This is a genomic window from Clostridium disporicum, from assembly GCF_001405015.1.
GTDB classification, from domain to species: Bacteria; Bacillota; Clostridia; order Clostridiales; family Clostridiaceae; genus Clostridium; species Clostridium disporicum_B.
In genome coordinates this window covers 1-57,671 of sequence record NZ_CYZX01000015.1, presented here as the reverse complement: position 1 = coordinate 57,671, position 57,671 = coordinate 1, and the positions used below count along the sequence as shown (strand labels likewise).

Annotated in this window: 50 protein-coding genes, 16 tRNA genes and 1 riboswitch (1 of these 67 running past the window's edge); of the genes, 58 read left to right on the top strand and 8 right to left on the bottom strand. The window is 30.0% G+C overall.

Features of this window, described 5'->3' with window-relative positions; all coding sequences use genetic code 11:
- The 4 genes in view from manZ to ARA56_RS10910 are tightly spaced (at most 41 nt apart) and all read right to left on the bottom strand, a layout consistent with a single transcriptional unit that may run on beyond the window.
- A protein-coding gene (gene manZ / locus ARA56_RS10925) for a PTS mannose transporter subunit IID (RefSeq protein WP_055266620.1) crosses the window boundary here: on the bottom strand, window positions 1-531 show its 5' portion. 291 nt of this gene lie to the left of the window's left edge; the window shows 531 of its 822 coding nt (coding positions 1-531); the start codon lies at window positions 529-531; its stop codon lies off the left edge, out of view.
- Between the two features lie 16 nt (window positions 532-547).
- Window positions 548-1,336, bottom strand: coding sequence for a PTS mannose/fructose/sorbose transporter subunit IIC (locus ARA56_RS10920; RefSeq protein ID WP_055266618.1), 789 nt, complete (start codon window positions 1,334-1,336; stop codon window positions 548-550).
- A 41-nt stretch (window positions 1,337-1,377) separates the two neighbouring features.
- Complete coding sequence (locus ARA56_RS10915; protein WP_055266616.1) at window positions 1,378-1,863, bottom strand: mannose/fructose/sorbose PTS transporter subunit IIB; 486 nt, start codon at window positions 1,861-1,863, stop codon at window positions 1,378-1,380.
- The gene (locus ARA56_RS10910) at window positions 1,860-2,285 is read right to left on the bottom strand and encodes a PTS sugar transporter subunit IIA (protein WP_055266614.1); all 426 of its coding nucleotides are present in this window, start codon (window positions 2,283-2,285) and stop codon (window positions 1,860-1,862) included. The genes ARA56_RS10915 and ARA56_RS10910 overlap by 4 nt, the downstream gene beginning before the upstream one ends.
- Before the next feature lie 219 nt (window positions 2,286-2,504).
- Here ARA56_RS10910 and ARA56_RS10905 point away from each other — a divergent pair, with 219 nt between their 5' ends.
- From ARA56_RS10905 to ARA56_RS10815, 19 genes are all read left to right on the top strand, one after another.
- Complete coding sequence (locus tag ARA56_RS10905; RefSeq protein ID WP_055266612.1) at window positions 2,505-2,861, top strand: ArsR/SmtB family transcription factor; 357 nt, start codon at window positions 2,505-2,507, stop codon at window positions 2,859-2,861.
- Between the two features lie 15 nt (window positions 2,862-2,876).
- Window positions 2,877-5,369: a heavy metal translocating P-type ATPase gene (locus ARA56_RS10900; protein ID WP_055266610.1), complete on the top strand. Its 2,493-nt coding sequence runs from the start codon at window positions 2,877-2,879 to the stop codon at window positions 5,367-5,369.
- A gap of 287 nt (window positions 5,370-5,656) precedes the next feature.
- Window positions 5,657-6,223 (top strand): manganese efflux pump MntP, encoded by a 567-nt coding sequence (locus tag ARA56_RS10895; RefSeq protein WP_055266607.1) that lies wholly within the window; start codon window positions 5,657-5,659, stop codon window positions 6,221-6,223.
- Between the two features lie 184 nt (window positions 6,224-6,407).
- Entirely contained in the window at window positions 6,408-7,067 is a 660-nt protein-coding gene (locus ARA56_RS10890) for a redox-sensing transcriptional repressor Rex (protein ID WP_055266605.1), read from the top strand.
- Window positions 7,068-7,429: 362 nt separating this feature from the next.
- Window positions 7,430-8,224 carry a short-chain-enoyl-CoA hydratase gene (locus ARA56_RS10885; protein WP_055266603.1) on the top strand — a complete coding sequence of 265 codons (795 nt, stop codon included), beginning with the start codon at window positions 7,430-7,432 and terminating at the stop codon, window positions 8,222-8,224.
- A 35-nt stretch (window positions 8,225-8,259) separates the two neighbouring features.
- Window positions 8,260-9,399: an acyl-CoA dehydrogenase gene (locus ARA56_RS10880; RefSeq protein ID WP_055266601.1), complete on the top strand. Its 1,140-nt coding sequence runs from the start codon at window positions 8,260-8,262 to the stop codon at window positions 9,397-9,399.
- Between the two features lie 13 nt (window positions 9,400-9,412).
- Window positions 9,413-10,192: an electron transfer flavoprotein subunit beta/FixA family protein gene (locus tag ARA56_RS10875; protein WP_055266599.1), complete on the top strand. Its 780-nt coding sequence runs from the start codon at window positions 9,413-9,415 to the stop codon at window positions 10,190-10,192.
- A gap of 19 nt (window positions 10,193-10,211) precedes the next feature.
- Window positions 10,212-11,243 (top strand): electron transfer flavoprotein subunit alpha/FixB family protein, encoded by a 1,032-nt coding sequence (locus tag ARA56_RS10870; RefSeq protein ID WP_055266597.1) that lies wholly within the window; start codon window positions 10,212-10,214, stop codon window positions 11,241-11,243.
- A gap of 38 nt (window positions 11,244-11,281) precedes the next feature.
- Window positions 11,282-12,130: a 3-hydroxybutyryl-CoA dehydrogenase gene (locus ARA56_RS10865; protein ID WP_055266595.1), complete on the top strand. Its 849-nt coding sequence runs from the start codon at window positions 11,282-11,284 to the stop codon at window positions 12,128-12,130.
- Window positions 12,131-12,379: 249 nt separating this feature from the next.
- The gene (locus ARA56_RS10860; RefSeq protein ID WP_055266592.1) at window positions 12,380-12,850 is read left to right on the top strand and encodes a hypothetical protein; all 471 of its coding nucleotides are present in this window, start codon (window positions 12,380-12,382) and stop codon (window positions 12,848-12,850) included.
- Between the two features lie 82 nt (window positions 12,851-12,932).
- Complete coding sequence (locus tag ARA56_RS10855; protein WP_055266590.1) at window positions 12,933-13,358, top strand: C-GCAxxG-C-C family (seleno)protein; 426 nt, start codon at window positions 12,933-12,935, stop codon at window positions 13,356-13,358.
- An 86-nt stretch (window positions 13,359-13,444) separates the two neighbouring features.
- Window positions 13,445-14,356, top strand: coding sequence for a DNA-3-methyladenine glycosylase family protein (locus ARA56_RS10850; protein ID WP_055266588.1), 912 nt, complete (start codon window positions 13,445-13,447; stop codon window positions 14,354-14,356).
- 232 nt (window positions 14,357-14,588) lie between these two features.
- The gene (locus ARA56_RS10845; RefSeq protein ID WP_055266586.1) at window positions 14,589-15,149 is read left to right on the top strand and encodes a hypothetical protein; all 561 of its coding nucleotides are present in this window, start codon (window positions 14,589-14,591) and stop codon (window positions 15,147-15,149) included.
- 249 nt (window positions 15,150-15,398) lie between these two features.
- A complete protein-coding gene (locus ARA56_RS10840; protein WP_055266584.1) occupies window positions 15,399-16,127 on the top strand; it encodes a GntR family transcriptional regulator in 729 nt (242 codons plus the stop codon).
- A gap of 180 nt (window positions 16,128-16,307) precedes the next feature.
- Window positions 16,308-17,642, top strand: coding sequence for a class II D-tagatose-bisphosphate aldolase, non-catalytic subunit (locus tag ARA56_RS10835; RefSeq protein ID WP_055266582.1), 1,335 nt, complete (start codon window positions 16,308-16,310; stop codon window positions 17,640-17,642).
- 262 nt (window positions 17,643-17,904) lie between these two features.
- Window positions 17,905-19,395, top strand: a complete 1,491-nt coding sequence (locus ARA56_RS10830; protein ID WP_055266580.1) for a 4Fe-4S dicluster domain-containing protein — start codon at window positions 17,905-17,907, stop codon at window positions 19,393-19,395.
- Between the two features lie 255 nt (window positions 19,396-19,650).
- Entirely contained in the window at window positions 19,651-19,935 is a 285-nt protein-coding gene (gene groES / locus ARA56_RS10825; RefSeq protein ID WP_055266578.1) for a co-chaperone GroES, read from the top strand.
- Window positions 19,936-19,950: 15 nt separating this feature from the next.
- Window positions 19,951-21,576 carry a chaperonin GroEL gene (gene groL, locus ARA56_RS10820; RefSeq protein WP_055266576.1) on the top strand — a complete coding sequence of 542 codons (1,626 nt, stop codon included), beginning with the start codon at window positions 19,951-19,953 and terminating at the stop codon, window positions 21,574-21,576.
- 406 nt (window positions 21,577-21,982) lie between these two features.
- Window positions 21,983-22,741 carry a prepilin peptidase gene (locus tag ARA56_RS10815; RefSeq protein WP_055266574.1) on the top strand — a complete coding sequence of 253 codons (759 nt, stop codon included), beginning with the start codon at window positions 21,983-21,985 and terminating at the stop codon, window positions 22,739-22,741.
- Window positions 22,742-22,840: 99 nt separating this feature from the next.
- Here ARA56_RS10815 and ARA56_RS10810 read toward each other — a convergent pair whose 3' ends face one another.
- The gene (locus ARA56_RS10810) at window positions 22,841-23,290 is read right to left on the bottom strand and encodes a hypothetical protein (protein ID WP_055266572.1); all 450 of its coding nucleotides are present in this window, start codon (window positions 23,288-23,290) and stop codon (window positions 22,841-22,843) included.
- A 104-nt stretch (window positions 23,291-23,394) separates the two neighbouring features.
- Window positions 23,395-24,450, bottom strand: a complete 1,056-nt coding sequence (locus ARA56_RS10805) for an IS1595-like element ISCldi2 family transposase (protein ID WP_055266570.1) — start codon at window positions 24,448-24,450, stop codon at window positions 23,395-23,397.
- A 205-nt stretch (window positions 24,451-24,655) separates the two neighbouring features.
- On the opposite strand from ARA56_RS10805, the gene ARA56_RS10800 reads away from it, so the two are divergent.
- From ARA56_RS10800 to ligA, 19 genes are all read left to right on the top strand, one after another.
- Window positions 24,656-26,335, top strand: coding sequence for a GspE/PulE family protein (locus tag ARA56_RS10800; protein ID WP_055266567.1), 1,680 nt, complete (start codon window positions 24,656-24,658; stop codon window positions 26,333-26,335).
- 15 nt (window positions 26,336-26,350) lie between these two features.
- Window positions 26,351-27,553 carry a type II secretion system F family protein gene (locus ARA56_RS10795; RefSeq protein WP_055266565.1) on the top strand — a complete coding sequence of 401 codons (1,203 nt, stop codon included), beginning with the start codon at window positions 26,351-26,353 and terminating at the stop codon, window positions 27,551-27,553.
- A 71-nt stretch (window positions 27,554-27,624) separates the two neighbouring features.
- Window positions 27,625-28,119 carry a type II secretion system protein gene (locus tag ARA56_RS17045; protein WP_055266563.1) on the top strand — a complete coding sequence of 165 codons (495 nt, stop codon included), beginning with the start codon at window positions 27,625-27,627 and terminating at the stop codon, window positions 28,117-28,119.
- A 372-nt stretch (window positions 28,120-28,491) separates the two neighbouring features.
- Window positions 28,492-28,887 (top strand): type IV pilin protein, encoded by a 396-nt coding sequence (locus tag ARA56_RS10785; RefSeq protein WP_055266561.1) that lies wholly within the window; start codon window positions 28,492-28,494, stop codon window positions 28,885-28,887.
- 88 nt (window positions 28,888-28,975) lie between these two features.
- Window positions 28,976-30,724: a pilus assembly protein PilM gene (gene pilM, locus ARA56_RS10780; protein WP_055266559.1), complete on the top strand. Its 1,749-nt coding sequence runs from the start codon at window positions 28,976-28,978 to the stop codon at window positions 30,722-30,724.
- Entirely contained in the window at window positions 30,705-31,472 is a 768-nt protein-coding gene (gene pilO, locus ARA56_RS10775; protein ID WP_055266557.1) for a type 4a pilus biogenesis protein PilO, read from the top strand. The genes pilM and pilO overlap by 20 nt, the downstream gene beginning before the upstream one ends.
- Entirely contained in the window at window positions 31,426-31,872 is a 447-nt protein-coding gene (locus ARA56_RS10770; protein ID WP_055266555.1) for a PulJ/GspJ family protein, read from the top strand. The genes pilO and ARA56_RS10770 overlap by 47 nt, the downstream gene beginning before the upstream one ends.
- 13 nt (window positions 31,873-31,885) lie before the next feature.
- On the top strand, window positions 31,886-33,346 hold the full coding sequence (locus tag ARA56_RS10765; protein WP_055266553.1) for a cellulose binding domain-containing protein: 1,461 nt from the start codon (window positions 31,886-31,888) through the stop codon (window positions 33,344-33,346).
- 10 nt (window positions 33,347-33,356) lie between these two features.
- Complete coding sequence (locus ARA56_RS10760; RefSeq protein ID WP_172675764.1) at window positions 33,357-35,261, top strand: autotransporter outer membrane beta-barrel domain-containing protein; 1,905 nt, start codon at window positions 33,357-33,359, stop codon at window positions 35,259-35,261.
- Between the two features lie 63 nt (window positions 35,262-35,324).
- Window positions 35,325-35,422, top strand: a riboswitch (purine riboswitch).
- A gap of 102 nt (window positions 35,423-35,524) precedes the next feature.
- Window positions 35,525-36,979, top strand: coding sequence for an IMP dehydrogenase (gene guaB / locus ARA56_RS10755; protein WP_055266549.1), 1,455 nt, complete (start codon window positions 35,525-35,527; stop codon window positions 36,977-36,979).
- Window positions 36,980-37,232: 253 nt separating this feature from the next.
- A complete protein-coding gene (gene guaA / locus ARA56_RS10750) occupies window positions 37,233-38,774 on the top strand; it encodes a glutamine-hydrolyzing GMP synthase (protein ID WP_055266547.1) in 1,542 nt (513 codons plus the stop codon).
- Window positions 38,775-38,951: 177 nt separating this feature from the next.
- Window positions 38,952-39,611, top strand: a complete 660-nt coding sequence (locus ARA56_RS10745) for a DUF6241 domain-containing protein (RefSeq protein WP_055266545.1) — start codon at window positions 38,952-38,954, stop codon at window positions 39,609-39,611.
- 233 nt (window positions 39,612-39,844) lie between these two features.
- Entirely contained in the window at window positions 39,845-41,197 is a 1,353-nt protein-coding gene (locus ARA56_RS10740; RefSeq protein ID WP_055266544.1) for a glucose-6-phosphate isomerase, read from the top strand.
- A 108-nt stretch (window positions 41,198-41,305) separates the two neighbouring features.
- Window positions 41,306-41,749, top strand: a complete 444-nt coding sequence (locus tag ARA56_RS10735) for a YaiI/YqxD family protein (protein WP_055266542.1) — start codon at window positions 41,306-41,308, stop codon at window positions 41,747-41,749.
- 154 nt (window positions 41,750-41,903) lie between these two features.
- The gene (locus ARA56_RS10730; RefSeq protein ID WP_055266540.1) at window positions 41,904-43,904 is read left to right on the top strand and encodes a triple tyrosine motif-containing protein; all 2,001 of its coding nucleotides are present in this window, start codon (window positions 41,904-41,906) and stop codon (window positions 43,902-43,904) included.
- Between the two features lie 169 nt (window positions 43,905-44,073).
- The gene (locus tag ARA56_RS16955) at window positions 44,074-44,589 is read left to right on the top strand and encodes an FMN-binding protein (protein ID WP_084759017.1); all 516 of its coding nucleotides are present in this window, start codon (window positions 44,074-44,076) and stop codon (window positions 44,587-44,589) included.
- Between the two features lie 111 nt (window positions 44,590-44,700).
- Complete coding sequence (locus ARA56_RS10720; RefSeq protein WP_055266536.1) at window positions 44,701-45,417, top strand: pseudouridine synthase; 717 nt, start codon at window positions 44,701-44,703, stop codon at window positions 45,415-45,417.
- A gap of 313 nt (window positions 45,418-45,730) precedes the next feature.
- Window positions 45,731-48,001 (top strand): DNA helicase PcrA, encoded by a 2,271-nt coding sequence (pcrA, locus tag ARA56_RS10715; RefSeq protein WP_055266534.1) that lies wholly within the window; start codon window positions 45,731-45,733, stop codon window positions 47,999-48,001.
- Between the two features lie 32 nt (window positions 48,002-48,033).
- A complete protein-coding gene (gene ligA / locus ARA56_RS10710) occupies window positions 48,034-50,019 on the top strand; it encodes an NAD-dependent DNA ligase LigA (protein WP_055266532.1) in 1,986 nt (661 codons plus the stop codon).
- A gap of 164 nt (window positions 50,020-50,183) precedes the next feature.
- On the opposite strand, the gene ARA56_RS10705 is transcribed toward ligA, so the two are convergent.
- The gene (locus ARA56_RS10705; RefSeq protein ID WP_055266530.1) at window positions 50,184-50,474 is read right to left on the bottom strand and encodes a hypothetical protein; all 291 of its coding nucleotides are present in this window, start codon (window positions 50,472-50,474) and stop codon (window positions 50,184-50,186) included.
- Window positions 50,475-50,625: 151 nt separating this feature from the next.
- Here ARA56_RS10705 and ARA56_RS10700 point away from each other — a divergent pair, with 151 nt between their 5' ends.
- Window positions 50,626-52,116 (top strand): ABC transporter substrate-binding protein, encoded by a 1,491-nt coding sequence (locus ARA56_RS10700; RefSeq protein WP_055266528.1) that lies wholly within the window; start codon window positions 50,626-50,628, stop codon window positions 52,114-52,116.
- Between the two features lie 35 nt (window positions 52,117-52,151).
- On the opposite strand, the gene ARA56_RS10695 is transcribed toward ARA56_RS10700, so the two are convergent.
- A complete protein-coding gene (locus tag ARA56_RS10695) occupies window positions 52,152-53,765 on the bottom strand; it encodes a hypothetical protein (RefSeq protein ID WP_055266526.1) in 1,614 nt (537 codons plus the stop codon).
- A gap of 194 nt (window positions 53,766-53,959) precedes the next feature.
- Between ARA56_RS10695 and rph the strand changes: the two genes are divergently transcribed.
- The 19 genes from rph (at window position 53,960) to ARA56_RS10600 (ending at window position 57,663) form a co-directional block, all read left to right on the top strand.
- A complete protein-coding gene (rph, locus tag ARA56_RS10690; RefSeq protein WP_055266524.1) occupies window positions 53,960-54,709 on the top strand; it encodes a ribonuclease PH in 750 nt (249 codons plus the stop codon).
- Window positions 54,709-55,311, top strand: a complete 603-nt coding sequence (locus tag ARA56_RS10685) for an XTP/dITP diphosphatase (RefSeq protein ID WP_055266522.1) — start codon at window positions 54,709-54,711, stop codon at window positions 55,309-55,311. Before rph ends, ARA56_RS10685 begins: the two co-directional genes overlap by 1 nt.
- Before the next feature lie 280 nt (window positions 55,312-55,591).
- A complete protein-coding gene (locus ARA56_RS10680) occupies window positions 55,592-56,077 on the top strand; it encodes a metallophosphoesterase (protein ID WP_055266520.1) in 486 nt (161 codons plus the stop codon).
- A gap of 86 nt (window positions 56,078-56,163) precedes the next feature.
- Window positions 56,164-56,239: transfer RNA gene (locus ARA56_RS10675), tRNA-Pro, on the top strand.
- Between the two features lie 102 nt (window positions 56,240-56,341).
- Window positions 56,342-56,415: transfer RNA gene (locus ARA56_RS10670), tRNA-Gly, on the top strand.
- Between the two features lie 75 nt (window positions 56,416-56,490).
- Window positions 56,491-56,567: transfer RNA gene (locus tag ARA56_RS10665), tRNA-Arg, on the top strand.
- 5 nt (window positions 56,568-56,572) lie between these two features.
- Window positions 56,573-56,648: transfer RNA gene (locus ARA56_RS10660), tRNA-Pro, on the top strand.
- Between the two features lie 46 nt (window positions 56,649-56,694).
- Window positions 56,695-56,768 (top strand) — tRNA-Gly (locus ARA56_RS10655).
- Between the two features lie 3 nt (window positions 56,769-56,771).
- Window positions 56,772-56,848, top strand: a tRNA-Arg gene (locus ARA56_RS10650).
- A gap of 7 nt (window positions 56,849-56,855) precedes the next feature.
- Window positions 56,856-56,929 (top strand) — tRNA-Gly (locus tag ARA56_RS10645).
- A 5-nt stretch (window positions 56,930-56,934) separates the two neighbouring features.
- Window positions 56,935-57,010 (top strand) — tRNA-His (locus tag ARA56_RS10640).
- A 5-nt stretch (window positions 57,011-57,015) separates the two neighbouring features.
- Window positions 57,016-57,090, top strand: a tRNA-Gln gene (locus ARA56_RS10635).
- A 5-nt stretch (window positions 57,091-57,095) separates the two neighbouring features.
- Window positions 57,096-57,171 (top strand) — tRNA-Lys (locus ARA56_RS10630).
- A gap of 3 nt (window positions 57,172-57,174) precedes the next feature.
- Window positions 57,175-57,258, top strand: a tRNA-Leu gene (locus ARA56_RS10625).
- 3 nt (window positions 57,259-57,261) lie between these two features.
- Window positions 57,262-57,336: transfer RNA gene (locus tag ARA56_RS10620), tRNA-Gly, on the top strand.
- 5 nt (window positions 57,337-57,341) lie between these two features.
- Window positions 57,342-57,415, top strand: a tRNA-Gly gene (locus tag ARA56_RS10615).
- Window positions 57,416-57,418: 3 nt separating this feature from the next.
- A tRNA-Arg gene (locus ARA56_RS10610) sits at window positions 57,419-57,495 on the top strand.
- Window positions 57,496-57,501: 6 nt separating this feature from the next.
- A tRNA-Lys gene (locus tag ARA56_RS10605) sits at window positions 57,502-57,577 on the top strand.
- A 10-nt stretch (window positions 57,578-57,587) separates the two neighbouring features.
- Window positions 57,588-57,663, top strand: a tRNA-His gene (locus ARA56_RS10600).
- Window positions 57,664-57,671: the final 8 nt, after the last annotated feature.

Below are 57,671 nucleotides of genomic sequence, written 5' to 3'. Positions count from 1 at the left end.
TTGAAGCTTATTTCCGGCCATATCTTTGATTATATCAGTACCTTTAGTGTAGCCATATTCGATACCTATCCATCTAAATCCAAGACGAACTACATTGAATAGAAGGAAGAAAAGAAGAGGTCCAAGCAAACTACCAGTAAGTGCTAAGGAAGCTCCTAATGCAGCAGTTACTGGTCTTAAAGTACCCCAGAATATTGGGTCGCCAACACCTGCTAAAGGGCCCATTAAACCAACCTTTAAACCGTTAATTGAACCATCATCTATATCTGCACCATTTGCTTTTTGTTCTTCCATAGCCAGATTAACACCTAAGATAGGAGCAGTTACAAATGGTTGAGTATTAAAGAATTCTAGATGTCTTTTTAATGCCTTCTTTCTGTCTTCACCTTGATATAATCTTTTTATTGCAGGTATCATAGCATAGCAATATCCTAAAGCTTGCATTCTTTCAAAGTTCCAAGAACCTTGATGAAGATTAGAACGAAGAAATACATGAATACGATCTTGTTTTGTTAATTTTATTTCACTCATTATTTACACTCCTTTCTTAGTCTAATAAATCATCATTATCAGTATTGCTTACTACTGTAACAGTTTTAGATTCGTTATATTTAGGATTTAATTGAATATAAACTATTGCAGCTACTGTTCCTAAAACACCAAGAGCTATAAGGTTAAAGTCAGTAAATGCAGCAACTACGAATCCTAAGAATAGGAAAGGCATTAGATATTTTGCCTCCATCATATTTATAACCATTGCATATCCTACAACAACTATAAAACCACCAGCAACTCCAAGTCCTCCACTTAACCATTGAGGAATAGCATTAAGCATGTTTTGAACAGCTTCAGTTCCTATAAATATAGCAACTATTAATGCAGGAATAGATACACGTAGAGCTTGAATTATTAATGCTAATAGATGACACATATCAATTCCTTTTAAATCACCTTTTTCAGCATATTTATCAGCTTGATGTTGGAAGAATACTGTTATAGTTCTAGCGAATATAGTTAAAACTTGACCTGCAGCAGCTAGTGGAACTGCTAGAGCAATACCAGCACCCATTTCTTGTTTTCCTGATATAACTATAATTGTAGAGATAATTGATGCTAGAGCAGCATCAGGAGCCATTGCAGCACCGATGTTCATCCATCCAAGTGCCATCATTTCTAGGGTACCACCAATGATGATACCGGTTTTAAGATCACCTAAAATAAGTCCGACAAGTGTACACGCTATAAGTGGTCTATGAGTTTGAAATTCATCAAGAACGCTACCCATACCAGATATACATGCAACTATGAAGATAAGGATAATTTGAATAGTTGACATAAATAAACCTCCCTTTTTTATATAAAAAATTTATAGGCTAATTAAAAATTTTTATTTATCAGAGGCATAATATTAGTTTTTGAATCTGATGCAACCTTTCTTATTTCTAATTCAATACCTTTGCTATCAAGATATCTAAAAGCTTTAACATCTTCTTCGTTTACAGAGACTGCAGTAGTTAATTGTTTTTTACCTTCTTTAAAGCACATACCACCAATGTTTACAGATTTAATATCTACTCCGGCATCTATAAGTCTTACTACATCGGTAGGATTAGTAAATAATAATAATACGGTATCATTTGCATAAGTAGGATTATTGTAAACCCTCACAGCTTTATCTATACTTACAACATGAGATTTTACTCCAGGAGGAGCAACTTGAGTTAATAAAGTTTTTCTAAGATTATCGTTAGCAACTTCATCATTGCAAACAATTATTCTTTGGCATTTACATTCTTTTGTCCATACTGTTACAACTTGTCCGTGAATTAACCTGTCATCAATCCTAGCTAATCCAATTTTCATAATAAATCATCATCCTCTCTATTTAAATCTATAGATTTCTTTAATGAGCAGATACTTTTTTGAGCTGAATTAACAGCAATTGATACCAATTCTTCTAATGAAGAATTATCAATATTTGAATAAACTTCTAATAACATAGGAAGATTTACTCCAGTAACGACATCCATGTTAACGTTATCTATTGATAGCATACTAGCTGTATTAAATGGACTACCACCAAATAAATCTACTAAAAAAAGAACTTCGGAATCTTTATCAAGCTTATTTATTATAGTGTTGTATTTATCAATCAAATCTTTTTGACCTTCTCCAGGAAGAAAGGTTATATAGTTAACATTTTCTAACTTTCCATAAATAAGCTCAGCTGAATTAATAAGTTCCCTAGAAAAACTACCATGTGTTCCAATTATCAGCGATACCATTAAATCATCTCCTCGATTTTTATATTAAAAATTGTGAATAATAAAAATAATGTCTAAAATATTTACTTTATATTTATATGTTAATTTATTGTGAATAGAATGAAAAAATTTCATATTTTGAAAATTTAATATAGAGATAATGTTGACAAAAATACTAGGGTAAGCATAATATATAAGTATGAACATATGAACAACTATTCATATGAATGGGGGATTAAGATGGAAGAGAAAAATGAAAGCTGTTTATGTAATGTGATACACAAAGATGTAGTAGAAGAAGTAAGAGATAAATTGCCAAAAGAGGAGACGCTTTATGAACTAGCTGAGTTTTTCAAAGTGTTTGGAGATACAACAAGAATAAGAATACTTTGTGCACTATTTGAAGCTGAAATGTGCGTATGTGATTTATCGGCGCTTCTAAATATAAGCCAATCAGCTATATCACATCAATTAAGAGGATTAAAAGCTGCAAGAATAGTCAAATTTAGAAGAGAAGGTAAAGTTGTTTATTATTCATTAGATGATGAACATATTAAGCATATTTTTGATGAAGGATTTAGACATATTTCAGAATAAAGGAGGAGTATTTATATGGATGATGATGTTAAAAAGGTTAAGCTGTTATTAAAAGGTTTAAGTTGCGCAAATTGTGCTAATAAAATAGAAAGCAAAGTAAGTAATATAAATGGAATAAAAGAAGCTACTGTAAACTTCGCTACGAGTACTTTAATTGCTGAAGTTTTTGTTAATCATAATAAAGAAGAAATAATAAATCAAATAAAAGATATAGTTAAGTCTATCGAAAAAGATGTTATTGTTGAAGAAGTAAAAGGTAATATAAAACGTCCTGCTAGAACAATAAGTAGGTGTGAAGATGGTTGCTGCACCATAAATAATCATAGCGATAATTATACAAATGATAAAACAGTAAATAAAAGTAATAGGATATTATTAAAAGGATTAACTTGTGCAAATTGTGCAAATAAAATTGAAGCGAAAGTTAAAAACCTTGATAGTATAAAGTACGCTAATATAAACTTTGCAACTACAACTCTATTAGTGGAGTTAAATAAAGGATATAAAATAGAGGAAGCATTTAAAGAAATTAATAAAATAGTAAAAAGTTTAGAACCTGATGTTGAAGTTGAATTACAGGAAACAAGCAAGAAAGGAAAAAGGAATAGAACTATTTTAAGTGATGCAAGTTCTTCGAATGAGGTAGTATGTGAAAAAGAAAAGAAAACTACAATGTCTTATGTAAAAGAAAATATATTTCTAGTTATAGGTACTTTAGGATTTGTTCTTGCTGTTATGTTAGAAAGTTATCCGTTAATAGCCTTTATATTTTTTGCAGCAACTTATTTGATTATTGGTAAGAATGTTCTGATAACGGCAGCAAAGAATATATTAAGAGGAGAAGTATTTGATGAAAACTTCTTAATGGCTATAGCTACTTTAGGAGCTTTTGCTATAGGGGAATATCCAGAAGCTGTAGCAGTTATGTTATTCTTTGAAATAGGAGAAGCATTCCAAAAGTATGCAGTTGAAAGATCAAGAAAATCTATATCTTCTTTAATGAATATAAGAGCAGATTATGCAACTGTATTAGAAAATGGAAATGAGATAAGAGTAGATCCGGAAGATGTTGAAATTGATGAAATAATAATAATAAAACCAGGTGAAAGAGTTCCTTTAGATGGAATAGTTGTAGATGGAACAAGTTTTATAGATACGTCTGCACTAACAGGAGAATCAGTTCCTAGAGAAATAACCGTTGATACAGAAATATTAGCTGGTGCTATAAATAACACTGGAGTATTAAAAGTAAGAGTTACAAAAGAGTATGGAGAATCAACTGTTGCAAGAATTTTAGAACTTGTTGAAAATGCTTCAAATAAAAAAGCTTTAACAGAAAAGTTCATAACGAAGTTCTCTAAGATTTACACACCTGTAGTTTGTTTAATAGCTTTATTAGTTGCTGTAGTTCCACCATTAATTATGAAAGATCAAACATTTTCTGTATGGATATATAGAGCATTATCTTTATTAGTAGTTTCATGTCCTTGTGCATTAGTAGTATCAGTTCCTCTAGGAATATTTGCAGGAATAGGCGGTGCATCTAAAAAAGGTGTATTAGTTAAAGGTGGTAACTATCTTGAAGCATTAAAAGATGTGGAAACAGTAGTTTTTGATAAAACAGGTACTTTAACTAAAGGAGTATTTAAAGTAACAGAAATAAATACAAATAATATAGATAAAGATGAGTTACTAAAGTTAGCGGCGTATGGTGAAAGTAATTCTAATCACCCTATAGCTTTGTCAATAGTTAAGGCTTATGGAAAAGAAATAAATAAAGAAAGCTTAATTAATTATGAAGAAATTTCAGGTCATGGAATAAAAGTTAATATCGAAGGAAATGAAGTACTTTTAGGTAACTACAAATTAATGAATAAATTTAATATCAAATTTAATGAAGTAGATACTATTGGTACAATAGTCCATGTGGCTATCAATGGTAAGTATAAGGGAAATATAGTTATATCAGATGAGATAAAAGAAACATCTAAAGAAGCAATAGAAACATTAAAGAGCATTGGAATAAAAAATACTGTAATGCTTACTGGGGATAATAAAGTTGTAGCTGATAAAGTAGGTAAGATAATAGGTTTAGATCAAGTTTATTCAGAATTATTACCAGCTGATAAAGTAGAACAAGTTGAAAAGTTAATGAATATTAAATCTTCAAAAGGAAAGCTTGTTTTTGTTGGTGATGGAATAAATGACGCCCCAGTACTTGCAAGAGCAGATATTGGAATAGCTATGGGAGGAATTGGTTCAGATGCGGCTATTGAGGCTGCAGATGTCGTATTAATGAAAGATGATCCTAAATCTATAGTTGATGCTATAAAAGCAGCAAGAAAAACAAATAAAATACTTTGGCAAAATATAATATTTGCATTAGCTGTAAAAACTATAGTAATGATATTAGTTGCATTTGGAATTGGTACTATGTGGGAAGCTGTATTTGCTGATGTTGGTGTCACAATATTAGCTGTAATTAACTCTATAAGGTGTCTTAGATAAAAGTTGACAAAGAAATTTACTTTAATTATAATTTAAAAGTCGAGAATATTTGGGCATAAGGGAGTAGCATGCAAGATCATCGCATCTTGTAACAAAGTCAACATATTGATGTGAATACATCTGGCTTTGTTTTAAATTGTGAGACTTATGTATAACGAATCTGCTACGTTATACATAAGTCTCTATTTTTTTAGGAAAAATAAGATGAAACTTTAAGTAAAATAATTGATAGGTATTAATATTAATTTAAATATAAAAATATAAGAGTTTAAAATGTGGAGGAGATTATGGATTTATTAAGTTTAGTTTTTTTAGCAGTAGGGTTAGCGATGGATGCTTTTGCTGTTTCAGTAGCATTAGGTCTAAAAATTCCAGTAAAGGAGAAATGGAGAATAGCATTAAAAGCAGGATTGTTTTTTGGTATAGCACAAGGAGTTATGCCTTTAATTGGATGGATATTAGGAAATGGGTTTAGTAGCTATATCGAAAAGTTTGATCATTGGATAGCATTTATTCTTTTATCTATTATTGGAGGAAAAATGATTTATGAAGCAATTCATCCTGATGAAGATGGGGATGATGAAGTAGATACTGGAATGAAAAGAATGTTTATATTAGCTATTGCAACAAGTATAGATGCATTAGCTGTAGGAGTTAGTTTTGCATTTCTAAATGTAAATATTATAACTGCTGTATTGATTATTGGAATAATAACCCTTGTAACTTCAGCTATAGGTGTTATAATAGGAAAGATATTTGGAGATTTATTTTCAGGTAAAGCTGAAATGGTTGGTGGAGTTATTCTGATATTAATAGGGGTAAAAATTTTATTAGAACACCTTGGAATATTTTAAAAAATAATATACACTATTACTTGTTTGATATACATTTAATAAAAAAATATTTACGAAAATAGCTCATCTATATTATTTTGATATATAGAATACTTGCTAAAAGTATGTTATTATATTATCAATGTATAAAAGTAGAGAAAGTGGACTTAATTAAATATAAGATACTTTAAGGAGAATTTAGATTATGGAAAGAAAAAAACACGTTTCTATGGCTGTAATTAAAAGATTACCTAAATACCATAGATATCTACAAGAGTTAATGGCAAATGATGTAGATAGAATTTCTTCAAAAGAGCTTGGGGAAAAAATAGGTTTTACAGCTTCACAAATAAGACAAGATTTAAATAATTTTGGAGATTTCGGACAACAAGGCTATGGATATAATGTAAAAGATCTTTATAACCAAATAGGATTAATATTAGGGTTAGACAGAGAATATAAAGCTTTAATAGTTGGAGCTGGTAATATAGGTCAAGCAATTGCTAACTATAGATTTTCTAAAGCAGGATTAAATATTAATGCAATTTTTGATGCAAATCCAAAATTATTAGGAATGAAGATTAGAGATATTGAGATACAAGATATTGATGAGTTAGAAAGATATGCACAAGCAAACCCAACAGACGTTGGAATTATTTGTGTACCAAGAATAAATGCCCAAAAGGTATGTGATATTCTAGTTAAATGTGGAATAAAGGGAATATGGAATTTTGCCCCTGTAGATTTAAAAGTACCAAGTGACGTAATAGTTGAAAATGTACACCTATCAGAGAGTTTATTAACTTTAATATATCTAATGCATAGCGAAGCAGCAGAACATGAACAAGATCAACAGGATGAATAGTCTTAGAAAAAGAATATTTATTTAATGAGAACATAATATATACATATATACTTTCAAAGTAGTAATAATTTACTATTTTGAAAGTATATTTTTTTATTTTTTAGGAGGATTATATTTAATTTTGATTGTGAAAAGAGCAGATAAAATTAAATATGGTAAAAAATAACTTAAATGTAAAAAGTTATTGAAAAGCTCTTTGTAAAGTAATATAATAATCACAGAAATTAAATTATTCCAATTACTATACTGAAGACGACAAGAAAGTATATTTTTTTAGCGATAATTGTTATAAAATTAACAATTGGTGATGATTTATGCTTTTTTTGATGATGAATTTTGTATAAAAGAGAGGAATGTTGAGAATGCAAGTTGATGTTGAGTTAAAAAATGTAATTTTTGAAACTGAAGGTAATTTAGCGACTATTACTATTAATAGACCAAAAGCTTTAAATGCCTTAAATTCAGACACTTTGAGAGAGTTAGACATAGTAATAGATAGCATTGAAAATAATAGTGATATTTATTGTGTAATAGTTACAGGAGCTGGTCAAAAAGCTTTCGTAGCTGGAGCTGATATTGCAGAAATGAAAGATTTAAATTCAACAGAAGCTGAGGAGTTTGGATTACTTGGTAATAAAGTATTTAGAAGATTAGAAACATTAGACAAGCCTGTAATTGCGGCTATACCTGGATTTGCTTTAGGGGGAGGTTGTGAACTTGCAATGGCATGCGATATAAGAATAGCATCAGAAAAAGCTAGGTTTGCGCAACCAGAAGCAGGACTTGGAATAACTCCAGGATTTGGTGGAACTCAAAGACTTCCAAGATTAGTTGGAGCAGGAAAAGCTAAGGAACTTATATATACATGTGCGATGATAAATGCTGAAGAAGCTTTAAGAATAGGATTAGTTAATAAAGTGGTGCCTGTAGAAAGTTTAATGGATGAAGCTAAAAAAATGGCAGGTTCAATAATTGCAAATGCACCAATAGCAGTTAAGTTATGTAAGGATGCAATAAATAGAGGAACTCAAGTAGATATAGATTCAGCTATTAAAGTTGAAGCTGAAGATTTTGGTAAGTGTTTTGATTCAGAGGATCAATTAGAAGGAATGACTGCATTTTTAGAAAAAAGAGCTAAGAACTTCCAAAATAGATAGATAAAAAGGGATGTAAGGAGTAGGAGGTAACAAATATGGAATTTGGATTGACTAAGGAACAAGAACTAGTAAAGCAAATGGTTAAAAACTTTGCTTTAAATGAAGTAAAACCTATAGCTGCTGAAGTTGATGAAACTGAAAAGTTCCCAATAGATAATGTTAAGAAAATGGGTGAGCTTGGAATGATGGGAATCCCATTTCCTAAGGAATATGGTGGAGCAGGTGGAGATGTTTTATCTTACATCTTAACGGTAGAAGAATTATCTAAGGTTTGTGCGACTACTGGGGTTATAGTTTCTGCACATACTTCATTAAGTGCTGGAGCAATAAATGATTTTGGTACAGAGGAACAAAAACAAAAATATTTAGTTCCACTTGCTAAAGGAGAAAAGATAGGTGCTTTTGGATTAACAGAGCCAGGAGCTGGGACGGATGCTGCAGGTCAACAAACAACAGCTGTATTAGAAGGAGATCATTACGTTTTAAATGGTTCAAAAATATTTATAACTAATGGAGGAGTTGCAGATATATTTGTAATTTTTGCGATGACGGATAAAAAACAAGGAACTAGAGGTATATCGGCATTTATAGTTGAAAAGTCATTCCCAGGATTCTCTATTGGTAAAGTAGAAGAGAAGCTAGGAATAAGAGGATCTTCAACTACTGAACTTATATTTGAAAATTGTATAGTTCCAAAGGAAAATTTACTTGGTAAAGAAGGAAAAGGCTTTGGTATGGCTATGAAGACTCTTGATGGAGGAAGAATAGGTATAGCAGCTCAAGCATTAGGGATAGCTGAAGGAGCTTATGAAGAAGCTATTAAATACATGAAAGAAAGAAAACAATTTGGTAGAAATTTAGGTGCTTTCCAAGGATTACAATGGATGATAGCTGAAATGGACACTAAGATTGAGGCTGCTAGACACCTTGTATATAAAGCTGCATGGCTTAAACAAAATAAATTACCTTACACAGTAGATGCTGCAAGAGCTAAATTATTTGCTGCTGAAGTTGCTATGGAAGTAACAACTAAGGCTGTTCAAATTCATGGTGGATATGGATACACTAAGGATTATCCAGTAGAAAGAATGATGAGAGATGCTAAGATAACTGAGATTTATGAAGGAACTTCAGAAGTTCAAAAGATGGTTATCTCAGGCGCAGCATTAAGATAGGGAGGTATTTTATATGAATATAGTAGTTTGTTTAAAACAAGTACCAGATACAACAGTAGTAAAAATAGATCCAGTTAAGGGAACTTTAATAAGAGAAGGTGTACCTTCAATAATAAATCCAGAAGATAAGAATGCCTTAGAAGCTGCATTACAAATAAAAGAAAAAAATGGAGCTCATATTACAGTAATAAGTATGGGACCTCCACAAGCTAAAGAAGCTTTAAGAGAAGCGTTATGTATGGGTGCTGATGAAGCTATACTTTTAACAGATAGAGCCTTTGGAGGAGCAGATACACTTGCAACATCGAAGACTTTAGCAGCAGCTATTAAAACATTAGACTATGACATAATATTTGGAGGAAGACAAGCTATTGATGGAGATACAGCTCAAGTTGGTCCAGAAATAGCAGAACATTTAGAAATTCCTCAAGTAACTTATGTACAAAATGTTGAATTTGATGGAAGTGACTTAATAGTAAATAGAGCTTTAGAAGATGGATATGAATTAATAAAGGTTAAGACACCATGCCTTTTAACAGCTATTGAAGAATTAAATCATCCAAGATATATGAATGTTGGATTAATATTTGATACAGCAAATAAAGAAGTAAAGATAATGACATCAGCTGACTTAGATGTAGAAGCTAATGAAATAGGATTGAATGGATCACCTACAAAGGTTAAGAAATCAATGACTAAGGAAGCAAAAGGTGCAGGAGAAATAGTTAAAGATTCAGTACCAGAAGCAGTATCATATGTTTTAAGCAGATTAAAAGAAAAACATTACATCTAAGAGAATGGAGGGATTTATGATGAATATAGCAGATTATCAAGGAGTTTGGGTATTCGCTGAACAAAGACATGGTGAGTTACAAAAAGTATCTTTAGAAATATTAGGTGAAAGTAGAAGATTAGCTAACGAATTAGGAGTTAAGTTAACAGCTGTATTATTAGGAAATAATATTGGACATTTAGCTAATAAATTAGGAGAGTATGGTGCTGATGAAGTATTAGTAGCTGACCATGCTGAGTTAGAAAACTATACTACTGATGGATACACAAAAGTTCTTTGTGATTTAGTTAATGATAAAAAGCCAGGAATATTCTTTATAGGAGCAACGTTTATAGGAAGAGATTTAGGACCAAGAGTTGCGGCAAGATTAAGAACAGGATTAACTGCAGACTGTACATCTTTAGCTGTTGAAGTTGAAAATGGAGCATTATTAGCAACAAGACCTGCTTTTGGCGGAAATATTATGGCTACAATAGCTTGTCCTGATCACAGACCACAAATGGCGACTGTAAGACCAGGCGTGTTCTCTAGATTAACTGAAAAGAATTATGATTTTACAGTGGAAAATGTAGAAGTTAAATTAGAAGCTTCAGATATAAGAACTACAATTTTAGAAATAGTAAAAGCTAATAAGGAAGTTGTAGATATAAGTGAAGCAAAGGTTATAGTATCAGGTGGTAGAGGAGTAGGATCTAAAGAAAACTTCACATTACTTCAAGAATTAGCAGATGCTTTTGGTGGAGTAGTTGGAGGATCAAGAGGTGCTGTGGATAAAGGTTGGATAGAAAGAGATTATCAAGTTGGGCAAACAGGTAAAACTGTAAGACCAAGCATATATATAGCTTGTGGTATTTCAGGAGCGATTCAACACGTCGCTGGTATGCAAGAATCAGATATGATTATTGCTATAAATAAAGATGAAACTGCTCCAATAATGAAAGTTGCAGACTATGCAATAGTTGGAGATTTAAATAAAGTAATACCAGAAATGATAAGTGAATTAAAATCAATGGAATCTAAGGAATCAGAAATAGCTGTAGAATTAGTGTAGTTATATGAAATGTTAATATGAGAGGGGAAATAAGGGATATGGAAAAGATTTTTGTTTTAGGTGCTGGAACTATGGGTGCTGGAATAGTTCAAGCTTTTGCTCAAAAGGGATATGAAGTTATAGTTAGAGATATAAAAGATGAATTTGTAGAAAGAGGAATTTCTGTTATTAATAAAGGATTATCTAAACAAGTAGCTAAAGGAAAAATTACTGAAGAAGTTAAGGAAGAAATACTTTCAAGAATTTCTGGAACTACTGATATGAATCTAGCTGCTGATTGTGATTTAGTTATTGAAGCAGCTATCGAAAATATGAAAATTAAGAAAGAAATATTCGCAGAATTAGATAAGATATGTAAACCAGAAGCTGTATTAGCTTCAAATACTTCTTCTTTATCTATAACAGAAGTAGCTTCAGCTACATCAAGACCTGATAAAGTTATTGGAATGCACTTCTTTAATCCTGCTCCAGTAATGAAGTTAGTTGAAATTATAAGAGGGATGGCTACATCTCAAGAGACATTTGATGTAGTAAAAGAGGCAGCTTTAGCAATAGGAAAAGAACCTGTAGAAGTTAAAGAAGCTCCAGGATTTGTAGTTAATAGAATACTTATTCCTATGATAAATGAAGCTTCATTTATACTTCAAGAAGGAATTGCATCTGTTGAAGATATAGATACAGCTATGAAATATGGTGCAAATCATCCTATGGGACCTTTAGCTTTAGGTGATTTAATAGGATTAGATGTTTGTTTAGCTATTATGGATGTTTTATATAATGAAACTGGAGATAATAAATATAGAGCTAGTAACGTATTAAGAAAGTATGTTAGAGCTGGATGGTTAGGAAGAAAGACAGGAAAAGGATTCTACGATTATAGCAAGTAGTTATATAATAATCCCTGTCTCAGGTGAAAGGTAACTACGCCAAATGGAATTCATTGAACGAAGTGAAAAATTTCTACGAGAAGTGAAAGATTTACTAATGCAAAGAGGAAGAGAAAGTACTAACTTAAATTAGATATATTTTGCCTAGCGTTAAATGATAACTAGGATATGGAAGTGTTTTTGGTAAAAGCACTTCTATATCCTTTTTTTGTGATAAAATAGTTCCATATTAAAAAAGGGGTGTTTTTATTGTTTGAATTGAAGTTTAAGTTCTCTGTTATAGGATTAATTATATTTTTATTACCTATGCTTATAAATATTGTTTATTTTATGGTAGCTCCTAAAAAAGAAAGCACAGTTACGTCTAATGGAACTTCTATTATTGAAGTAATAGAGCAAGGAAGTAGAATATTATTTGCAATTTTTATTTGTTTTTTTGTTAGCTATAAAGAATTAAATTTTAAAAATCCATTTTTATATTTAAGTATATTATTTTTAGCTTTATATTATATGGTTTGGATAAGATATTTTATAGGTGGTATGAATGACAGTTTACTTGGAAAGAACTTTTTATTTGTACCTATCCCTTTAGCTATTTTTCCAGTTTTATATTTTATTTTTGCATCTTTATGGATGAATAATTATATAGCTGTTGGAATTATGATAATTTTTGGAGTTTCGCATTTTATAATTTCTTATCAAAATTTGTATAAAAAATAATATATTTTGTTAAATAATAAAATTTAATATATAATAATTATTATACGTAAGAAAAGCTAGATAACTATGAAGGGAGAAACTTATGTTAGTTGATAGAGTGATTAAATATTATGATAAAGAATATGATTTGAATTGTGCTGAATGTATGCTTGTTGCAGCAAATGAGGAATATGATTTAAATATATCCAAGCAAACTTTAATGACTATGGCATCATTTGGCGGTGGAATGGCTATTGGAAGTATATGTGGTGCAATTACTGGGTCTATAGCAACATTAGGTATAATGTTTACTACAGAAAGAGGACATCAAAGTCCGCAAGTAAGAGCTATGACAGTTAAATTTATGAATGAATACTATAAAAGAATGGGCTCTTTAGATTGTTTACCATTAAAAGATAAGTATTATGAGCAAGGTGTACCAAGATGTACCAAAATGATGATCACTGCAGCAGAGGTTTTAGATGAAATAGTTAAAGAGTATAGCGAGCATTATGCTATTAATAGATAATGAATATTAATTAAGGAATAAAGAAAAGATAAAATTAAATATATAGCGTAAGCCATAAATTTATTTTAAACAAACAGAGGTGTTTTATGGATTATAAAGAAGTAATACAAATTGATGATAATTCTATAATGATAAAAGGTGTAAAAAACTTTGATATAAAGCAAATACTTGAGTGTGGACAATGTTTTAGATGGGAAAAGATATCTGATACAAATTATATTGTAGTTGCATACAGAAGAGTTATTGAAATTGTACAAAATGGAGATGATGTAACTATATATAATACGAATCTTAATGATTTCGAAGAGATATGGAAAGATTATTTAGATTTAAATACAAATTACTCTGAATTAAAAGAAGAACTTGCGAAAGATGAAATTTTAAGAAAAAGTGTTGAATTTGGATATGGAATAAGAATTTTAAATCAAGAACCTTTTGAAATGTTAATAAGTTTCATAGTATCTGCAAGAAATAGTATTCCGGCTATCATGAAGACAATTAAGAAGATATCTGAAAGATGGGGAGATAAAATTGAGTATAAAGGAAATACTTATTATGCATTCCCAACTCCAGAACAAATCAAAGATGCAACTTTAGAAGAAATAAAAGATACAGGCGCATCGTTTAGAAGTAAGTACATATTAGATACTATAGGAAAAGTTAATGAAGCATTAGAAAATCCAGATAATGAGGAATTAAAGATTTATAATTTAGATTATATAAAGTCCTTAAATACCGATGAATGTCACGTAGCCCTTCAACAATTTATGGGAGTAGGTGCTAAAGTGGCAGATTGTATAATGTTATTCTCAATGGCAAAGAAATCAGCATTCCCAGTTGATGTTTGGGTTAAGAGAGCAATGATTCATTTTTATGTAGCTCCAGATGTATCATTAAACAAGATTAGAGTTTTCGGAAGAGATAAGTTCGGTGAATTATCAGGCCTAGCACAACAATATCTTTTCTATTATGCTAGAGAAAATAATATAAAACTTTAAAATAGTATAAGTTAATGGTAAAAAAGCAGCAATAGCTGCTTTTTTTATATAGAATTATATAATGTTGATAAAATATTTAAACAAACTATATAAAAAAGAGGTTTTTTATTGCATATAATTATTAAAAAATTAGGTAAAATTATAAAAAATATACAAAATATAAATTATGTTATATAATTAATACATTATATAAAGTATAAAAGGGATTAATGAATTTAAGGGGGGATATGGGATGAAGTACATTATTACAGCACTAATAGCAATACTAGTAATTTTAATTTTTTCTTTTATTTTGACAGCTACGATAAACAAAGGAAAGTCTTTTAAAGAAAACTTAAAAATAACATTTATGTTTAGTCTAGTAATGTTACCTATAATATTATTGCTTCCAGTGAGCTTATTTGCTACATTTAAAGCATCGACAGTTATGCTTTCTTTAGATGTAAGTAATTATCAAATTTTCTTACTATCAATTATAGGATTATTTATAATCTTTATTTGTGATTTTGTTAGTAAACAGCTTATCACAACTATTGGAACTAATATGCTTTCTAAAAAGTATAGTAATGAAGATTTATCAGAAGCTCAAATGATGGAGATAATAAGCAAAAAACAAGCTAATATAAAAATATGGAATGTAGTAATAATATTTTTAGCTAGTTTACTTCTATATATGATTAGCATGGTTGTTATATCAATTGAATTTACAGGATTGTTCTTAGTTATAATATCAATTATTAATATTTTAAATTATCAATTATTCTTTAGAAGTAGCTATAAGACTGCTAGTTAAAATTTATAATCATATAAAAAACAATTAACAATATGTAGTTATGGGCAATAAGTTGTCTAATAATTACATATTGTATTTTTTTGAGCTTTAGACAAATTTTTTAGATATTTAAGTTTAAGTGTTTGCAATTAGAAAAGAATCTAAAAAGGTCGTTGAAAAGTTTATTAGATAATAGAAAATCTAGTTGGAATATATTAGGAAAAGAATTATAATAATATTAAGTGGTCATTACCAGTTTAGGAGATAAGAATGAATAGTATAGATAAGAATTTAAAGACACCACTATATTTACAGTTAGTAAATATATTAGTAGAAAAAATAGAAAAAAATATGGAAGAGCATGAGCAAATTCTTTCTGAAAGAGAGATATGTGATATATATGATGTTAGTAGGACTACAGTTCGCCAAGCTTTAGATCAACTTGAAAAGGAAGGTTATATATATAAAGTTCATGGAAAGGGTACTTTCGTATCACCAAAAAGGTTAAATCAGGACCTAATTTCTTTTTATTCATTTACTGAAGAGATGAAGAAACTAGGAAAGAAACCTAATTCAGAAGTTGTAGGATTTGAAATAATAAGGGCTGAAGAAAAGATTAGTCGTATGTTTAAGATTAGTGATGATGAGCTTGTATATAAAATTACTAGAATAAGAAAAGCTGATGATATACCGATGATGTATGAGACAACATATTTACCATATAATTTATTTATTGGACTAAGTAAAGATAAATTAGAGATTATGCCTATGTATGATGTGCTTGTAAATGAGTTTAGTGCAAAGCTTACTTCAGCAGAGGAGTATTTTGAACCTATTATTACTAAAAAATTAGAAAGCATATATTTAGAGATACCTGAAGGGGCTCCTAGTTTAAGAATAGAGAGATTTACTTACGATCATGATACTTTAATAGAATATACAATTGGGATAGCTCGTGGTGATAAGTTCAAATATAGAGTTCAATTATTAAACAAATAATAATATAGATTTTACTTAATGAGATTTGTATATAAAAATAAAGTTAGTTATCTTTAATTAAATTGGTTATAGAAGAGATAACTAAATAGAATTGTAAATCTATACGACAACTGGTAATTACCTGTAGAAATATGGGATTGAGAAATAAAATATTAATTAAATGTGAGAGGTGGTTATATTATGCATCCTATTAAAGAATTAGTTTCAAAGTATAAAAGTGGAGAAAAAGCAGGAATATTTTCAGTGTGTTCTTCTAATAAGTATGTTATAGAGGCAGCTATGGATAGATTAAGAGATAAAGATATGCACTTATTAATAGAATCTACAGCAAATCAAGTTGATCAATTTGGGGGATATACAGGAATGACTCCTAAAGATTTTATGAAATATATTCACAATTTAGCTGAAGAAAATAATTTTCCTGTGGATAGAATTATATTAGGTGGGGATCATTTAGGACCATTAACATGGACTAAATTAGGTGAAGAAAAAGCTATGGAAAACTCTAAAACATTAATTAGAGAATATGTATTAGCTGGATTTACAAAAATTCATATAGATACAAGCATGCCAATAATCGGTGATTTTGAAAATGGTGTATTTGGAGATGATTTAATTGCAGAAAGAGCTGCAACGTTATGTAAAGTGGCAGAAGATTCTTATACTGAACTTTTAAATGAAAAGCCAGAAAGTGTACATCCTGTGTATGTTATAGGCAGTGAAGTACCGATACCTGGAGGAGCTCAAGCTGATGAAGAAGAGGAAGAAGGAATAGCAGTAACTAAGGTAGAAAACTTAGTTAATACAATAGAGACATTTAAAAATGCCTTTGAAAGTCATGGAGTAGGTGATGCTTGGCAATATGTTGTTGGAGTTGTTGTCCAACCAGGAGTTGAGTTTGGTAGCGAGCAAGTATGGAAATATGATAGAGAGAAAGCAAGAGAATTATCAGAAGCTTTAAAAGATTATCCAGAATTAGTATTTGAAGCTCATTCAACAGATTATCAAACGGATGAAGCTTTAAATGAGATGGTTGAAGATGGATTTATTATTTTAAAGGTTGGACCTGCATTAACTTACGGATTTAGAGAAGCAGCATTTGAATTAAACTTAATGGAAAATGAACTATTAAAATATAATGCTAATATTGAACTTTCAAAGTTTAGAGAAATATTAGAATTTAATATGGTAAAGAATAATGGATACTGGAAAAATCATTACTCTGGTACTCAAGAAAAGATAAAATTTGATAGAATATATGGTTTGTCCGATAGATGTAGATATTACTTACCGATAGAAGAAGTTAACTATAGTTTAGAGAAAATGATAGAAAATTTAAAACAAGTTGATATTCCATTAACTTTAGTAAGTCAATATATGCATAATCAATATAAGAAGATTAGAAGCGGAAAAATGGAGTTAACAGTAGAAAATCTACTTAAAGATAGAATAGGTGAATATATAGATGACTATATTTATGCTGTTGAGAATCATAAAGTGTTACAGATGAATTAAATTTAAGAATAAATTAAATGTAATAGATGGCAAGTTAATTAGTTAAATCAGCTAAATTAGATTAAAAAAAATCAAGAAGCTGTGTAGTATTTTAACTTTAACTTGCCATTTTTTATTTTAAAAATAATAAGTTGTGATTTATAAGTTATTATTTACAATGATTTCGACAACTGCAAAAGTTATCAGAAAATTCAAAAAATAGAAATAAACAGGGAAATATTGTATAATAAAATTAACAAGGTTTATGAGAGGGAGTGATTATATGTTTCAGTTTGAAACCCAATTAAAAAAGCTTAAGCATGAAGTATTAACTGAAGTAGCGAAACTTGCCAAAAAGAATGAAATATCCTTAGAAAGTATCGAAAAAGTTCCTTATGAAGTTATTAAAGGTGATAAGGCACAGTATAGATGTTGTGTATATAAAGAAAGAGCAATTGTTCTAGAAAGAGCTAAGCTTGCTGCAGGTTACCTTGCAAACGGGGATAATTTTGACACAGAACTTATAGACATAAGACCGGATGAACAAATTATATATATTATTGAAGCAGCTTGTGATAGGTGTCCAATAGATAAATTTAATGTTACAGATTCTTGTAGAAACTGTCTTGCTCATAGATGTAAAGAAGCTTGTAATTTTGGGGCGATAAATATAGTTGCAGGAAGAGCATATATAAATCAAGAATTATGTAAAGAATGTGGTATGTGTAAAAGGGAGTGCCCTTATGATGCTATATCCGAAGTTATGAGACCATGTAAGAAGTCATGTCCTACAGGTGCTTTAGATATAAATGAAGAAGATAGAAGAGCTATTATAAAGGAAGAGATATGTGTAAACTGTGGATCTTGTATGAGATCATGTCCTTTTGGAGCTATATCAGATAAGAGTTTAATAGTTCCTGTTGCTAAGAGACTGGGAAGACATAGAAAGATGTATGCAGTAGTAGCACCAGCTATAACAGGGCAATTTGGACCAACTATGAATTATGGTAAGATAAGAAATGCTTTTAAAGCTTTAGGATTTGAAGATATGGTTGAAGCAGCTTTAGGGGCTGATGCTGTTACAGTTCATGAAAGTAATGAATTTGTAGAAAGAATGGAAAGAGGAGATAAGTATATGACTAACTCTTGCTGTCCAGGATTTCTAAGCTTTATAGAAAAGACAAATCCAAGTGAAAAAGATAGAATATCAAAAACAGTATCTCCTATGGTAGCAACTGCAAGATATATTAAGAGCAAAGAACCAGATGCTAAGGTAGTATTTATTGGACCATGCACGGCTAAAAAAGGAGAAGCAGTTAGATTAGGAGTAAGTGAGGCAGTAGATTATGTATTAACATTTGAAGAGTTATTAGCTTTATTTGAAGCCTTTGATGTAAATCCTTTTGATATGGAAGACGAAAATGTTAATGATGCTTCAGTATTTGGAAGAGGATTTGGTATGGCTGGAGGACTTACAGCAGCTATACAAAACTATGTATCTGATAGTGGATGTAAGGCAGAATTTAAACCAGTTCAAGTTTCAGGATTAGATTGTAAGAAAACCATGAATCTTGCTAAAATGGGCAAATTACAAGGTAATTTTATAGAAGGTATGATGTGTGAAGGTGGATGTATAAATGGTGCTGGAACAATAGTGCCACCACTTAGAGCAAGAGGAGCTTTTACTAAGATTAATAATAGAACTACAATTAAGGCTGTTCTTAAGAATAGTACATTAAGTGAGTTTGAAGATATAAATCTTGAGAGAGAATAGTAACATAAGAGGAATTGAAAATTTCAGTTCCTCTTATATTTTTGTAATAGGTTGAAAAGTTATAAGAATGAATGAAAAAATGAGTTATAATAAAATAAATAGTTCTAATTGGTAATATTTAACCATATTAAGGTAATAATATAAAAAGTAGTTGTTGAAAGATTTAGACTAAAAAGATATATTATAAATATAAGTTGTTAGCACTCAATAATGGTGAGTGCTAAAAATAAAAGTATATTTTTAGGAGGAAATAAGATGAATATAAAACCATTAGGTGATAGAGTAGTAATTAAAAAATTAGAAGCTGAAACTACAACAAAGAGTGGAATAGTTTTATCAGGTACAGCGAAAGAAAGACCACAAGAAGCTGAAGTTATGGCTGTAGGACCAGGAGCTATTCATGAAGGTAAGAGAATAGAAATGGAAGTTAAAGTTGGAGATAAAGTATTATATTCTAAATATGCAGGAACAGAAGTTAAGGTTGATGGAGAAGAATACACAATATTAAAACAAGATGATATTTTAGCTATAGTTGAATAGGGAGGTTTTTGAGAGATGGCAAAGATGATTCAATTTGGAGAAGAAGCAAGAAGAGCTATGCAAGCTGGTGTTGATAAGCTAGCTGATACAGTAAAGGTTACTTTAGGACCTAAAGGAAGAAATGTAGTATTAGATAAAAAATTTGGTTCACCACTTATAACTAACGATGGTGTATCAATTGCAAGAGAAATAGAATTAGAAGATCCATATGAAAATATGGGAGCTCAATTAGTTAAAGAAGTTGCAACTAAAACTAACGATGTTGCAGGGGATGGTACAACTACAGCTACTCTTTTAGCTCAAGCTATTATAAGAGAAGGGTTAAAGAACGTAACTGCAGGAGCAAATCCAATATTACTTAGAAATGGTATAAAAAAAGCTGTTGATGTTGCAGTAGAAGAAATTAAAAATAGTTCTAAGCCTGTAAATGGTAAAGAAGATATAGCTAGAGTTGCTGCTATATCAGCTGCAGATGATGAAATAGGTAATCTTATAGCAGATGCTATGGAAACAGTAGGTAACGAGGGCGTTATAACTGTAGAAGAATCTAAATCAATGGGTACTGAACTAGAAGTAGTTGAAGGTATGCAATTTGATAGAGGATATGTATCAGCTTACATGGTAACTGATACAGAAAAAATGGAAGCTGTTTTAGATAATCCACTTATCTTAATAACTGATAAGAAGATTTCTAATATACAAGAAATACTTCCAATATTAGAGCAAATAGTTCAATCAGGAAGAAAGTTATTAATTATAGCTGAAGATATTGAAGGGGAAGCTATGACTACATTAGTAGTTAATAAGTTAAGAGGAACTTTCAATTGTGTAGCTGTTAAAGCTCCTGGATTCGGAGATAGAAGAAAAGAAATGCTTCAAGATATAGCTATACTTACTGGTGGAGAAGTTATATCTGAAGAATTAGGAAGAGATTTAAAAGAAGTTACTTTAGATATGCTTGGTCAAGCAGAAAGTGTTAAAGTGACTAAAGAAAACACTACTGTAGTAAATGGTAGAGGAAGTAAAGAAACTATAAAAGAAAGAATTCATCAAATAAGAACTCAAATAGAAGAAACAACTTCTGAGTTTGATAGAGAAAAGTTACAAGAAAGATTAGCTAAGCTTGCTGGTGGAGTTGCTGTAATTAAAGTTGGTGCAGCTACAGAGACAGAATTAAAAGAAAGAAAGCTTAGAATAGAAGATGCTTTAGCAGCAACAAAAGCAGCTGTTGAAGAAGGTATAGTATCTGGTGGAGGAACAGCTTATGTTAGCATAATTAACAAGGTAGCTGAATTAACTTCAGATGTTGCAGATACTCAAGTTGGTATAAATATAATATTAAGAGCTTTAGAAGAGCCAATGAGACAAATAGCTACAAATGCAGGAGATGAAGCTTCTGTTATAGTAGATAAAGTTAAGAATAGCGAAAATGGAATTGGATATGATGCTTTACATGGAGAATATGTAAACATGATTAAAGCTGGTATCGTTGATCCAACTAAGGTTACAAGATCAGCACTTCAAAATGCTGCATCAGTAGCATCTACATTCTTAACAACTGAAGCTGCAGTTGTTGACATTCCAGCAAAAGAACCTGCAATGCCAGCACCAGGAATGGGCGGAATGGACGGAATGTACTAAAATAATTAAAAAGAATAATTAGCAATTAATTTGAGATAACTAAACATTAGTATCAATGCAATTATGAATTAATTTAATAATCGTTAAAGATTATTTGATGATTAATTGGAGAATAATTAATTGCTAGAGTTGATAAAGAAACTGCTTTATTAACTACTCTGTTTATTTGACAGAGTATGGTTAATTAATGCAGTTTCTTTTTTTATTTGAAAGAGTTAAGTAAAAGTATTAATAAAATGTGAGTTTAATGCAAATTTTAATAAAGATATAAATAGAGCGATAAAAAATAGTATTAATAGAAATTATCGACAAATATAAAGTTTACGTGGAAGTATCATTTTTTTTCGTGTATAATTTTAGGTGAATTAATGGAAAGGTATAATATAAATGAAAATGGTGATAAATATTGGAGTTATTTTTTGTCGTATTATTTGGGCTTTGTATAGGAAGTTTTTTAAATGTATGTATATATAGAATTGCTAGAGAGGAGTCTATTTCCTTTCCACCATCTCACTGTACAAGCTGTGGGTATGAGCTTAAACCTAAAGATTTAGTTCCAGTATTAAGCTATGCTTTTTTAGGTGGGAAATGTAGAAGCTGCAAAGAAAAGATAAGTATTAGATATCCACTAATAGAACTGTTAAATGCTTTATTATATGTAGTAATTTATTTAAACTACGGATTTAGTTTTGAACTGTTTAAGTTTGCAGTGTTTGCTTCACTTATGATAGTTATTGGATTTATAGATTTTGATACAAAATACGTATTTAATTCAACAGTTATCTTTGGAGTAATAAGCGGAATTGTTTTTTTATTAGCTGAATGGATAATTACTAAAAATATTCTTTGGACAAATATTGTAGGAGCTGCAGTTGGTTTTGGCATTATATGGGCTATAGTTGCTTTAACTGGAGGAATGGGTGAAGGCGATATAGATATAGCACTTATATGTGGATTATTTCTAGGTATTAAAGGAATAGTGGTTACTTTATTTTTAGCCTTCATATTTGGAGGGGTTATAGCTGTATTTATAATGGTTCTAAAGCTTAAGGATAGAAAATCGGAAATGGCATTTGGGCCATATCTGGCTATCGGTGGAATGATAGCAATGTTATATTCAACACAACTTATAGAGCTATATTTAAATTTATTGGCTTTGTTTTAAAATCATGTTGAAATTAGTATAACATAAAAGGATGTCCATCTGGACATCCTTTTTGGATTGCAATATATTAAAATTGTTCAATAAATATATAAAATAATGTTATTGTTTTATACTATAAGTACCTTGATTATTTTCAATTGTAATTTTATTAGTTGCAATAATCTTAGATGTTTCTTTATCTTCTATTTGCAATTCAACTTTAAATTCTATAACTGTTCCCTCAACCCAAGAAACTTCTTTAAATAAACCAAGTTCAACTGGTTCACCTGAATTAATTATTTCCTTTTGAGGACCCTTCTCTGGAACAATAAACCCTTCAACATCATCATCACTTTTCAGTATCCAATGATATTGGATTTCCTTATCATATTCTCCTATAGCTTTAGGTTTTAATGTTATTGGCATTCCCTTATAAGAGTTAGCATCATTAGTAGCAATTATTTCAACACTTAAACTATCTTTGTGTGTATTATCTTCTGTTTTTATTTGACAACCTACTAACCCAATTAGCAATATAGTTAAAATTATTGACCATATAACTTTCTTCATAAAAGCCTCCTTATTTCATTTAATAAACAATATAATACATTTGTTCAGAAATCATTACATTTATTGTACACTAAAAATAGTAAAATTAAAACAAATTTTACCTTTTATACATATATTGGTCTTCTAATCTTAAAATCCTTTATTAAAGATATAGAATGTGTTGAATTAGCATGAATAAAGAACTTTTTAGGTTTATTCCTTTCCATTTCTGTTTTAAATAATTGGGTCCATTTATACCAAAATAGGTAGTTTGTTAGGAACTTGGTTGAAACACCATTAAATTTCTTTATCCATCTTTTTAGGCTACTATGAAAGGCATTAACTCTTTGAATATTATAAATATCCACAGCTTTTCTTCCACCTCTAATTTGATGTAACTCAAAATTATGTTGAGTAGCAAAGGGGATATAACTCCTATGTTTATCTGTACATAATATAGAATTCTCCTCAACAACTTCTGATAAAGCTCTGTCTATATCGCTATATTTAGGTCTACCATTGCATATTAATCCTGTATAGATATTACCTAATCTATCCACACCACATAAAACACAGGCAAATTCCTTTGATATACCTCTTGTATTTATTTCTTTGCCACGTTTTCTTGACTCCCTTGGCATAGTAAAATTAGAACTTTTGCTATGATTCCCTTTATAGCTAAGGGCAAAGTATGTCTCATCGAGTTCAATAACACCCTCAAGAGAGCCGTAGCCAATAAATTTTCTAATAGCGTCTATAATTTTATGTCTCCAAAAGAAAGCTGTTGCAATATTAATCTCAACAATTTCGGCACATTGCCTAATAGTGTTGCCGTTTACCATACATTGGGCATATAGTAACCATTTATCTAATCCCTTTTTACTACTTGAAACTGGTGATTTATAAAAGTCATTGAAAGTTTTTTTACACTCTGGATTTTGGCATTTATACCTTTGTTTAACTCCATTTTTACCATGATATTTTCCATACTTAGATATTTTGTCATGATTACAAAAAGGACAGCACTTCCCCTTATTAAATCTATTTTCAGCGATTTCTTTATCTATAGAGTTAGTAAATCCATTTGACATCAATACAGTCTTCAAAAATTCAAATACCTTACCTTGCTCATGTGTATTTAATTGTGAAACTTGTTTAATAACATTATTAACTCTTGGCATAAAAAAACCTCCTAAATAGTAGTTATATAATATATAATAACCATATTTATAGAGGTTAATCAAATTTCAACAGTTTATTAAAACAAAGCCAATTTATTTTAAGAAGTAGTTGTATTTAAAATAAGTGTTTAACAAAGTAAAACATATAAGTAATTTAATATTGATATTAAATATATAAATTTATGTATTTACGAAAGGAAGAGAAATGTATCATAAAAAGAGATTAGGAGATATACTAGTTCAAAGTGGATATATAAGTAAAGAAGAATTAGGAAATGCCTTGACAGAACAGAAAAAACTAGGTAGAAAGCTTGGAGAAATTCTTATAGAAAAAGAATTTGTTACCGAAGATAATTTGCTAAAAGCTTTAGAAGATCAACTTGGAATAAGAAGACTTTTTTTAGAGTCGGTTGCTGTTGATAAAGACGCAGTAAAAGTTATTCCAGAAGCATTATCAAGAAAATATAATGTATTACCTATTCAATTTGTTGAAGGAGAATTATTAGTTTTAACTAATGATCCATTAAATATATTAGCAGAAGAGGATGTGCGTATTGCATCAGGATATTCAGTTAAATTAGCGTTAAGCTCTAAAGAAGAAATTAAGGTTGCTATTTCTAAATATTATTCTGAAGATTATATGCAAAAGACAGCAGAGGAATATAGGCTTCAAGAAAAAACTGATAAGAACGAAGAACAAGAAGAGTTTGAATTAAAGCTTAAAAATGCACCAGCAGTAAAGCTTGTGGATTCCATTATAGAAAATGCAGTTAGAAGTAAGGCTAGTGATATTCATATTGAGCCTTTTGAACATAGAATAGCTGTAAGATATAGAATTGATGGAGAACTTAGAAAACAATTTGACTCTCCGAAGGAACCTTTAGCAGGTATTATTACCAGAATAAAAATTATGGGTAACATGGATATTGCAGAAAGAAGAATACCTCAAGATGGAAGAATATTTACAAAGGTAGATAATCAAAATGTTGATATGAGGGTTTCTGTACTTCCTACTGTAAATGGAGAAAAGGTTGTTATAAGAATACTTGATAAAAGTGCATTAAATGTAGATAAGGAAACTTTAGGATTTAGTAAAGATGACCTTGAAAAACTTAAAAGGATATCTACAAAGCCTCATGGAATAATGCTTGTTACAGGTCCTACAGGTTCAGGTAAATCAACAACTCTATATTCTTTATTAAGAGATTTGAATAAAGAATATACAAATATTATTACAGTTGAAGACCCAGTAGAATTTTCTATTGATGGAATAAACCAAGTAAATGTTAATACAAAAGCAGGCTTAACATTTGCATCAGGATTAAGATCAATATTAAGACAAGATCCAGATATAGTGATGCTTGGAGAAATAAGAGATGCTGAAACTGCTGAAATTGCAGTAAGAGCAGCTATTACAGGACACTTAGTTTTGAGTACTATACATACTAATGATGCAGCATCGTCTATAGTTAGATTAAAGGATATGGGAATAGCATCTTATTTACTTTCATCGTCTTTAGTTGGAATAGTTGCACAAAGACTTATGAGGAAGCTTTGTCCTCATTGCAAAGAAGCTTATGAAGCTAGTGAGTATGAGAAGAAGGTTTTAAATATACCAAAGGATAGTTTTTTAACTTTATATAGAAAAAATGGATGCGTTAGATGTTCTAATAGTGGATATAAAGGAAGAGTTGGGATATATGAAATATTAGAAATAAATAAACAAATAAGAGAACTTATTAATGCAGATAGATCAGTAGAAGAAATTACAAAGGCAGCCTTAGCAAATGGTATGAATACCTTAAATATGTCTGCAATAAATGTAGTCTTAAATGGTAATTCTACTGTTGAAGAATTATTACGAGTAACTTTATTAGGGGATTAAAAGGAGTATTAGTGTATGCCCATATATGTTTATGAAGGAAAAACATTAAATGGATCTGTGGAAAAAGGTAAAGCTGAATATTTAAATATAAACGCAGCTAGGGAATCTCTTAGAGGAAAAGGCATATTTATTAATTCTATAAAAGAAGAGACTGCAAGCATGAATATAGAGTTTAATTTTAAAAAGAATATACCTTACCAAGACTTAGCTATATTTTGCAGGCAGTTACATTTTGGACTAGCTGCCGGAATACCTATTCTTAGAGCTATTGGAATGATAAAAGATCAGATAGAACATAAAAAACTAAAGAGTATTTTAACTAATGTATATGAGGAAATTCAAAAGGGGTCAGCTCTTTCAGAAGTATTAGGACAACATAAAGAAATTCCTTATATGCTAACAGCTATGGTTGAAGTAGGAGAAGCTACAGGGAATATTGATCAAATAATGGGGGAAATGGCTGAGTATTATGATAAGCAACATAGACAAAAGAAAACTATTGATGCGGCATTAACTTATCCAAAGTTCCTATTAGCTTTTTCAATATGTATAGTTATAGGTCTGGTAACCTTTGTAGTTCCAACATTTGTTGATTCGATTTTATCAGCAGGACAAGAGCTACCATTACCAACTCAAGCGCTAATAGCAATAAGTGATTTTATTAAAAATAATTTCTTATTATTAACGGTAGTAGCAATTGGTTTATATATTATTAAATTAACTTTAATAGATACAAATCCAAAAGTTCAATATGAAAAAGATAGATTTTTGGTAACTAACAAAAAGTTATCACCAATAACACAACAGATATTCACGGCAAGATTTGCAAGAACCTTTGCACTTTTGGTACAAGGGGGAATGAGTGTTATGAATGGGTTAGAAATAGCAGGTAATGCTGTTGATAATAGATATATTAAAAAAATGATTGAAGAATGTAACTACATGATTCAAAAAGGACAGGGCATAGGTGATTCTTTAGAAACAAGAAAGATATTTCCTAAGATGATGACTCAAATGATGAAGGTCGGGGAAGAAACGGGAAGTATAGACGATATACTAAAGAAAACTTCAGAATACTATGAGATAGAAGCAGAATTTGCTATCAAGAAATTAACAGCTTTAATAGAGCCGGTAATGATAGTGTTTTTAGCATTTATAGTTGGCTTCGTAGTAATATCACTAGCAATGCCAATGTTCCAGGTAATGGGAGCAGTTTAATAGTTAAATAAAGATATATAGGGATAGACCTTTATATATAATAAATAATACATAAAATGGAGGAAATAAAAATGAAATTAAACAAAAAGAAAAAAGGATTTACATTAATCGAACTTATGGCTGTTATTGCTATAGTAGCAATATTAGCAGCAGTACTTGTACCAACTGTATCTGGATATATTAACAGATCTAAGAAATCAGCAATAGTTACTCAAGCTAGAACTGTTGTAAATGCAGTAGAATCTTATAATGCTACATCTGAAAATCCGTTAATAGAAACATTAACTGATTCAGGTGAGTTACCAATATCTACTACATTAGTATCAGCACTTCCTTCTATTGTTGGAACAGATATATTAGATTTAAATGCTATAAGTAAATTAGGAAATATGACATTAGCAGAGGCTAAAGCAATAAATTTTGACTCTGATGCAATAAAGAATTTGAAAATATATCCAGATGGTGTATTTGCTAGATATAAAGAATTAAGAGTTGCAGCACATACTGAATTAGTAGGAGAAGAAGGTTCAGAACAAGCAAAATACCCTGTTACTAATATAAAATAACTATAAGTAGTAAAATTATAAAGCTGTCATAAGACAGCTTTATAATTGATATTTTGATAGGTGATTCTTGAGGTTTTTATAGTATAAAAATATAGCGATTAAGTGTTTTATACTTGATAAGATTCAGTTGGGTATTGAGTTTCTGATTTCATAATAAAATTTTAAGGGTTATTAGGATAAAAAATAAGATTAAAAGTAAATTTACTTTATCAACTAATTTAAAGGTATTTGATAGACAGTACTTAGGTGAATCGTAAAATTACAAATTTTAAGAATGTAAATTATATAGTTAAGTAATATACATATTGAAGTAGTTTATCTCTGAATTTTAATAGGTTCTTATTATTAAAAGTAAGTTAAAAAAGGTGTATTATGATTATAAAAAAGTATAAAAAAGGATTTACTTTAATTGAATTAATGGCTGTTGTTAGTATTGTAGTAATATTATTGGCTATAACTACAGCGATAATAAATGGATATGTTGATAGGGCTAATAAAGTCAATGTAATAACTCAATCAAGAGATGTAATTCAATATTCTATATCTAGTAATATAGAAATTGGTAGTGATATTAAATTAGGTAATTTAGTTAATAATAATGTGTTTTCTGATTATGAAGGAAGGTTAGACTATCTTCAGGATGATATTAGTATCAATACATTATTAGCAATAAGTGCTGACCAAGACGCTTTAAATAAAATTAAGCTTAAGGATAGAAAAATAGTTGAATGGACTGGGGAAAATTCGTATAAGAAAAGTGATGACTAATTGTAGTATATATTTAAAAGTTATATAGGTTAAATTTATATAATTTTTAAATGTTATATTAACTTAATATAATTGAGGAGGTAAAAAAGTGGGTGTAAATAATAAAAAGTTAGCTATACAAATTACAGATTCAGCTATAAATATTCTTATTGCTAATAAGAATAAAATATTTGAATCAACATCTATAGATTTAGATGATGGTATTTATAGTGATGGTAACATATTAGACATAGATAGATTAGTACATAAACTAAATGAGTATTTAGATGTTAATGCAAGAGATGTTAAAAATGTATCTTTTGTTTTAGCTGGTTCAGATATAATTACAAGATATATTGAGGTTCCCATTCTTAAGGAAGATGCATTAAGACAAGCTGTTCATTTCGAGTTTAATCAATTTATACCTGAAATTGATGATTATTATATGGATTATGAAATAGTTGAAAAGATAAATACTAAGGAAAAGAAGGCTTATAAAATTGTACTTGTTGCAGCAGGTAGAGAAAAGATTAATGAGTTTGTTAAAATAGCAGATAAAATAGATAAAGAGTTAGATGTAATTGATACTTTATCAAATAGTTTAGTTAGAAATTTAAAAAGTAGTAAGTATTTAGTTACTGAGGAATCAACAGGTATAATTTATTTAGGGGCTGACAGTTCTATACTTAGTATAGTTGAAGATAAGGCTTTAAAATTTGAAAAGAATATTCCTTATGGAATAAACAATATATTTTATGAAACTTATGATGAAGTAGCAGCTACTACAGTTGATAACGTACTTGATTATTCTCAAAAATCAAAAATAAGCTTTGAAGCTTTATTAAGCAACATTAATAATATTATTAGATTCTATAATTCTGATAGAACTAATAGACCGATAAGCAATTTAGTTATTATATCTGTTAATAACACTATTGAAGGAATAGAAAGATATTTTGAAAAATATTTTGAGCTTCCTTGTGTAGCAGTAAATCAATCATCTGATTTAAATTTAAAGGTAAGGTTTAATGAAAGATTTACGACTTTTATGCCTTGTTATGGATTATTGTTAAGAGGAAATGATAAAAAATTACTTAATCTAAATCCAATAGTTATTAATAAAGAAGAGAATAAAGAAAATCTGGACAGGTCATTATTAAGAGCAACAACATTAGTAATTTGTGTAATGGCGGCAGCGTCAATACCATTCTTTATTATGAATAAGATTATAAGTAAAGATATATCTGGATTAGAGGCTGAAGTTGCTAAGTATACAGAAATAGTTCAAAAAAATACTGAGCTAAAGACAAACAATGCGAGAGTAGAGAGTTTTATAAATAGAATTGAATGTGTAGGGGATAATGCTACTAAAACTTCTGTAATAATATCAAAGTTAAATAGTTATGTGCCAAAAGAGATAACCTTTAATAGTATGTCTTTTTCTGATTCAGGTTCAATTAGTATAAGTGGAGAGTCAACTACTTATTACTCAATACCAGAGTTTTTAGCAAACCTTCAAATGAGTGATGAGTTTTCTAATGCGAAGATTATCAATATAACGCCTATAGAGAAAATTGTTGTAACTACGAATTTAAGAAGTATAGCTTCCTCAGGTAATAATGAAGTTACATCAGTTACGAAGGTAGAAGAGGATTCAAAGAAAATAGTAGAAGAAAATACATATTCAAATGTAGGTAAGGGAACAAATGAAGAAAATATAACTTTATCAGGTTCATCAGCTAGCAATGCCCAAAGTACAAATGGAATAGGGAGTTCAAATAATACCAATACTACTTTAAGTTACAATTTTTCGATTTCAATTGAGGGGGTAAACAAAGATGGAACAGGAGCTAAATAGCCTTGAACAACCTAAAAGACAAAATAAAGTTGTTGAGTGGTTAAAAGCACAAAGTAAAAAAGATAAGATAATTTTAGCATCTACTACAATAATAGTTTCTGTTGTTTTATCGTTAAGATTTGCTATACTACCTCAGTTGGAAATCTATACAAATAATTTAATGAGGTTAGATCAGCTTAATGCAGAAGTTGCTAGAGTAAAAAGATTACCACAAGAAAATAAAATATTAGAAGAAAAGGCTGAAGAACTACAAGTTTTATATGAAAATGCATTAGTAAAGCTACCTAAAACACCAGAATTAGCACAAGTAGCTTATGATATAAGATATTTTGTAAGAGATACTAATGTAGAGTTATTTTCATTAGGATTTTCAGAAGGTCAAGTTGGGGAAGATGAGATTGCTAAAAAAGATGAAGTTAAAACTGATGAAAATGGTGTTGTAACAGAAATTGATAGAGGACTTGAAGGGGGTAATACGCAAACTACAGAAGTAGCACCGGAGCAAGCTGTAAGTAAACAAGTTGTAAGCATATCAGTATCAGGGTTACATAAAGATATTATGTCTTTTATAAAAAAAATAGAAAATTATTCAAGAATAGCAGATGTTTCAAATATATCTTTAAGTAAAGGCGAAGATAAAAAACTAAACGCAAGCATCACAGCTAATTTCTATAATTTAAATTATGAGGAGAAAGAAAACTATGAGTTCAATGATGGAATTTACGGCAGAGAAGACTCCTTTAACTAAAAATATTGACAAGAAGAAAGGGATGACACTAGTAGAAATAATGGCTGCTATGGCCATCCTTTCTATTTTATTTGTAGCTATAAGTGGATTAATGATAAATACAGTTAAAATTGAAAGTAGAGCAGATAAAATATTAGAAACAAATAATTATTTAAAATCTGCATTATTAGTATTTGATGAGAAAATGGCTGATGTATCAGAGTATATAGTTGAAAAAACTATTGAATTTAGTAACGTAAATGAAATGCAAAGAAGAATAGTAAATAAGGACTATAGTTCAACAGGTAAATACAGTATGAATATAAAATCAGAGCTGCAGTCAGATGGACTATATAAGGTAATTGCAACTATGCAAAATAAAAATATAGAAGAAACAAAGATTTTAATAGTTAGTAAATAAGGGGTGGGATAAAGTGAAGAAAAAGAATGGTTTTACTCTTATAGAATTGATGGTTACATTGTCAATAACGGTATTAGTTACTACTATGGTAGGATCAGTATTTATTCAAGGTTACAAAATATTAAATAGAACTGATAACAAATCAGCTATACAAGATGAAGTTAGAAATGCAATTATGAAGATAGAAGGTGAAGCATTGACGGCTTCTAAAATTAAAATTAGGACAACTGATGCGATTAATTCTTATAATAGCAAAAGTGCGAAGGAATTATTATATTTAGATAAAGTTGATGAAAAAATAGTATATATTGAAGTTGTAGAAGATTCAGCTAATAATACTAATAAATTTGTAGAAGTGAAACTTAATAACGACAATACTTTTAAGGAAGAAAAAATACTTATAAATACAATCCAGGGAAATGTAGCAAGTAACTTTGCATTAAATTCAAATATAGAAGATAAAGTTGTAAATATAAACTTTAATAATGTTATAAAAGGAAATCAAAGTAGCGGAGAAAATTATATAGTAACACTAAACTTAAATGTTGCAAGTGATATTAAGATTGAATTTGGAGATGAATCATCTGAAGTTACACCGGAAATACCAGAAGGTGGTAAGGAAGATTCAGAGGAAGAAAAAGATCTTTTGGACAAGCTAGGAGAACATTATTTAACTATAAGCGGAGAAATGGAATTTCAATCAAATAGTACACATGTTGAAGTTAAAGGTAATGGAACTTTGGGATATGGAAGTACATCCGGAAATAAAGAGCATTTTAAGGTGGGAGCTGAAAAGATTTTTCAGAATGGGATAGATAAATTAGGTTTAGATAATTTAAATAAAGAAGAACTTATAATAACTGAGTCATGGAATATAAAGAATCATAAGACATACCAAGGATATAATGGATTCAAAATTATATTTGTTAATGGAGATATTCATATAGGGGAAAAAAATAATGATAATATATTACTTAATAATACAATAATAATTGCTACTGGAAATGTTGAATTTGAAAAAAATGATATTAATCTAAGAATGGAAGATAGTTTAATATACGCAAATTCTATTAAGTTTCATAATAAGTCAGAAGTGATTTTTACGAATACACTTACATCTCAAGAGATACTTAATAGAACAAAAGATAAATTACAGGAAATGATAAATTATTATAGTCAACCTTTAAGTGTTGATTTTTCTATAACTCATTCCTGGGATAATGGAGCTAAGTATAAAATACTAATAACTAATAATACTGATAAAGATATTTCATCGTGGCAAATTGAATTTGATGTTGAAAAAGAAATTATAGAGTGTTGGGCTGGTATAGTTGAAAAGGTAGCTGATGGAAGGTATAAAATAAAAAATCAACATTGGAATGGGGCTATAGCAAAAGGTGGAGGTATTGAGATAACTGGAAGTTGTGCAGGCGGAGTAGATAAAATAGAAAATGTTAAAACAACTTGTTCGTAAAGGAGAAGATATGAAAAAGAGAGGATCAGTATTAGTTTATGTAATAGCGATTACATCTATCTTAATGGTATTAGGAACAGTGGTATCTTCTGCTGTTGTTTCTACTACAAAGTATAATGAAGAGCATAGTCAAATAATTGATTTAGAGTTAGCGGCTAAATCAGGGCTGAATATTTTCTTGAAAGAATTAACAGAAGATATAAATCATGCTAAGAATCAAAAAGATATATCATTGCTTCCTAGTGAGTTAGCTGAAATAGATAGTGGTATTACTGCATTTAATGGAATTAAGGTAACTAAAAAAATAACTAGAGATACAATTTTAGATGCTGGAGTTTTAAGGCAGTATAAGTACACTATTTATAGTAAAGCTACTGAAAATCAAGGAAGTTCATCTAAGGAAGTAAATCAAGTTATTACTGTTAATATTAATGGAGAAAGTGGGAAAAATGAAGAAGTAGTAATTAATCCTATTAATTTTCTTAATATAAAAGGGAATTTAATATTAGGTGGATTAAATAAAAGCGAATCTGAAAAAATAGTTATTGGGGGTACCTATAGTAATGAGTGGGGAGATGGAAGTGTAAAGAAAGATTCAAGTTTATCTGAAATACAATTTAATATAAAAGATGATAGTATAGATAAATTTTTAGATAGGTATAAAGTAGAAGATATAATTAAAAATAATATTTATATAAATCAGCAAAACTTAGAAAAATATAAAGTTGATTACAATGATTATAATATTGTGACTATAAATTTAAATCATGAAAATAAAATTATTTATGAAGATATAGATTGTAATGGTAAAGAATTATACATTACCTTAAATAATAGTGAATTGATTGTTGATGGAGATATATTGGATAATAGAAAATTATATGTTGAGATGAATAATAGCAAGTTGATTATTAATGGTAATATAGAAAGCACAGGTCAATTAGATCTTATTATTACTAATGGTGAGGTAAATGTAAATGGTTATATAAGAACAAGTAATTCAATAATAGTAAATATGGAATCAAGTATTTTAAATATTGACAGTAGCTATAATATAACTGGCAATAGTATTGAATCTACTGCTAATCAAATATCCATAACTATGAATCATGATAATGTAATTGATTTAAATGGAGGAATGAAGTCAAATAATAATTTAGATATATTTATGTATAAAAATAATAATATTATTATTAGAAATGGGGATATATACTCCGGAAGTATATCTATTAATATGTCGCTTGAAAAGGAGAAAGGTAATTCAAAGAATGTTATCAAGATAAATGGGAATATTAATGCAACTAATAAAAATGATATAGATTTAAAATCAAGTGATAAGATTTATATTGTAGGTAATATTGTATCACAGGGGAATTATACAAATTTAAAAGTGTACAATAAAAGCCAAGTGCGTATAGATGGTTATATTAAAGCACAAAACAATATTTCTATAGATGCATCGGAATCTAGTGTGGCTATAAAAGAGATGAAGTTTAATGATAGAGGGAGTGTTGAAATAAAATTAAAAGAAGAAAGTGCTTTGATTCAGGAAGGTATATATGCAAATAATATTAGTATAGGTAATACTAGTGATAGTATGATAGTAGTGAATGGATATATAGATACAAATAGTATGAGTATTAATTTGATAAATAGTCCTTTTTTTATTAATGGATACGCAAAGATACATAGTTTGGATGGAACATTAAATAATAGCATCTTTATTGTAAATGGAGATGTTAATTATAATAATGGTAAAAGTAATAGTATTTCATTGACAAATCAAAATAAAAGCTGTGTGTATATAGTTGGAGATTTAACAAGCAATTCTATAACTTTAAATTCAAATGAAAATATAAATCCAGATGAATATGTAATAAATAAGTTAGTAGAATTTGCTGTTTATAAAAATTAAGTTCATAATAAAACAATTATTGACAAGCTATATCTTATAAACTATAATAGTAACAATAACAAAATACGAACAATAAAGACTGCTTATATATCCCCCTAATATGGAGGGGAGTATCTACCGGAAGCCGTAAATTTCCGACTATAAGTGAAGTTTGATATAGCTTGTTTTTGCAAGGATTTCTTAGCATAGGCATATTATCTTCACTTAATGAAGATAATATGTCTGTTTTTTTTATAATTAAATGTTTAAGGGGATGAAGGATTATGGCAAAAATACTAAAAACAGCTTATACATTCGATGATGTATTATTAGTACCAAATAAATCAGAAGTGTTACCTAATCAAGTTAGTTTAAAAACTAAGTTAACTAAAACTATTACTCTTAATATTCCTTTAATGAGTGCTAGTATGGATACAGTTACTGAATCTAAGATGGCAATTGCTATGGCAAGAGAAGGCGGAATCGGAATTATACATAAAAACATGCCAATTGAAGAGCAAGCTAGAGAAGTTGATAGAGTTAAGAGACAAGAAAATGGTGTAATAACTGACCCTATTTTCTTAAATGAAAATCATACAGTAAGAGAAGCTTTAGATTTAATGGCTAGATATAGAATATCTGGGGTTCCTGTTACAAGAGGAACTCAATTAGTTGGAATAATAACTAACAGAGACATAGTATTTGAAACAAATTATGATAGATTAGTTTCAGAAGTTATGACTAAGAGTCCATTAGTTACTGCTCCAGAAGGAACAACGTTAGATCAAGCTTTAGAGATATTAAAGACTCATAAAATTGAAAAATTACCTTTAGTTGATAATGAAAATAACTTAAAGGGGCTTATAACAATTAAAGATATAGAAAAGGTTAGGGCGTTTCCAAATGCAGCAAAGGATTCAAGAGGTAGACTTCTTTGTGGAGCATCTGTTGGGATAACAGCTGATATGATGGATAGAGTTGATGCTTTAGTTAAAGCTCAGGTAGACGTCATTACTTTAGATACAGCTCACGGTCATTCAAAAGGTGTTATTGAAGGTGTTAAGAAGATAAAAGCTAAATACCCTGAACTTCAAATAATAGCTGGTAACATAGCTACAGCAGAAGCTACAAAAGATTTAATAGAAGCTGGTGCTGATTGTGTTAAGGTTGGTATAGGGCCTGGGTCAATATGTACTACAAGAATAGTTGCAGGTGTTGGTGTACCTCAATTAACTGCAGTTATGGATTGTGTTGAAGAAGCTGTTAAATATGGTATACCAGTAATAGCTGACGGTGGATTAAAATATTCAGGAGACATAGTTAAAGCATTAGCTGCTGGAGCATCTGTTTGTATGATGGGTTCAATGCTTGCAGGTTGTGAAGAATCTCCAGGTGAAACAGAAATATATCAAGGAAGACAATATAAAGTTTACAGAGGAATGGGTTCTCTAGGGGCTATGGAGAAAGGTTCATCTGATAGATACTTCCAAAATGGAACTAAGAAGTTTGTTCCGGAAGGAATTGAAGGAAGAGTTGCTTACAAAGGATATGTAGCAGATACATTATATCAATTAATGGGTGGAATAAGATCAGGGATGGGTTACCTTGGAGCACCTACATTAGTTGACTTATATGAAAATGCAACTTTTGTTATCCAAACTTCTTCAGGAATAAGAGAAAGTCATCCACATGATGTAAAGATAACTAAAGAAGCACCAAACTACAGTGTAAGTGAATAGTTTGACTATTTAATAGTTTCTAATTAATTATTAAAATAGAGTTTTAGAGATAATTTATATTTAAAATTAATAGATTTGAAATTGGGGAGAAAAGATATATAGGCTTATATACAAACAAAGTTTTTATATTTTTTCTCTTATTACGTTATATATGCGAATTATTTTTAAAAAAATAAAGTAATTGTTCATATTTATGTTGAAAAATGTACAATTTTACGAGATAATAAAGAAAAATACATTAGGGGGATTCTTAATGAATAAAGAATTAGTATTAGTACTTGACTTTGGTGGTCAATATAATCAATTAATAGCAAGAAGAGTAAGAGAATGTAACGTTTATTGTGAAGTTCATCCATATAATTTAAGCATTGAAAAAATAAGAGAAATGAATCCAAAGGGAATAATATTTACTGGTGGACCTAACAGTGTTTATGGAGAAGATTCTCCATTATGTGATAAAGCTATATTTGAATTAGGAATACCTGTACTTGGTATCTGCTACGGTTCACAACTTATGGCTCATGTTTTAGGTGGAAGTGTTGCAACTGCTCCTGTAAGTGAATATGGTAAGACAGAAGTTGCTGTAAATAATAAATCTAAATTATTTGATGGAGTAGAATCTTCAACTATATGTTGGATGAGTCATACTGACTACATAGAAAGAGCTCCAGAAAACTTTAATATAATAGGACACACTCCAGTATGTCCAGTAGCTGCTATGGAATGTGAAGAAAAGAACCTTTATGCAGTTCAATTCCATCCAGAAGTTATGCATACTCAAGAAGGTACTAAGATGTTAACTAACTTTGTTAAGAATATCTGTAACTGTTCTGGAGATTGGACAATGGATTCTTTCGTTGAAAAGACAATACAAGAAGTTAGAGAAAAAGTTGGAGATGGTAAAGTATTATGTGCATTATCAGGTGGAGTTGACTCATCTGTAGCTGCAGTACTTTTATCAAAAGCCGTAGGTAAGCAATTAACTTGTGTATTTGTTGACCACGGTCTACTTAGAAAAAATGAAGGTGATGAAGTAGAAGCTATATTTGGACCAGAAGGTCAATATGACTTAAACTTTATAAGAGTAAATGCTCAAGAAAGATTCTATGAAGCTCTTGCTGGAGTAGAAGATCCAGAAACTAAAAGAAAAATTATTGGTGAAGAATTTATTAGAGTATTTGAAGAAGAAGCTAAGAAGATTGGTACAGTTGATTTCCTTGTTCAAGGTACAATTTACCCAGATATAATTGAAAGTGGACTTGGAGAATCAGCAGTTATTAAGTCTCACCATAATGTTGGAGGACTTCCTGACCATGTTGATTTTAAAGAAATAATAGAGCCATTAAGATTATTATTTAAGGATGAAGTTAGAAAAGCAGGACTTGAACTTAACATTCCAGAACATTTAGTATTCAGACAACCATTCCCAGGACCAGGACTTGGAATAAGAATAATAGGTGAAGTAACAGCTGAAAAAGTTAGAATAGTTCAAGATGCTGACTATATCTATAGAGAAGAAATAGTTAAAGCAGGAATTGATAAGGAAATAGGACAATACTTTGCTGCATTAACTAATATGAGATCAGTAGGGGTTATGGGAGATGAAAGAACTTATGATTATGCTATAGCTTTAAGAGCTGTAACTACTAGTGATTTCATGACTGCAGAATCAGCAGATCTTCCATGGGAGGTACTTGGAAAGGTAACAACTAGAATAGTAAATGAAGTTAAAGGTGTTAACAGAGTAATGTACGATTGTACAGGAAAACCACCAGCAACTATTGAATTTGAATAATATACATAAAATATAAATTTTAAATCAAACAAAAGAGAACCATTGAAATAATTTCAGGGGTTCTCTTTATTTTTAAATGTAGTATTTTGTTGTAAAAGGTATTATGGTAATAATTGACATGACATATCGTGTGCTTTATAGTATAAATGTGGGAAAAATTAGGTATGAGGTGAGAAAATGGATAAAGATAATAAAGTAATAGATGGAAATGATAATGATGTAGTAGATTCAGTAGAAGAAATCTCACAAAAAAGTATTAGTGATGCTCAGAATGTTAATAGTAGTGAGGATTGGAAGGTTGTTCAAAAATCTGAACACAAAGGCTCAAATGTATTAAAGGCGATTGGAATTGCTATAGCTATAGTCGTTATTTTAGGTGGAATGGCTTGGAGTGGAATGAAGTTTTATGATTTATCTCAAGCACCGACATATAACAAACCAGAAGGTGAACCTAATCAAGTTGTAGGAAATAATAAAGAAGATTCTGAAGAAGAACCTTCACAAGATGAGAATCACACAATTACTGTTGATGAGCAGAGAATGATAGAAATAAATGAATATGTTCATCATATGGCAAATACTATAATATTAGCTATTGATGGTAAAATAAATGGGACAAAGAAAATTACTATGGAAACTATAGATGAAGCTTTGAGTATGGTAGAAGAAGTTGATTGGTATTTGTATAAAGAAATAAGCAAATGGAAAGAAGGAGACTTCAGTAATGGTGTAGAAGTACATAACTATGTATGGAAAAACCTTGATGGAGAAATTGGAAAAGCAAGTAAATTAGATGAAGCTGCTATAGAAGCTGTAAAAACTAATTTAGGATTATAAGATATAGTGTTAATGAAGAGTTGTTTATTATGAACAGCTCTTTTTTGTTGGATTAATAACTTAATTCTTTTTTACATATAATATATTTAGTAAATAGAGTAAATAGAATTTATAAAATGTAAATCTTTATTTGTATTTATTAGGTAATAAAATATTAGAAAAAAATATTAGGTTTTAATAATTTATGATATAATTAAAATGGTAATTATTCCAGAAAATTTGGAGGTAAAAGAATGAATAAAGGTTTAAGCTTAGATTTATCAAAAGTTCAACCATATGCTAATCTTTCAGAATTAGATATGATGGAAGGTATGGTTAAATATGCTCATGATACAGTTCATGAAAAAACAGGAGCAGGTAACGACTTCTTAGGATGGTTAGACCTACCTGTAAATTATGATAAAGATGAATTTGAAAGAATTAAAGTTGCTGCTGAAAAGATAAAATCAAATTCAGATGTTTTAATAGTTATCGGTATTGGTGGATCATACTTAGGAGCTAGAGCTGCTATAGAAATGTTAACTAACAACTTCTATAACATGTTATCAAGCGATAAGAGAAAGACTCCAAAGGTATTTTTCGTTGGAAATAACATAAGTTCAACATATATAACTGATTTATTTGAAGCAATCGAAGGGTTAGATGTTTCAGTTAACGTTATATCTAAATCAGGTACTACAACTGAACCAGCAATAGCTTTCAGAATGTTCAAAGACTTCATGGAAAAGAAATATGGAGTTGATGGAGCTAAAGAGAGAATATTTGCTACAACTGATAAAGCTAGAGGAGCTTTAAAAGGATTAGCAGATACTATGGGTTACGAAACTTTTGTTGTTCCAGATGACGTAGGTGGAAGATTCTCAGTTTTAACAGCAGTTGGTTTATTACCAATAGCCGTTGCTGGAATTAACATAGATGAAATGATGCAAGGGGCTGCAGATGCTAGAAAAGTATACTCAAACCCATCATTAAAAGAAAACGAATGTTACCAATATGCTGCAATGAGAAATGCTTTATATAATAAAGGTAAGAAAGTTGAAGTTATGGTTAACTATGAACCATGCTTACACTACTTTAACGAATGGTGGAAGCAATTATATGGAGAATCAGAAGGTAAAGACCAAAAGGGTATATTCCCAGCTGCAGTAGATTTCTCAACAGATTTACACTCAATGGGACAATTTATCCAAGATGGTACAAGAATAATGTTTGAAACAGTTCTTAATGTAGAGAAAGCTAACAAAGAAATAGTTATAGAAGAAGCAGAAGGAAACGTTGATGGATTAAACTTCTTAGCTGGAAAAACTGTTGATTTCGTTAACAAGCAAGCTTTCAATGGAACATTATTAGCTCACTGTGATGGTGGAGTTCCAAACATGATACTAAACATTCCGGAATTAAGTCCATACTACTTTGGACAAATGGTTTACTTCTTTGAAAAAGCATGCGCTATAAGCGGATATTTACTAGGAGTTAACCCATTCGATCAACCAGGTGTTGAAGCATACAAGAAAAACATGTTTGCTTTACTTGGTAAGCCAGGATACGAAGAATTAAAAGCAGAATTAGAAGCTAGATTAAAATAGTAATCTAAATTCTATTAACAATTAATATAGAAAAATTATAATATTACCCCAGTAGTTTGTGGATAATTATAAACTACTGGGGTTAATTGAAATAAAAGAGGAAAGTTTATGAGGATTATAGTTGATGGAGATGCATGTCCTGGAATTTCAATAATTGAAAGGTGTGCAAAAGATTATAACTTAGAACTAATTGTATATTGTGATATACATCACTATATAGTTTTGGATTATGGTGATGTGAAAATTGTGGATAGTGGATTTCAAAGTGTAGATATGAAGGTATCTAATGAGTGTATGGAAAATGATATTGTAGTTTCTCAAGATTATGGAGTAGCGGCAATATGTCTTGGAAAAAAAGCTCATGTCATAAATCCAAGAGGGACTATTTATACTAATGAGAATATTAGCGGTATGTTAGAGCAAAGACATATCTCGCAAAAAATTAGAAAAGCTGGTGGAAGAACACCTAATGCTAGAAAAAGAACATCAGAAGATGATGAAAGATTGAAGAAAAACTTATTATTTTTAATAAAAAGTAATTTGAAGGAATAATCTGTAGAAATATATCTAAAGGTTATTTCTTTTTTTTATCTCTGATAGACAAATTTCAATTTTTATTGCAACGGATAAGGAGTATAATTAAAAATAGGAAATTATGTTAATTGATGTAAAATAAAATGATGAAATTTGGTGGGGTGAGAAATTTATGAAGGAGTTACTATTAGATTTTGATAATAAAGGGCCTATTTATGTAAATAATGATATAAATATTGAGGCTAATTTAAATATAAAAGATGATATAGAGTATAAATTTATCGAAGGATACAATAAAGTATGGACTCCAATACAAGACTTTTCAGAAAAAAAGATATGTAAATGGACTCCTAAAAATTCTGGAAAGCATATGATTCTTGTCCAAGGAAAGGTTAAAGGATCAACAAAGCCATATGATTATAGTGCAAGGTTGGAATTCGATATTATTGAAGATAGTAAGTTAATAGAAAATGTAGATATAGATAAAAACAAAGTAACTGTTGGAGACAAAGTTTTAATAAATGTTAAAGGAAGAGAAGAATTACTTTTATATAGATTTTGGCTGAAAAATAAAGATGAGTGGGAAATTCTAAATGATTATTCAACAGATAATAAGTATACATTTACTGCAACTGAACCTGGTAATAAAGAAATATTAGTCGAATGTAAAAAGGTTGATTCAACTAATAATGTAGATGATTATATAAGATTAAAAATAGATGTTAAGGGATTAGAAGTTATAGAAATAACAGATTTTAAGTTTTTATCTCATAAGATGATAGTAAATGAAGAACTTATATTTAAAGTTGAAACTAATCATGAGGAAAATAGACCTTTACTTTATAAATTTGTAAAGATTAATAAAGAAGGAAAATATACTTGTGTTCAAGATTTTTCATCTAAATCAATAGTGTCATTTAAAGAAGAAGTTGAAGGTGAGTATAAACTATTATGCTATGTAAGAGATATTTTCTCTAATAAGGAGTATGATGATAGAGCGCTTATAGTATATGATGTAATGCCATATGAAAAAATAAAGATAAGAAATTTTAAGGCTGATATAGAGTCACCTCAGGTTACAGGAACAAGAATCAATTTAGAGGCATTAGTAGATGGTGGTAGGGAATTAGTATACAGATATATCATTGAAGGACCTGTTTCAGAAGATAGTGGTTATATAAGAAGTAATAGATATTTGTGGGAACCATCAGAAGAAGGAAAATATAATATTACTTTAAAAGTGAAAGATATTTCTTTTAAAGGTGATTATGAAAGCATAAATTCTATTGGATATCAAGTAGATAAAAAAGGAGATAGACCAGTACGTATAGTTGAAGTTAAGTGTGATAAAGGAAGAGCAGCGCTTGTTAATCAACCATTTAATATAAATGTTAAATGTGAAGGTGGATGCAAGGCTCTTTATAAATTTATAGTATATAAAGATGGAATCCAAAAAGAAGAAATGGATTATATTAAAAATAATTGGATTAATTTCGTTCCAAAAGAAAAGGGAGAATATGAAGTAGAAGTTAGGGTAAAAGATTTATATTCTATTAAAGATTTTGATTCTTCTACATCTATATATATAAAGTGTAATGATTATATTCCAGCTAATATTGATTATGTATTAACTAATAATAAAGAAATATATTTAGTTAATGATACTATAGAAATGGAGGCTATAATACAGAACACAACAGATACCGTAGTAAGGTTTGTAACTAAGATTAATGGACAAGATGTCGAAGATACAGGATATGTTGAAAATAAAGCTATTAGAGTAAAACCAAAGTGTCCAGGTAAGTATGCCTTTAGTATTTATGCTAAAAATATTAAATCTACTGAAGAATATGATTCTAAAAGAGAAGTAATAATTTATGTTAAAGATGTAATGCCTGTAAATTCCACAAAGGTTGTAGCTAACAAAAAAGAAATTAAGGTTGGGGAAGAAGTTACATTTGAAGTAACTAGTAAAGGTGGAAAAAATGTGTGTTATGAATTTTACATGATGAAGGAAAATAATTGGGTTTTAGTTCAGGAATATAGTAAGAAGAATTACTATACATTTTTACCATTTTCAAAAGGGCAATATAGACTTTTAGTATTAAGTAAGAGTTTTTATAAGAAGGTAAACTATGAAGATTATGAGAGTATAACATTTAATATAGTATAAAAATAGGAGGACTAATTTAGTTCTCCTATTTTTATTTAAAATTTTCAATGTTAAAAGCATGTTAAAAACATATTAAAAGCAAGTTAAAGGTGGTTTATTTATTGGTATTTTATTGTTAATAATACAATTTTATTATATAATTCAAAAGTATTGGTAATTACATAACAAAATATTACTAATAATTTATATATTTTCAGGGGGAAGACAAAATATTAAGAAAATAGCTTTATTAATAGCTGCTGCTGCTCTTACAGTAGGATTAGTTTCTTGTACTGGAGGAAGCGACAACGGTTCAACAGCTGGAGAAGCAACTCAAACACAAACTATAACTTATAAGGATGGTACATACAGAGGCGCATTTTACGATGCATCAGTTGTCGTAGAAATATCTTTAAAGGATAACAAAGTTGAGGCAGCAAAGTTTAGAACTATGAAGTACAAGGATGAAGATTATTTGAAATCAGAAGATGCTACAATAGTTGCATTAAAGGGACAATATGAAGACGTATTAAACCACATCGTTGGAAAAGATATTACTACAGTTGTAGATGAACTGTACACTCCAGAAAATATAACAAAAGATATAGACGGATTTACTGCAGCTACAGTAAGATCTGGAAAAATTATATCTGCTATAAATGATGCTTTAAACAGAGGTGTTTACGCTTTACCTAAAGCAGAATAGTAAAATGGATAATTACCTATCAACATTTGTTGATAGGTTTTTTTATTGCAATTTAAGTACTATAATAATAAAATATATGTTAAACATGATAAAACATTAGGAGGTCTTTAGATGGAAAGACTAGATAAGATATTAGCTAATTTAGGTTATGGAACAAGAAAAGAACTAAAGAAAATAGTTAGGAATGGAATAGTAGAAGTAAATGGAGTAGTTGCAAAAGATAGTGCAATGCAAGTTGATCCAGAAAAAGATAAGATAGTTATAAATGGAGAGGAAATTTATTATAGAGAATTTATATATTTAATGATGAATAAACCAGATGGTGTTGTTTCAGCTACATATGATAATAGAGATGAAACAGTTGTAGATTTATTAGAGGTAGAGCATCAAGTATTTGAACCATTCCCTGTAGGAAGATTAGACAAGGATACAGTTGGTTTATTATTACTAACTAATGATGGTGAATTGAATCATAGATTAATATCTCCAAAATGGAAAGTTGATAAAGTTTATTTTGCGAGAATTGATAAAGAAGTAACTGAAGCTGATATTAAGGCATTCCAAAAAGGAATCACTTTAGATGATGGTTATGTATGTAAAGAAGCGAAACTTGAAATACAAAGTGCATCAGAAGAAGGCTCAGAAGTACTTGTAACAATACAGGAAGGAAAATTCCATCAAGTTAAAAGAATGTTTGAAGCCGTAGGGAAAAAAGTAGTTTATTTAAAAAGAATAGAATTTGGTACATTAAAACTAGATGAAGAACTAGAAGAAGGCGAATATAGAGAACTTACTGAAGAGGAAATTGCAATTTTAAAAAGCTTTTAACGAATAAAAAACGCAATTACTTATATAATATTCATAATTATAGGGTGTTGTCAAGAATTTTATTTAAATTCCTTGCATTTCTTAACTTGTTTTAATATAATATTATTGCAAGGATAAATAAAAGGAATTAAATAGCCCCCTTTTTATTTATTGCTTATTGCTAAAGCGCAACCTGGCCCCAAGGGTTGCGTTTTTTTGTTGTCTAAAAAACTTTAAAAAACCACAGTTTTTTTATTTTACACAGTTTTGGTAATAATATATATTAGTTATGTTATAATATGTTAAGTTAAGTGTATTGAAGGGAGGATGTTTCGTGGATTTAAAAGCGTTATTAAATAAAGAACAGTATGAAGGTGCTATAACTATAAATGGACCTGTGCTTATACTAGCAGGAGCTGGATCAGGTAAAACTAGAGTTTTAACATATAGAATGGCACATATGATAGAAGATTTAAGAATTCAGCCATATAAAATATTAGCTATAACATTTACTAATAAGGCTGCTAAAGAGATGCAGGAAAGAGTTAAATCTATCATAGGTGATAGAGCTGATGATATGTGGATTTCTACATTTCACTCGACTTGTGTAAGAATTTTAAGAAGAGAAATAGAAAAGATAGGGTATAAGAAGAACTTTACTATATATGATACATCAGATCAAAAGGTACTTTTAAAAGAATGTATAAAATCACTTCAAATAAACGATAAAGAAATTACAGAGCAAGAAATAATGGGTAAGATAGGTAGAGCTAAGGATAATATGCAAAGCCCAGATAGCTACTACAGAGAACATGAATCTAATTATAGAGAAAAGAAGATAGCAGAAGTTTATAGGATGTACCAAAAGAGATTAAAGGAAAATAATGCTTTAGATTTTGATGATCTTATAATGAAAACTGTAGAGCTTTTTAAGAAGGATCCTGAAACATTAGAATTCTACCAAAGAAAATTCGAATATATAATGGTAGATGAATATCAGGATACAAATGGTGTTCAGTATGAATTTGTAAGATTACTTGCTGAAAAACATAGAAATATCTGCGTTGTAGGAGATGATGACCAATGTATCTACCAATGGAGAGGTGCAGATATAAAAAATATCTTAGGATTTGAAAAAGATTATCCTGATGCTAAAGTTATTAAACTTGAACAAAACTATAGATCAAAAGGTAATATATTAGATGCAGCTAATGTTGTTATAGTTAATAATGCGAATAGAAAAAGTAAAGCATTAAGAACTGAACAAGAAGCTGGTGGAAAGATAAAGATTTATAGAGCTTATTCAGATGGAGATGAAGGAGCTTTCGTTGCAAATCAAATTAAAAAGATTAGTGATGATGAAGGTAGAAGATATGATGAATTTGCAATACTTTATAGAACTAATGCACAATCACGTATTTTTGAAGAAAGTTTAAGAAGAGCAGCTATCCCTTATAAAATTATCGGTGGAACTAAGTTCTATGATAGAAAAGAAATTAAAGATATGTTAGCTTATCTTAAAGCATTAGTTAATCCAGAAGATAGTGTTTCTTTAAAAAGAATTATAAATGTTCCTAAGAGGGGAATAGGAGATGCAACTATTCAAAAGATAACCGATTTTGCTAATGATTATGATATAGGGCTTTATGATGCATTAAGTCAAGTAAGAACTATTCCTACTTTAACAGCTAGAAACTGTGGTGGAATAGAAAAGTTCATGGATATGATGGATAACTTAATGGTATTAAGTGAAACTATACCTGTTTCTACATTAATAGAAACTATTCTTAAAGATACTGGTTATATGAAGGAACTTGAAAATTCAAAAGAAATTGAAGATAAGAGTAGAATTGAAAACTTAAAGGAACTTGTATCTGATGCTGTTGATTTTGAGAGAACAAGTGAAGATAAATCTTTATCAGCATATTTAGAGAAGGTATCTCTTGTCCAAGATACAGATAAGCTAGAGGATGTAGATGCTGATGGTGGAACAGTTGTACTTATGACTGTTCATAGTGCAAAGGGATTAGAGTTTCCTGTAGTATTTATGGTAGGAATGGAGAATGGTATATTCCCAGGACCATCATCATTTGATTCAGAATCAGAAATGGAAGAGTCAAGAAGACTTTGTTATGTTGGAATAACAAGAGCTAAAGAAAGTTTATATATGACTTCAGCTGAAGTAAGAAGAGTATTTGGTAGAACGGTGGCATATCCTCAATCTGACTTCATTTCTGAAATAAAATCAGACTTAAGAGAATATGTAAGCGCTAGTGGAGAAGTTAAAGGAGAAACAAATACTACTTCAAGACCTGGGTATGGAACAGGATATAACAATAATCCTCATAGTTTAAAGGGAAGTTATGTACCATTCCAAAATAATAGATTTGCATCTAAAACAGCAGCAACTGTACCAAATTCAGTTTCGGCTTCATCAAGTACATCAGAGTTAACTTTAGGAAGAAAAGTTAAGCATGAGAAATTTGGGGTTGGAACTATAGTATCAGTTTCAGATATTGATGGAAAGAAAAAGTTAACGATAGCATTTAATAACCAAGGGGTTAAAATGCTTATGGTTCCACCGGCAAACTTAGAAGTTTTATAGTAACTGAATTAGTAAACTTAATAGGAGGATATATGGATAAGAAGTTACGTATAGAAGAATTAGTAGAGAAGTTAAATAGATATGCTTATGAGTATTATTCTTTAGATAAGCCAAGTGTAACAGATAAAGAGTACGATATTTTATATGATGAATTAAAAGCTTTAGAAGAAGAATTAGGATATGTACTTCCATATTCACCTACTCAAAGAGTTGGAGATGTTGTTTTAGAAGGCTTTAGCAAATATACTCATAAAGCAAGACTTTGGAGTTTAGATAAAGCTCAAAGCTTTGATGAAATAATTGATTGGCATAATAGAAATGTAAAGTTTGTTCAAGAAATGAATTCTAGAGGTGAAACTCTACCTCCTTTAAAATATATAGTTACAAAGAAATTTGATGGATTAACTATTAATCTTACCTATAATGAAGAGGGAATATTAGATGTAGCAGCTACTAGAGGTACTGGTGAAACAGGGGAAAATGTAACTGCTCAAGTTAAAACTATAAAATCTATTCCTTTAAAAATAGATAGTAACTCAGTATTTGAAATTCACGGTGAAGCTATAATGACTCAAGAAGCTTTTGATAAATATAATAAAACTTCTGAAGTTCCTCTAAAAAACCTTAGAAATGGTGCAGCAGGGGCATTAAGAAATTTAAATGTAAAAGAGACTGCTAGAAGAAATTTATCAGCATTTTTCTATGATGTAGGATATAAAGAAGGGGAAGGCTTTAAGACATATGAGGAAATGCTTGCTTTTATAAAAGAAAAAGGATTCCCAATGGATGATTATATTAAAGCGTGTACAACGTTAGAGGAACTTCAAAATGAAATAAAGTATATTGAAGAAATAAGATTTGACCTTAATTATGATATAGATGGAGTAGTAATAGCTATTGATGATATGAGAACTAGAGAACTTTTAGGGTATACTGTAAAATTCCCTAAATGGGCAATAGCTTATAAGTTTGAAGCACAAGAGGCAACAACTAAGCTTTTAGATGTTGAGTGGAATGTTGGAAGAAGTGGAAGAGTTGGTCCTACAGCTATATTAGAGCCTGTTGAATTAGCAGGAGTAACTGTAAAAAGAGCTACTCTTAATAACATGGATGATATAAGAAGAAAAGGTGTTAAAATAGGCGCTGATGTATTTGTAAGAAGAAGTAACGATGTTATTCCAGAAATAATGGGAGTTGTTGAATCTACTTTAGAAGGTGCAATAGATATTAATGTACCAGAAACGTGCCCTTCGTGTGGTAGTCATTTAGTATTAGATGGGGCACATTATTTCTGTGAAAATACTTTATCTTGTAAGCCACAAATGGTTAAGAGTATAGTTCATTTTGCATCAAGAGAAGCTATGAATATAGAAGGATTTTCAGAAAAAACTGCTGAACAATTATTTGAAAAGCTTGAAATAAGATCTATAGCAGATTTATATAAATTGAATAAAGATGATTTAATAACTTTAGAAAAGTTTGGACCTAAAAAGGCACAAAACCTTTTAGATGCTGTTGAAAGAAGTAAAAATCCAGAGTTGTATAGATTTATATATGCGTTAGGAATTCCTAATGTTGGAGTTAAAACTGCAAAAGACTTAGTAAACACATTTAAATCTTTAGATGGATTAAAGGAAGCTACTTTTGAACAGCTAGTTGGAGTTAACGATGTTGGTGATATAGTAGCTAGATGTGTATTAGAATTCTTTAAAGAAGAAAAAGTAATTAATACTATAGATGAACTATTTAATTTAGGTGTGAATCCATGGTATGAAGAAAAAGAAGTTAAAGAAAGTGCATTTAGTGGAAAAACTGTAGTTGTTACAGGAACTCTAACTAAATACTCTAGGGGAGAAATAAAAGAAAAACTAGAAAGCTTGGGAGCTAAAGTGTCTGGTAGTGTTAGTAAGAAAACAGATTACGTAATAGCTGGAGAAGAAGCAGGGTCAAAGCTTACTAAAGCAAATGAACTTGGAATAAAAGTACTAAGTGAAGATGATTTTGAATCTATGATATAAAATAATGAAAAATTAAAAATGGCAAATGGCAAATTGAGGATGAAACTAGTACCTAGTTTTTTAAGATAGAATTATGGAATTGAGTTCTATCTTAAATTCTTCAAATTCAGGTTTCTGAATTTGTTCCTTAACTTGCCATTTGCCATTATCCATTTGCAATTATATTAAGCGTTATCCATCTTAATAACATTGTTTGTTGAGTCTAAATTATTATTATCCAAAAAAGAATCATCAAAATCAAAATCTAATGAATCTAATACACTCTCATCATTACTTAAGTTTAGTGAGGATATACTTTTATTTATTTTATCTAATAGATAGTTATTAATTCTTTGATTTTTGTACATCTTTAGGAAAATAATAAATGACCATATGCCGATAAACATAAATGATAACATAAATAAAATTCCTACGATATAAAATATCATTTGAATTATTTGTAAAGCTACAGACATATTATCACACCTCCTAAAATCATTATATCATATAAATATACCCTTTATTAACAATAAAAATTCCTAAATAGTATATAAATTACATAAATTGATTATATTGAATAATATTGGATATAATTATATGTATATAGATATTGAAAGGAGAGTAAATTTGAAGAAAATTTTTGTAGTATTAGGATTATTTGTAGTATCTATAGTATTTTTACTAGGATTTATAGATAAAAGTCCAACTAAGCAAGTTAGAAGTGAAGCAGATATAGTTTACTCTATTAATAATATACCAAGTAATTTTGTAACTGTTGGCTCATTAAGTAAAAGAGAACAAGATATTATATGTGCTGTTAGTAAAGGACTAGTAGAATTAGATACAAATGGGGAATTAGTTCCTGCGTTAGCAGATAGTGTAGATATAAGAGATAATGGAATTGAATATGATTTTAAGATAAGAGATGATGTTTATTGGAGTGATGGTACTAAAATAACTCCTTCGGATATAGCTGAATTTTTTAGAGAAGTTATTACTTTAGAAGCAGAAGAGGATATAGAACCACTATTAAATGTCTTTGGAGTTATAGATTATAGGAATGGAAATAAATCATTTAGCAATGGTGTTGGTATTACTGCAACAGATACTAATTTAATACTTAGGCTTAACTCTCAAGATTCAAATTTCTTAAATGAATTAACTAAACCACAATATAGATTAAGAAAAAGCGTAATACTTTGGGAAGAAATAGGGAATAATTACACAACTATTCCGTATAGCGGTAATTACTCTATAGCAGATATAAACTCATTAAATGAAATAACACTAAAAAGAAATAATACAGCAGATTCGAGTTTAGCAAAAACAATTCATATGGTTAATGATGATAGCGAAGATTTAGCTTTAGCTGCATTTGAAATAGGGCAAAGGGATATAGTTCTAAATCCACCTAAAAGTCAATTGAACAGACTTTCTAAGGAGGGTAAGTTAGTAAGTATTCCTTCAAGTAAATCTGTATATTTAGCTTTTAATAAAAATAATATTTTATCAATTGATGATAGAAAAGAGATATATAGACTAATAACTAAAGCTTTAGAGGATTATGAATCAGATAATAAATCATTGATTAAACTGGCAGACGGAAGTTACTTTAGAGATGAAGAACAGGATTTATCTAAACTTCAAGATAGAAAAGTAATGAGTAGCTTAGGTGAAGAAGCTGAAATACCAGAAGTAATATATATAGCTTGTGAAGAAAGTTTGTTAAATAAAGAAATGGTAGACTATATATCTAATTGGTTTGCTGAAAATACAGATATAACATTAGTAGGATCTTTATTAAGAGAAGAAATTACAAGTGATATTTCTTATTATGATATGGCAATTTTAAATTTAAATGCTGATTATAATGATAAAAGTGAGTTTTATAAAGTTATATCACCATATATTTCAGAAGAGCTAGCAGAGAAGGTTAGCATTTTTAATACTGTAGAAGAGGAAAAAGAAATATTAACACAAATAGAAGATAATTTATTTGAAAACTATTCAGTATTACCTTTGATTTTTTATAATGATAATATCGCAGTTAATACAAGCATAGAAAATATAAGTTTAGATGGAAATGGAAATTTAAAATTCGAGATAATAAAAAAATAAGACCAGTTGGTCTTATTTTTTTATTACTAATTTTATTATTGGTCAGTTATTTCTAGATTTTCTGAAATAGTTTCATTTTCTTCAGATGGAATACTACTAGTTATATTTAAAGGTGTTGATTCAACAGAAGAGTTAGACTCATTACTTTGTGTTGGAGCAACACTATCTATATAGTTAATCTCAACATCTGAAGAGCTAGAAGTAGAATCCTTTAATATTTCTGGAATTGATTCGGCTTCGTTGTCTAGGTTAACTCTATCAAGAGCTAGGTTGTTTATAAAATCATCTTTAAATAGATGTATAAATAGATAGAAGATTAAAAAATTTCTACTACTATCAAATGAATTCTTATTTACTGAAAAAGAATTTTTTCTTTTATTATAGGTGATATATTTATTAAACACTGGTGCCATACCAGAGCTACTAGGGGTTGGCACATTAGGCATTCTAAAAAAGCTTTCATCTAGCATATCTTTTGATACTAGTGATAATCCTCTATAACGCTCATAGTCATCTAATGTAGGAGCTTCTGGCCAACTTGTTACTAATCCAGAGTTTGTTATATATTTTTTATATATAGAAGAAATTAAATTTTTATATTCACCTCTAGAGTTATCTTCTAAGATAAAAGCTAATAAATAGAAGATTATATCATATGATGAATATTTAATTTCTTTCTTTGATGATAGTTTATAGAAACATTCGTTTTCTTCATCATACAAAGAGTATAGTTTATTAATAATAGCTTTAGATTTATCTTTAAAAGCTATTATATTGGTATGTTTATATGAGAGAGCTAAAACTATAGAGCATAATGCAGCAGTATCTAAAGAGTTTATATAGTAGTCCTTATCATCAAATTTATTCATAGTATAATCAGAAATATCAGCTATCAATGTTTGAAGATTTTCTAGAGGACAATAGCTATATAATATGTTGAATGCTAATAATATTTTACAAAGTTCATCTAGAGAACATTCATATATGTTTTCTTTATAATCTAAAAACATTTGAAGAATCTCTAAAGAAAATGTTTCGTAATCTTTAGATGAAGCATCATTCTTATTTTTATAAGAATATAGATAGTAAGCTAACATCATAAATGCTTGATCAGAGAATTTAAATTTTTTATCTTTATCAACTAAGTTAAAGTTTTTAGAGTTATTTTCAAACATATTCTTTTTGTCTGTAAATACTCCTTCAGAGTTTCTAAGATTTTCAGAATAGAATTGTAATTGTTCTTTTGTGAGAGAATTATATATTTCATATATAGAATAAGTACTTCTCTCTATGTTTTCAAAGCTATGATAATAATCTAGTAATTCAAGTAAGCATAATGTCATAAGTGCATTTGTTGAAGGATTTATTTCTTTTTTAAAAGTATCCTCATCGAAGCCGTTAGAATTTTTACTGTGGATAAAGTTTGGAGAGGCTTTTCTATACACACATAATAGTGGAGAAAAATTATTCATTGTGTTAATATCAAATGAGGGACTTAAATTTTTAAAGTTTTTTATTGATGAAACTAAACCACATTTCGATTCTAAAACAATAGTTTTTACAGCTTCTTTAGATAAATAGAATAGTTGTGAGTTTATTTCTTCTTGGCGTAAACTATTCATTCTAAAAAATGGACCAATATATTTCAAAATTTTCACCTCTTATAATAATCCTTATATTAATAATATGAGATAACTTTTAAAATAGTTCACTTTTTTTGAAAAAGCAATAATTTTAGGACGTATAAGAGGTATAATGAGGCTATATAAATTAGGATAATATAAAAAATTACAGTTAAATTTTACATTAACAGTATATATATATTAAAGTTGGAGGAGATATTATGAGAAGTGATAATCGTAAGAACAATAATGTTAGACACACTAAAATAACTAGAAACTATATAAAGCATGCTGAAGGATCAGTATTAATAGAGGTAGGAGATACAAAAGTTATATGTACTGCATCAATTGAAGATAAAGTACCTCCTTTTTTAAAAGGTACAGGAGAAGGATGGATAACAGCTGAATATAATATGTTACCAAGATCTACTGCCACTAGAAAAGTAAGAGATATTGCAAGATTAAAGCAAGATGGAAGAACTATGGAGATACAAAGGTTAATAGGAAGAGCATTAAGATCAGTAGTTGATTTAAAGGCTTTAGGAGAAAAGACTATTTGGATAGATTGTGATGTTATTCAAGCAGATGGAGGAACAAGAACTACTTCTATCACAGGAGCTTTTGTTGCTTTAGTAGATGCAATAAATAAGCTTCATAGAATTAAACCTTTTAAAGTATATCCAATAAGAGAGTTTGTTTGTGCAACTAGCGTAGGAATAGTAAATGGAGAAAAGATGATTGATTTATGCTATGAAGAGGATTCAAGTGCACAAGTTGATATGAATATAGTTGGAACTGGAAGTGGAGAGTTTGTAGAAATTCAAGGAACTGGTGAAGAAGCTCCATTTTCAAGAAAAGATTTAAATGAACTTTTAGATTTAGGAGAAAAGGGAATAAAGCAAATAATTCAAATTCAAAAGGAAACTTTAAAAATGGATGCTTTATGGATAGGAACAGGAGAATCAAAGTAATGAAGAAATTAATTATAGCTAGTAATAATAAGAAGAAAATAAAAGAGCTAAAAGCTATAGTAGAAAATCTAGGGTGGGATGTAAAGTCTTTAGCAGATGAAAATATAGATATAGAAGTAGAAGAAGATGGATTAACATTTGAAGCAAATGCAGAAAAGAAAGCAAGAGAAATATATGACTTTTTAATCAAAAGAGGAGATAAGAATTTTGCTGTTTTATCTGACGATTCTGGATTAGAGGTAGACTATTTAAATGGTGCACCAGGAGTTTACTCAGCAAGATATGCAGGAGAACATGGAAATGATGCTGCTAATAATAAAAAGTTATTAGAAGAGCTAAAGAATGTTAAAGGCAAAGATAGAAGAGGTAGATTCGTTTGTGCTATAGCGTTAATAGATACTAATGGAAATAGTAATATTGTTAGAGGAACTGTTGAAGGGCTAATAAAGGAAGAACTAAATGGAGAAGGTGGATTTGGATATGATCCATTATTCTACTATGAACCTGCAAACATGACATTTGCTGAATTAGAAGCAAGTGAAAAAAATAAGATTTCTCATAGAGCAAATGCACTTAAAAAGATAGAAGAATATTTAAAATAAAGTGCGAGCTAAGGCTCGCAAGTGAAAAGTCGACTTTGTCGAAGTGAAAGGCTACTACGTAGTGGTGAAAAGTTAACTACGTTAAGGGGAAAATGCTACTATAAGTAGCAGAGAAAAGCATTTTATATCATTAGAGATCTTTTCTCTATTGCCATAGGCAATATTTTCTCCTAAGCTTTAGCTGACTTTTCCTCTTTGACGAAGTCAAACTTTTCACCAAAGTGCCTCACACTTTATTTCAATTGTAACTATATAACTATAAATTTTAAGGGGTGTTTATATGTTAATTGCTGTTATTAGTGATTCTCATAATAATGATAGAGCTATAAATGAAGTTAAGAATTATATAAAGAATGCAGATGTTTTATTATTTTTAGGAGATGGAGAAAGTGATATAGCTAAAATCACTGAAGGGTTTAAAGGTGAAGTGTATTCAGTAAGTGGTAATTGTGATTTCTTAGGTAAAAGTCCTAATGAAAGAATAATAGAATTAGATGGGATAAAGATATTTATGTGTCATGGTCATGCCTATAATGTTAAATTTGGATACGATAATATATATTATAGAGGATTATCATTAGGAGTTGATATAGTTCTATTTGGTCATTCACATATACCGATAGTAGAGAAGCATAATGATATATGTTTAATGAATCCAGGGAGTATTTCTCATGGAGCATGTATGGCGAAGCGATCATTAGGGTATATTGAAATTAAAGAGGGAAAAATAGCACAAATATATACTAAAGAAATAAAAAACAGATAAAAATAAAAAAAATGAAAAAAAGGTATTGACGTTTTAAAAATCATATTGTAGAATAATCCTTGTCGTCGCGAGATGATAAAGCTCTTCGGGGTGTGGCGCAGATGGGAGCGCGCGTGGTTTGGGACCATGAGGTCGCAGGTTCAATCCCTGTCACCCCGACCAATTTAGTTTTAAAACTTAAAAAAAGTTGTTGACTAAATTAGAGTTTTGAGTTAATATGTAACTCGGTTCTAGTTAAGAAATTAATCAGAAGAAGTTAAGTATGCGGGTATCGTATATCGGTAATACTCCAGCCTTCCAAGCTGGAAAGGTGGGTTCGATTCCCACTACCCGCTCCAAAAAAGCTTTGAAAAAAAGCTTGACAAAATAAATTGAATGTTTTAAAATAATAAACGTTCTCTGAAAAAAAGTATGCGTGTTTAGCTCAGCTGGATAGAGCAACGCCCTTCTAAGGCGTGGGCCAGGAGTTCGAATCTCTTAACACGCACCATACTTCGGGGTGTGGCGCAGATGGGAGCGCGCGTGGTTTGGGACCATGAGGTCGCAGGTTCAATCCCTGTCACCCCGACCAGTTTTCAAAAAACAAAACTTAATAATAATTAAGTAAATGCAAATATGCGGGTATCGTATATCGGTAATACTCCAGCCTTCCAAGCTGGAAAGGTGGGTTCGATTCCCACTACCCGCTCCATATGCGTGTTTAGCTCAGCTGGATAGAGCAACGCCCTTCTAAGGCGTGGGCCAGGAGTTCGAATCTCTTAACACGCACCAATTATTTGCGGGTATCGTATATCGGTAATACTCCAGCCTTCCAAGCTGGAAAGGTGGGTTCGATTCCCACTACCCGCTCCATTATGGTGAACGTAGTTCAGTTGGTAGAGCGCCAGTTTGTGGCACTGGTTGTCGTGGGTTCGAGTCCCATCGTTCACCCCATACGCAGGGATATCGCCAAGCGGTAAGGCACCGCACTTTGACTGCGGTATTCGTAGGTTCAAATCCTGCTATCCCTGCCACTTACGGTTTACTAGCTCAGTCGGTAGAGCACTTGACTTTTAATCAAGGTGTCCGGGGTTCGATTCCCCGGTAAGCCACCAAATGCAGATGTGGCGAAATTGGCAGACGCACTAGACTTAGGATCTAGCGCCTTTGGCGTGGGGGTTCGACTCCCTTCATCTGCACCATATGCGAAAGTGGCTCAATGGTAGAGCGCCACCTTGCCAAGGTGGATGTTGCGGGTTCGAGTCCCGTCTTTCGCTCCAAATATGCGGGTATCGTATATCGGTAATACTCCAGCCTTCCAAGCTGGAAAGGTGGGTTCGATTCCCACTACCCGCTCCATAAGCGTGTTTAGCTCAGCTGGATAGAGCAACGCCCTTCTAAGGCGTGGGCCAGGAGTTCGAATCTCTTAACACGCACCATTTTATGCGCTATTAGCTCAGTTGGTAGAGCACCTGACTCTTAATCAGGGTGTCCCGGGTTCGAATCCCTGATGGCGCACCATTACAATTTGGTGAACGTAGTTCAGTTGGTAGAGCGCCAGTTTGTGGCACTGGTTGTCGTGGGTTCGAGTCCCATCGTTCACCCCATACGCAGG

Excerpts from the sequence above, each read along its gene's own strand:
- ARA56_RS10885 (WP_055266603.1), top strand. The coding sequence starts at position 7,430 with ATGCAAGTTGATGTTGAGTTAAAAAATGTAATTTTTGAAACTGAAGGT.
- ARA56_RS10680 (WP_055266520.1), top strand. The coding sequence starts at position 55,592 with ATGTTAATTGCTGTTATTAGTGATTCTCATAATAATGATAGAGCTATA.
- ARA56_RS10915 (WP_055266616.1), bottom strand. The coding sequence starts at position 1,863 with ATGAAAATTGGATTAGCTAGGATTGATGACAGGTTAATTCACGGACAA.
- ligA (WP_055266532.1), top strand. The coding sequence starts at position 48,034 with ATGGATAAGAAGTTACGTATAGAAGAATTAGTAGAGAAGTTAAATAGA.
- ARA56_RS10770 (WP_055266555.1), top strand. The coding sequence starts at position 31,426 with ATGAGTTCAATGATGGAATTTACGGCAGAGAAGACTCCTTTAACTAAA.
- ARA56_RS10740 (WP_055266544.1), top strand. The coding sequence starts at position 39,845 with ATGAATAAAGGTTTAAGCTTAGATTTATCAAAAGTTCAACCATATGCT.
- ARA56_RS10730 (WP_055266540.1), top strand. The coding sequence starts at position 41,904 with ATGAAGGAGTTACTATTAGATTTTGATAATAAAGGGCCTATTTATGTA.
- ARA56_RS10785 (WP_055266561.1), top strand. The coding sequence starts at position 28,492 with ATGATTATAAAAAAGTATAAAAAAGGATTTACTTTAATTGAATTAATG.
- ARA56_RS10920 (WP_055266618.1), bottom strand. The coding sequence starts at position 1,336 with ATGTCAACTATTCAAATTATCCTTATCTTCATAGTTGCATGTATATCT.
- ARA56_RS10805 (WP_055266570.1), bottom strand. The coding sequence starts at position 24,450 with ATGCCAAGAGTTAATAATGTTATTAAACAAGTTTCACAATTAAATACA.
- guaB (WP_055266549.1), top strand. The coding sequence starts at position 35,525 with ATGGCAAAAATACTAAAAACAGCTTATACATTCGATGATGTATTATTA.
- pilO (WP_055266557.1), top strand. The coding sequence starts at position 30,705 with ATGGAACAGGAGCTAAATAGCCTTGAACAACCTAAAAGACAAAATAAA.
- ARA56_RS10835 (WP_055266582.1), top strand. The coding sequence starts at position 16,308 with ATGCATCCTATTAAAGAATTAGTTTCAAAGTATAAAAGTGGAGAAAAA.
- groL (WP_055266576.1), top strand. The coding sequence starts at position 19,951 with ATGGCAAAGATGATTCAATTTGGAGAAGAAGCAAGAAGAGCTATGCAA.
- guaA (WP_055266547.1), top strand. The coding sequence starts at position 37,233 with ATGAATAAAGAATTAGTATTAGTACTTGACTTTGGTGGTCAATATAAT.
- ARA56_RS10870 (WP_055266597.1), top strand. The coding sequence starts at position 10,212 with ATGAATATAGCAGATTATCAAGGAGTTTGGGTATTCGCTGAACAAAGA.
- ARA56_RS17045 (WP_055266563.1), top strand. The coding sequence starts at position 27,625 with ATGAAATTAAACAAAAAGAAAAAAGGATTTACATTAATCGAACTTATG.
- ARA56_RS10745 (WP_055266545.1), top strand. The coding sequence starts at position 38,952 with ATGGATAAAGATAATAAAGTAATAGATGGAAATGATAATGATGTAGTA.
- ARA56_RS10850 (WP_055266588.1), top strand. The coding sequence starts at position 13,445 with ATGGATTATAAAGAAGTAATACAAATTGATGATAATTCTATAATGATA.
- ARA56_RS10865 (WP_055266595.1), top strand. The coding sequence starts at position 11,282 with ATGGAAAAGATTTTTGTTTTAGGTGCTGGAACTATGGGTGCTGGAATA.
- ARA56_RS10840 (WP_055266584.1), top strand. The coding sequence starts at position 15,399 with ATGAATAGTATAGATAAGAATTTAAAGACACCACTATATTTACAGTTA.
- ARA56_RS10855 (WP_055266590.1), top strand. The coding sequence starts at position 12,933 with ATGTTAGTTGATAGAGTGATTAAATATTATGATAAAGAATATGATTTG.
- ARA56_RS10890 (WP_055266605.1), top strand. The coding sequence starts at position 6,408 with ATGGAAAGAAAAAAACACGTTTCTATGGCTGTAATTAAAAGATTACCT.
- ARA56_RS10760 (WP_172675764.1), top strand. The coding sequence starts at position 33,357 with ATGAAAAAGAGAGGATCAGTATTAGTTTATGTAATAGCGATTACATCT.
- ARA56_RS10910 (WP_055266614.1), bottom strand. The coding sequence starts at position 2,285 with ATGGTATCGCTGATAATTGGAACACATGGTAGTTTTTCTAGGGAACTT.
- ARA56_RS10795 (WP_055266565.1), top strand. The coding sequence starts at position 26,351 with ATGCCCATATATGTTTATGAAGGAAAAACATTAAATGGATCTGTGGAA.
- ARA56_RS10880 (WP_055266601.1), top strand. The coding sequence starts at position 8,260 with ATGGAATTTGGATTGACTAAGGAACAAGAACTAGTAAAGCAAATGGTT.
- ARA56_RS10845 (WP_055266586.1), top strand. The coding sequence starts at position 14,589 with ATGAAGTACATTATTACAGCACTAATAGCAATACTAGTAATTTTAATT.
- ARA56_RS10705 (WP_055266530.1), bottom strand. The coding sequence starts at position 50,474 with ATGTCTGTAGCTTTACAAATAATTCAAATGATATTTTATATCGTAGGA.
- ARA56_RS10830 (WP_055266580.1), top strand. The coding sequence starts at position 17,905 with ATGTTTCAGTTTGAAACCCAATTAAAAAAGCTTAAGCATGAAGTATTA.
- rph (WP_055266524.1), top strand. The coding sequence starts at position 53,960 with ATGAGAAGTGATAATCGTAAGAACAATAATGTTAGACACACTAAAATA.
- ARA56_RS10735 (WP_055266542.1), top strand. The coding sequence starts at position 41,306 with ATGAGGATTATAGTTGATGGAGATGCATGTCCTGGAATTTCAATAATT.
- ARA56_RS10895 (WP_055266607.1), top strand. The coding sequence starts at position 5,657 with ATGGATTTATTAAGTTTAGTTTTTTTAGCAGTAGGGTTAGCGATGGAT.
- ARA56_RS10685 (WP_055266522.1), top strand. The coding sequence starts at position 54,709 with ATGAAGAAATTAATTATAGCTAGTAATAATAAGAAGAAAATAAAAGAG.
- ARA56_RS10905 (WP_055266612.1), top strand. The coding sequence starts at position 2,505 with ATGGAAGAGAAAAATGAAAGCTGTTTATGTAATGTGATACACAAAGAT.
- ARA56_RS10800 (WP_055266567.1), top strand. The coding sequence starts at position 24,656 with ATGTATCATAAAAAGAGATTAGGAGATATACTAGTTCAAAGTGGATAT.
- ARA56_RS10900 (WP_055266610.1), top strand. The coding sequence starts at position 2,877 with ATGGATGATGATGTTAAAAAGGTTAAGCTGTTATTAAAAGGTTTAAGT.
- ARA56_RS10720 (WP_055266536.1), top strand. The coding sequence starts at position 44,701 with ATGGAAAGACTAGATAAGATATTAGCTAATTTAGGTTATGGAACAAGA.
- ARA56_RS10810 (WP_055266572.1), bottom strand. The coding sequence starts at position 23,290 with ATGAAGAAAGTTATATGGTCAATAATTTTAACTATATTGCTAATTGGG.
- groES (WP_055266578.1), top strand. The coding sequence starts at position 19,651 with ATGAATATAAAACCATTAGGTGATAGAGTAGTAATTAAAAAATTAGAA.
- ARA56_RS10875 (WP_055266599.1), top strand. The coding sequence starts at position 9,413 with ATGAATATAGTAGTTTGTTTAAAACAAGTACCAGATACAACAGTAGTA.